The sequence below is a fragment of the Rathayibacter sp. AY1E2 genome, from assembly GCF_002932325.1.
GTDB lineage: Bacteria > Actinomycetota > Actinomycetes > Actinomycetales > Microbacteriaceae > Rathayibacter.
This window is the reverse complement of record NZ_PSVO01000002.1, coordinates 57,672-113,839: the sequence shown is the minus strand read 5'-3', so window position 1 is coordinate 113,839 and position 56,168 is coordinate 57,672. Positions and strand designations below refer to the sequence as shown.

The window sequence follows — 56,168 nt, the reverse complement described above, 5'->3', positions numbered from 1 at the left end:
GCTCGTCGGCGCCATCGGCTTCGGCGGACTCTTCGCGATGTACAGCTACATCTCGCCGCTCGCGACCGAGGTGACGGGGCTGCCGCTCGGCGCGGTCCCGTGGATCCTGGTCGTCATCGGCCTCGGGATGACCGTCGGCAACCTCGTCGGCGGCTGGGCCGCCGACCGCGACGTGCGGCGGGCGCTGGTGGTGTTCTTCGCAGGCGTCGGCGTCTCGCTGATCGGACTCGCGCTGTCGGCCTCGTCGGTCGTCGGCCTGGTGGTGTTCGCGTTCCTCTCGGCGGGCTTCTCGGCGGCCGCGTCGCCCGCGATCCAGACCCGGCTGATGGACGTGGCGCGCGACAGCCAGACGATCGCGGCCGCGCTCAACCACTCCGCCCTGAACATCGGCAACTCGGTGGGTGCCGCGCTCGGCGGCCTGACGATCGCCGCCGGACTGGGCTACCTGTCGCCCATCTGGGTCGGCGTGGGCCTGACCGCGGCCGGAATCGTGCTCGCCTTCGGCAGCATCGCGATCGACCGCGCCCGGGGCACGGTCTACCCGGTCCACCGCGAGCCCGCCCAGCCGGGCACCGGCGGCATCCCGATCGACGCGCTGTAAGCAGAGCGCGGCCAGGGCCTCTGGAAGACTCTCGGCATGCGCGCCGTGAGCTACTCGTCCTTCTCCGCCCTCCCCGCGATCGTCGAGGTCCCGGAGCCCGTCTGCCCCGTCGACGGCGTCGTCGTCCGCGTCGCGGCGACCGGGGTGTGCCGGAGCGACTGGCACGCGTGGAAGGGGCACGACGACTCGGTAGTCCTGCCGCAGATCCCCGGGCACGAGTTCGCCGGGACGGTGATCGCGACGGGAGCCCAGGTGTCGCTCTTCGCGGTCGGTGACCGGGTCACGGCGCCGTTCGTGTTCGCCTGCGGCGACTGCGAGCAGTGCCGGGAGGGGGCGACGCAGGTGTGCCTCCGGCAGCAGCAGCCGGGATTCACCCTCGACGGGTCGTTCGCCGAGGCGGTGGCCGTGACGGGTGCGGACCTGAACCTGGTGCGCCTGCCCGACTCCGTCGGCTTCGTCGAGGCGGCCGGTCTCGGCTGCCGCTTCGGGACCGCGTACCACGCCCTGCACGAGCGCGGCCGGGTCGCCCCGGGGGAGTGGGTCGCGGTGCTGGGCTGCGGCGGAGTCGGCCTCTCCGCGGTGATCGTCGCGCTCGCGGCCGGGGCCCGCGTGGTGGCGTCGGACGTCTCCGCCCCGGCGCGGGAGGCCGCGGCCGCGCTCGGGGCGGTGACCGTCCCCGGAGGCGAGGGTGCCGCCGAGGCGATCCGGGCGGCGACCGGAGGAGGTGCGCATCTGGCGATCGACGCCGTCGGAAGCAGCGTCACGGCGGAGGCGTCGATCGCCGCCCTGCGTCCGCGCGGCCGGCACGTGCAGGTGGGTCTGCTCCTCGGGCCCGATGCCGCACCGGCGATCCCGCTCGGCCGGGTCATCGCCCAGGAGCTGGAGCTGCTGGGCAGCCACGGCATCGCCCGGAGCGGCTACACGGCCCTCCTCGACGACATCGTCGCCGGCCGTCTGCGCCCCGCCGACTCCGTCGGCCGCACCATCGCCTTCGAGGACCTGCCCGGCGCCCTCGCCGCGATGGACGCCCCCGCCGCGACGCCCGGCATGACGGTCGCCGTCCTGGCCCCCTGACGCTGGCCCGCAGGAGCACTCGCAGTCCCGGTCCGGTGGGTCTCGATGCCCCGCGTCCCGCGGCATCTCGACCAGCATCGACCCGTTGTCCGTGCCTGGCGGGTCTCGATACGCCGCGTCCCGCGGCGACTCGACCGGCACGACTCAGGCACGCCCGCCCTGCTCGACTGCAGGAGCAGGTGGCCGCCGCTCGACGAGGTGGAGCCCGCCGACAGCGATCCGCGTGCCAGCGGATCGATGCCGGGCGACGTACCTCGCTCTGCGGAACGCGCCACGTCGTGAAGCCGACCGCGCCGCGGCGGGCGGGGACCGCCGCGCCCTCGTGGAGCCCGCCGACAGCGATCCGCGTGCCAGCGGATCGATGCCGGGCGACGCACCCCGCTCTGGGGAACGCACCACGTCGTGAAGCCGACCGCGCCGCGGCGGGCGGGGACCGCCGCGCCCTCGTGGAGCCCGCCGACAGCGATCCGCGTGCCAGCGGATCGCTGCCGGGCGACGCACCCCGCTCTGGGGAACGCACCACGTCGTGAAGCCGACCGCGCCGTGGCGGGCAGGGACCGCCACGGAAGAGGACTCAGTCCGTCTCGATGAGGATCCCGTCGTGGATGGCGCGCTTGCGGAGCGCCACCTTCGTGCCGACGTCGATGCCGACGACGCGGTACTTCTCGCGGATCCGCTTGAGGTACGACTTCGCCGTCTCCTCCGAGATGCCCAGCTCGAACGCGACCGACTTCACCGGCTCGCCGCCGCCGTAGAGGGCCATCACGCGGCGCTCCTGCGCGCTGAGCTTCGGCGCTCCGTCGGAGTCGCCGGTGGAGAGCGCCATGTCGAGCTCGTGCGAGATGTAGGAGTGGCCGTCCTTGGCCGCGCGGATCGCCTCGACGATCATGTCCGCGTCCTCGGTCTTCACCAGGTAGCCGAGGGCTCCGGAGGCGAGCGCCTCGCGGACCACGGCGGGCTCGGAGTAGGTGCTCATCAGCACGGTCTTCACCCCGGTGGTCTTGAGGGTCGAGAGCTTCACCGAGATCGGGATGTTGTCCTTGAGGTCGAGGTCGAGGAGGACGACGTCGACGGGGAACTCGGGGTGCGTGAGCAGCTCGGGCCAGGAGGCGACCGCGGCCACCAGCTGGATGTCGGAGGCGGCTCCGCGGATCCACTCCGTGAGCGCCCCGAGGAGCATCTTGTGGTCGTCCACGACCGCGAGAGTGATCTTCGCGTCAGCGGTGGGTGTCATCGGTGTCCTTCGGTCGGCGGTCGTCGGCGGTCTCTCGGCGGCTGCTCACCGGTCGGCGGGATTCTCGACCAGGCAGTCGATCTCGATCCGGAGCTCCCCGTCGCGCGAGGTGTCGCGGAAGACGCCGACCTGAGCGATAGCCTCCCACGTCGCAGGATCGACGCCGCGCAAGGGCGCGCCTGAGGAGCGGAGCGTGATCGGCACGAGCAGTCCTCGGGCGGCCGTCCCGGCTCCGGGATCGCGGGGGCTGCCCGACTCGACGTGGAGGACCACGGCGAGCCCGGTCGCGCTGTCGGCCATCAGCCAGATCGCCGAGAGGAGCCCGTCGCGCTGCTGGTGCCCGAGGAGTCCGGCGGTGCCGTCCGGGTCGACGAGCTCGACGAGCGGCGCGAGCAGCTCGGACTCGAGCACGGCATGGTGCAGCCAGGTCTCGCGCCGCCCCTCGATGAGGTGGAGGCGGAGCTGGGTGGCGAGCGAGGTCGCGTGGGCGGCGCGCTGGGCGTCGAGGGGCAGGCGGACCGAGCCGTCGCCCACCTCGGCGAGGAGGCGCTCGGCGGCGAGGTCGAGCCGTGCGAGCTCCTCCGAGGCGAGCATCCCGACCGCGTAGCGCGGGCCGAGCGTGGTGCTCTGCACGAGGGCGCGGTCGATCTCGAGCTGGACCATCCGGCGGAATCCGCGCATCATCACGACCACGACGACGGCCGGCGCGATCGTCACCACGAGGGCGCTGATGCGCACCGAGAGCGCGCCTGCGCCGCCCGACTCCATCGAGAGGAACGCGATCACCTCGGCGATCGCGACGAGGGCGCTCACCGCGAGGATCTCGATCCCGCGCCGGTGGACGATCAGCGCGGCGTGCGCGACGGCGCCCGCGACCGCGGCGGTGGGGACGGTGCGGGCCGCGCCGGAGTCGGTCACGGCCACCAGGTCGAGCACGACGGCGGCTCCGAGGGCGACGAGGAAGCAGAGGTAGACCGGGAGCGGCAGGCGGCGTCCGCCGAGGTGGATCGCGAGGACGGTTGATCCGAAGGCCAGGACGACGAGGACCCAGGCGATCGCCGCGGGTGCGAGGTCGCTGTAGCGGGCGGAGGTCGAGAGGAAGATCAGCAGCTCGTAGGCGAGGATCGCGGCGGCGATGCCGTTGAGGCCGCTGCCGAGGTAGTTGGTGCCGAGCCCCTCCTGCTGGCGGCGGACCGAGCGGGCGGACCGGGAGGAGCGGCCGTGCGTCGCGGGCACGCGTCCCAGCAGCGGGGCCCGAGACTCCGGTGCGGGGCTCACTTCGGGACCTCCAGCACCACGGTCGTCCCCGATCCGGGGGCGCTGAACAGCCTGGTGCGGCCGCCGACGTCACCGAGCCGGGCGATCACCGACTCCTTGAAGCCGAGCTTCGTGTCGGGGACGGTCGCGATGTCGAAGCCCGCGCCCGCGTCCGTGACCATCGCGCGGACGGTCGTCTCGTCCTCGGTGATCGTCACGTCGGCCGAGGCGACGCCGGAGTGGCGGCGCACGTTCTCGAGGCACTCCGCCAGGGCGAGGACGAAGGAGTCGAGGGCCGCGCCGGTGAGCGCCACCTGGCCGGAGCCGTGCCAGATCACGTCGAGCCCCATCCGGCCGAAGCGGTTGCGGACGTTCTCGAGGGTGTTGGCCGCGGGGGCGGAGGTGACGCTGGTCAGCTGGTAGGAGCCGGACGCGCTCGGGGTGGGGGTCCCGCCGAGCCGGAGCTGGCGCAGGAGCTGCGCGTCCTGCGCCGCCTGCTGCCGGAGCGCGTCGACCGACACTCCGCGGCCCGAGTGCGCGAGGAGCGTGAGGGTGGCCAGCACCGTGTCGTGCAGGAGCCGCGCGCCCTGCCGGCGCTGCGCCTCCGTCTCGCTGGCGAGGCGCTCCACGCGGTGCGCGTTGCCGATGCTGTCGATCCGCCGCACCACCCGCGGGACCGCTGTGCCGATCCAGAGGGCGAATCCGCAGAGCGTGCCCCAGGGCAGCAGGCTCTGGAAGACCACGGTGGGGATCATGGTGCCGCTCGAGACGAGCACCGACGGGATCAGGCTCGGGAGGAGCACCGGCAGCAGCAGGAGCAGTCGGCGCGCGGACGTCGTCACGACCACGGCGATGCTCGCGGTCACGGCGTTCGCGGTGTTGACCAGGACGAACCCGGCGAAGTCGGCGCCCGGAGCGAGCCCCAGCGCGAGGCCCCAGCCCAGCAGCAGGCCGCCGACGGCGACGGCGATCACTCGGCTGCGGCGCCCCGTCCGGGCGAGCTCGACGTGGGCGGCCATCATGCCCAGGAGCAGCGCGACGGCGAACGGCACGGCGGCGGGCTGGAGCGTCCCGGGGATGAGGGCCATGCCGAGCGCCCCCGCCTCCGTGAGCAGGCCGATCCCGCAGGCGGAGTGGCGCAGCAGCCGATCGCGCTCGCGGGCGCTGCGGATCATCGGCACGCTCTGGCCCCCTCCGGTCGTGGCGCGGGGCTGGCCCCCGTCTCACGATAGCCACTGCCCGGGCCGGTCGGAGCGGTTCGGGGCGTCGAACCGCGCCGGGGTCGGGCGGGTCAGGCCGTCGCGGGATGCGCCAGCAGCCGGGCGAGGTGCGCGCCGACCGCGTCGTCCTCGATGAGGAACCCGTCGTGGCCGAACGTCGAGGTGATCACCGCGACCTCTCCGCCGTCGAGGGCGCCGGGAGCGTGCGCCGCGATGATCCGCTGGCCCTCGACCGGGAAGAGCCGGTCGCTGTCGATGCCGAGGACGAGGGTCGGGCTGGTGATCCGGGAGAGGGCGGCCGCCTCGCCGCCCCGGCCGCGGCCGACGTCGTGCGAGTTCATCGCCTCGACGAGCGTGATGTAGCTGTTCGCGTCGAAGCGGCGCGTGAACTTGTTGCCGTGGAAGTCGAGGTACGACTCCACGGCGAAGCGGCCGCCGCCGCCGAGCGGGCTGAGCCCCGACTGCCAGCTGCGCTCGAAGCGGTCGTTGAGCTCGGAGGGGCTGCGGTAGTTGAGCAGTGCCATCCGGCGGGCGAGCGCGAGGCCGTGGTACGGGCCCTGGCCGTCGCCGGCGTCGTAGTAGGAGCCGCCCGCGAAGGCCGCGTCGTTGCGGATCGCCTCGAGCTGCACGAAGTTGAGGGCGATCTGGTCGGCCGTGGCCCGCGGGGGAGCGGCCAGAACCGCGAGGCGCGCGACCCGCTCCGCGTGGTCGATCCCCCACTCCAGCGCCTGCATCCCGCCCATCGAGCCGCCGATGACGGTGTGCCAGCGCTCGACGCCGAGCAGGTCGCTGAACTGCACCTGCGCCCGCACCTGGTCGCGGATGCTCGTGTACGGGAACCGTGCGCCCCACTCGTGGCCGTCCGGGGCGAGGGACGCGGGCCCGGTGGAGCCCTGGCACCCGCCGAGCATGTTCGGGGCGACCACGAAGAAGCGGTCGGTGTCGATGACGAGGCCGGGGCCGACGAGTCCCGACCACCAGCCGTCCGTCGCGTGGCCGGGATCGCCGCGGCCGAGCAGGTGGGAGTCGCCGGTCAGCGCGTGCAGGACGAGGACGGCGTTGTCGCGGCGCTCGTTCAGAGCACCCCAGCTCTCGTAGGCGATGCGGGCGTGGGGGAGGCGGCCGCCCGCCTCGAAGTCGAACGGGCCGAGGTCGACGAAGCGGCGTCCGCCCGGGTGGTCGCCGTCGCGCCAGGCTCCGGTGGCGGGCGGCTTGCCGATGACCGAGAGGAGCTGGCGCTCGGTGACGAACGCCGACGGGACCGTGTCCTCGAGTGTCTGCTGCCAGTCCATAGCGCTGTCCATCGTGTCAGAGCGCCGCGGGGCGGAGCCGTTTGTTACGCCCTGCTCCCGCGCTCCTCCGCCCGCGCGCGGAGCGCCCTGACGCGATCCCCGAGGACGGGGACCCCGTCAGGGCGCCGAGGGGCCTCAGGCGTTCGCGCGGGAGGCCTCGACGACGGCGCGCGCGGCGCGGAGGGCCTGGTCGAGGTCGGCGCGGAGGTCGTCGACGTTCTCGAGTCCCACCGACAGGCGCACCAGGCCCGGAGTGACGCCGGCGGTCAGCTGCTGCTCGGGCGAGAGCTGCGAGTGCGTGGTCGACGCGGGGTGGATGACGAGCGAGCGGACGTCGCCGATGTTGGCCAGGTGCGAGAACAGCTCCAGCGAGTCGACGAAGGCCCGGCCGGCGTCCACTCCGCCCTTGAGCTCGAACGAGAGCACCGCGCCCACGCCCTTCGGCGCGTAGCGGTTGGCCGCGGCGTACCAGGGCGAGGTGGGCAGGCCCGAGTAGTTCACCGAGGCGATGTCGGAGTGGTTCTCGAGGTACTCCGCGATCTCCTGCGCGTTCTGCACGTGGCGCTCGATCCGGAGCGAGAGGGTCTCGATGCCCTGGATGAGCTGCCAGGCGCTCGCCGGGGCGATCGAGGCGCCGAGGTCGCGCAGCAGCTGCACGCGGGCCTTGATGATGTAGGCGAGGGAGTCGCCGACCGCGGCGGTGTAGACGGCACCGTGGTAGGACTCGTCCGGCGTGGTGAGGCCGGGGAAGCGCTCGGCGTTCGCGGTCCACGAGAAGCGGCCGCCGTCGACGATCGCTCCGCCGATGACCGTGCCGTGGCCGCCGAGGAACTTCGTCGCCGAGTGCACGATGATGTCCGCGCCGTGCTCGAAGGGGCGGATCAGGTAGGGCGTCGCGATGGTGTTGTCCACGATCAGGGGCACGCCGGCGTCGTGCGCGACATCGGCCACGGTGCGGATGTCGAGGATGTTGATCTTGGGGTTGCCGACGGTCTCGGCGAAGAACAGCTTCGTGTTCGGGCGGACGGCGCGGCGCCACTCCTCGCGGTCGTCCTGGTTCTCGACGAAGGTCGTCTCGATGCCGAGCTTGGCGAGGGTGTACTTGAAGAGGTTGTAGGTGCCGCCGTAGATCGAGGACGACGAGACGATGTGGTCGCCGGCCTGGGCGATGTTCAGCACTGCCGCGGTCTCGGCGGCCTGGCCCGAGGCGAGCAGCAGGGCGCCGGAGCCGCCCTCGAGGGCGGTGAGCCGCTCCTCCACGACCGCCTGCGTCGGGTTCTGGATGCGGGTGTAGATGTTCCCGAACTCGGCCAGCGCGAACAGGTTCTGGGCGTGCTCCGCGTTGTCGAAGACGTAGGAGGTGGTCTGGTAGATCGGCGTCGCGCGGGCCTTGGTCACCGGGTCCGGCGCGGCGCCCGAGTGGATCTGCTTGGTCTCGAACTGCCACTTCTCGGAGTCGGTCATGGTGCTTCCCATCGGATCGTCGGGGTCGGGGACGGTGCCGTTCTCCGTCGCGACGAGCGTACGCGGGGCGCCCGCCGGGCGGCCAGGACCGCCGACACACGGGGTAACGGCCGTCAGCGCCGCTCGGGCTGCCGGTCGCGCTTGGCGCCCGTGGGGTCGGCGCGGTCCGGGCGCCGGGGCCTCGCGTCGGCCGCCGGGGCGAAGAGCCAGGCCGCGCGAGGCTCGACCAGCCGGTGGAAGACGGTGCGGGTCCAGCCCAGTGAGAGCGCGACCGAGACCGCGATGCAGAACACGATCATCAGCACGAGGGCGAGCGTGCTCTCCGTCTGCGAGAGGATCCCGGACTCCCGCAGCGGATAGAGGACGAAGCTGTGGAGGAGGTAGACGTACATCGTCGACTGCCCCCAGGCGGTGAGCGGGGTGCGGCGGCGCGGAACCAGCGCGAAGAGCGCGAGCGAGAGCACGACCGCTCCGGCCATCAGGGCCAGCCGCACCAGCCCGGCCCACCACTGGGTCTCGCCGAGGGCGTCGTAGGGGCGGTCGTAGAAGAACCAGTAGCGCAGGTCCGCCGCTCGGAACGCCTCGATGTTGACGGTCATGACGACCGCCGTGACCGCGAAGAGGACGACGGCGAGGATCCGGGCGAGGAGCACCCGCGACGGCGGCTGATCGAGCCAGCGGTCGACGGCGGAGCGGCCGCCGGGGGCGAAGCCGCGCAGGCGCCAGCCGAACACGAAGAACGGCAGGATCCCGATCGCGCGTGCGAGCGAGAAGGTCGAGTCGATGTTGTCGTAGTAGCTGACCCCGACCGCGAGCACCACGCTGATCAGCAGCGGCCAGCGCAGCAGCGCCAGGTAGGGGAGGACGAGGCGGAAGATGCCCAGCGCGAGCAGGAACCACAGCGTCCAGCTCGGCTTCGTCGGGTTGAACTCCTGCTTGCCCTCGACCAGGAACTGCACCAGGGTCCAGATCGTCTCCATGATCAGGTAGGGCAGGAGGATGTCGGTCAGCACCCGCCGCATCGCGCGCCCGCTCGGTGCGCCGCTCTTGGAGAAGTAGCCCGAGATGATCGCGAAGGCCGGCATGTGGAAGGCGTAGATCGTCAGGTAGACGATGAGCGAGGTGTCGGAGTTGGCCGTCAGCCTCTGGACGCCGTGCCCGATCACGACGAGGGTCACGCAGACGAAGCGCGCGTTGTCCCAGAGGGGCACGCGGCGCTTCGGGGTGACGGCTGTCCCGGCGGTCGCGGGAACCGGGTCGGCGGGCGGCACGCGGCCAGACTAGCGTTGGGCTGCGACGACGGAGTCGAGGGTGTCCGAGGCTTGACGGAAGGGGACGGGCGTGGATCGACGCGTTGTCGTGACAGGAGCGAGTTCAGGGATCGGGGCGGCCACGGTCCGCCTGTTCCGCGACCACGGCTGGGAGGTCGTCGCCGTCGCGCGCCGGCGCGACCGGCTGGAGGCGCTCGCCGCCGAGACCGGCGCCGGGTACTTCGCCGCCGACCTCACCGACGCCGCCCAGGTCGACGCTCTGCGCGACCACCTCTCCTCCTCCGGGCCCGTGCACGCCCTCGTGAACAACGCGGGCGGCGCGCTCGGACTCGACTCGGTCGAGAGGTCCGACCCCGAGGACTGGCGCCGCATGTTCGAGATCAACGTGCTCTCGGTGAAGCTCGTGACCAGCGCGCTGCTCCCGCTGCTGCGCGCCGGGATCCGGGGGAGCGGCACCTCCGCGGACATCGTGACGGTCACCTCGATCGCCGGCCACGTCGCCTACGAGGGCGGAGGCGGGTACAACGCCGCCAAGCACGCCGCGCACGCGCTGGTCGCCGTGCTGCGGCTCGAGCTGGCCGGCGAGCCGATCCGCGTGATCGAGATCGCGCCGGGGATGGTGCACACGGACGAGTTCTCGCTGGTCCGCTTCGGCGGCGACCGGGAGCGCGCCGACGCGGTCTACGCCGAGGTCCCCGACCCGCTGGTCGCGGAGGACGTCGCCGCTGCGATCGTCTCCTCGGTGGAGCTCCCCGCCCACGTCAACCTCGACCTGGTGACCATCAAGCCGGTCGCGCAGGCGGCCCCGCACAAGGTCGCGAAGGGACCCCTGGCCCCGCGCGCCTGACCGATGTGACGCGGAGGCCCGCGACGGCCTAGCCTGTCCCTCATGGTTTCCGACGCCGACGACTCCGCCGCCCTCCTCGCCGCCACGGAGAAGGAGGTGCTCGGCTGGCTCGAGTTCGGCGACGCCGCTCGGCACCTGGCCGACGACGTGGTCGCGTCGGGCTACCGGCCGGAGCTTGTCGTCGCCATCGCGCGCGGCGGTCTGCTCCTCGCGGGCGCCGTGGCCTACGCGCTCGGCATCAAGAGCTGCGGCGCGCTGAACGTCGAGTTCTACACCGGCGTCGAGGCGCGCCTGGCGGAGCCCGTGGTGCTGCCGCCGCTGCTCGACGAGGCGTCCGTGCGCGGCAAGCGCATCCTCCTGGTCGACGACGTCTCCGACTCCGGCCACACCCTCGCCCTCTCGGTGAAGCTCATCCGCGCGATGGGTGCCGAGGTGCGCACCGTGACCCTGTACACGAAGCCGCGCACGGTGCTCGAGCCCGATTTCTTCTGGCGCCGCACCCCGCGCTGGATCGTCTTCCCCTGGTCGGCTCTGCCCCCGGTGGACGGAGCCCTCGCCGAGGACGACGAGTGAGCGTCCACCTGATCGGCGGCGGAGGCGGCGTCGAGCACGACCAGCAGCTGTACGGGGCGTTCCTCGCGGAGGCGCGCGCCCACGCGGTCGACGCCGGCCGGATCGAGGGCCCGCGCATCGCGATCGTCGTCGTCCACGACGGGCTCGGCCCGGAGGCCTACGCCGGCTACGCGGCACTGCTCGCGACGGTCGGCCCGCTCGACGCGTTCGCCGTGATGAAGCCGGAGGGCGGCCGGATCGATCCCGCGGTCTTCGACGACGTCGACGGGATCTTCGTCGGCGGAGGGCTGACCCCGGCCTACCGCGACGCGCTCGAGGCCTGCTTCCCGCGGCTGCGCGATCTCGTCTCCTCCGGAGTGCCGTACGCCGGCTACTCGGCGGGAGCCGCCGTCGCGGCCGACCGCGCCCTCGTCGGCGGCCACCGGATCGGCGGCGTCGCCGTCGTCCCGGAGGGCGCGGCGGAGGAGCTCGACGAGGTCACGGTGCTCGAGGGCATCGGCCTCATCGACGTGACGGTCGACGTGCACGCGGCGCAGTGGGGGACCCTCGGCCGCCTGGTCGCGGCCGTCGAGGCGGGCCTGGTCGACGGCGGCGTCGCGCTCGACGAGTCCACCGTGCTGATCGTCGGCACCGGCGCGCTCCGCGTCGGCGGCGCCGGCTCGGTGTGGCGCGTGAGCGGCAGCGACGCCGGAGTCGTCGTCGCGACGCTCGCGGCGGGCTGACTCGGTGGACCTCGCTGAGCTCGCGGCCTCGGGACTGATCGACCGGGGCTGGGCGGAGGCGCTCGCCCCCGTCGCCGGGGACATCGCCGCGATGGGCGACTTCCTCCGCGGCGAGGTCGCGGCCGGCCGGCCCTACCTCCCCGCGGGCCGCGACGTGCTCCGCGCCTTCGCCGCACCGCTCGCGGACGTGCGCGTCCTCATCGTCGGACAGGACCCGTACCCGACGCCCGGGCACCCGATCGGGCTGTCCTTCGCGGTCGAGCGCCACGTGCGCCCGCTGCCGAGGAGCCTGCAGAACATCCACCGCGAGCTCCGGGACGACCTCGGCGTCGAGCCGCCCGAGCACGGCGACCTCAGCGGCTGGACCTCGAGCGGCGTGATGCTGCTCAACCGGGTCCTCACCGTCGCCCCCGGCTCTCCCGCCTCGCACCGCGGGAAGGGCTGGGAGGCGGTCACCGAGCACGCGATCCGCACGCTGGCCGCCCGGGACGCGCCTCTCGTCGCGATCCTCTGGGGCCGCGACGCCGCGTCGCTCCGCCCGATGCTGGGGGAGGCCGGAGTGATCGAGAGCGCGCACCCCAGCCCGCTGTCGGCCTCGCGCGGCTTCTTCGGCTCCCGGCCGTTCAGCCGCGCCAACGCCCTCCTGGAGGAGCGCGGCGCGGAGCCGGTCGACTGGAGCGCTCTCGCATGACCGGGCGCTCGCCCGCGGGGCGGCTACGCTGGCCCGGATCGATGGGCGGAGCCGAAGGGGAGCCGGATGCTTGAGGAAGAGTACGAGAGCCGGCGCGTCCTGCCGCCGCACCTGCGGAAGGCGCCGCCTCCCGAGCCCGGCTTCTCGTTCGAGATCCGCGACGCCCGCGACGCCGACCTCCCGGACATCCGCGAGATCTACAACCACTACGTGCGCAACACGGTGGTGACCTTCGACGAGGACGACTCGACGCTGAAGGAGTGGCGGACGAAGTTCTCCCGCAACCAGAAGCTCGGGCTGCCCTTCATCGTGGCCGTCTCGCCGTCGGGCCAGATCCTCGGCTACGCGATGGTGTCGCCGTGGTCCTCCAAGCGGGCGTACCGCTTCACCGTGGAGAACTCGATCTACCTGCGGGCGGCCTCCACCGGCAAGGGCCTCGGCCGGGCGCTGATGGCCGAGCTCCTCGAGCGCGCGAAGGCCGTGGGGATCCGTCAGATCATGGCCGTCATCGCCGACAAGGGCGCGGAGGCGTCGCTGGCGATGCACGCGCAGTTCGGATTCGTCGAGGTCGGCCGGATGGGCCGCGTCGGCTTCAAGTTCGAGCGCTGGCTCAGCACCGTCCTGCTGCAGAAGACCCTCAAGTAGGGCCGACCCGCCCCTGCGAATGCGCCTCATCGACAGGTGCCGGGGAGCGCGCCGTCCCTACACTGGACGGCATGGAATGGCTCGTCCCGCTCATCGTCGTCGTCGCGCTCGTCGTCATCCTCGGGGTCTACCTCTGGGCGACGTACAACTCGCTGGTCACCCTCAACGTCCGCGTGGACGAGGCGTGGAGCGACATCACCGTCCAGCTGAAGCGCCGCGCGGATCTGATCCCCAACGTGATCGACTCCGTGAAGGGCTACGCCTCGCACGAGCGCCAGGTCTTCGAGTCGGTGACGCAGGCTCGCGCCGAGACGCTGCAGGCCCAGGGCCCGGCGGAGGCGTCGGTCGCCGAGGACCACATGCAGAGCGCTCTGAAGTCGATCTTCGCGGTCGCGGAGGCGTACCCCCAGCTGCAGGCGAGCCAGAACTTCCTCCAGCTGCAGGGCGAGCTGGTCGACACCGAGGACAAGATCCAGTCGGCCCGGCGCTTCTACAACGGCGGCGTGCGCGAGATGAACACCAAGGTGAAGGTCTTCCCGAACACGCTCTTCTCGCGCCGGCTCGGCTTCTCGGAGCGCGAGTTCTTCGAGGTCGGCGATCTCGCCGCGATCTCGGAGCCCCCGCGCGTCCAGTTCTAGGCAGCCGCCGTGTACAGCGCGATCGCCCGCAACAAGCGCAACACGGTCCTGATCCTCGTCCTGTTCCTGGCGATCATCGGCGGCCTGGGCGCCCTGGCTGCAGCGGTCTACCGCAACACGGCGATCGTCGTGGTGGTGCTCGTGATCGCCGCCGCTTACGCGTTCTTCCAGTACTTCTTCGCCGCTCGCCAGGCGATCGCGCTCAGCGGCGGCGTGGCGGTGGAGAAGGCGGACGAGCCGAGGCTCTACCGCATCGTCGAGAACCTCTCGATCGCGACGGGCACGCCGATGCCGAAGGTGTACCTGATCGACGACCCGGCGCCGAACGCGTTCGCGACCGGCCGTGACCCCGAGCACGCCGTCGTCGCTGCGACGACGGGCCTGCTCGCGATCATGGACGACGCCGAGCTGGAGGGCGTGATGGCCCACGAGCTGGGCCACGTCCGCAACTACGACATCCGCGTCTCGATGATCGTCTTCGGTCTCGTCGTCGCGGTGGGCTTCCTCTCGGACGCCTTCCTCCGCCTGGCCTTCTTCGGGCGGGGCGGCAACGGCAACGGCGGGGGCAACCCGGCGCTCCTGATCGTCGGGCTGGTGTCGATGGTCCTCGCGCCGATCGTCGCCTCGGTCGTGCAGCTCTCGATCTCCCGTCAGCGCGAGTACCTCGCCGACGCGACCAGCGCGCTGACGACCCGCCACCCCGACGCCCTCGCCCGCGCCCTGCTCAAGCTCGAGTCCGCGGGCCGGCCGATGCAGCGGCAGAACAGCTCGATGGCGCACCTCTGGATCGCCGACCCGTCGAAGCCGGGGGTGCTCGCGCGCCTCTTCGCGACCCATCCGCCGATCGCGGACCGCGTCGCCCGCCTCTCCGAGATGGGATCGCGCTTCTAGCAGGCTGATCCGGCCGACGCCCCGTCGACGATCGCCGCCCGCCCGGATCCCGCCCCTGGCAGCGGGGCACGCGCCACCGCGCCGGACGGGACGTCATCCGGTCGGAGACGCCAGCGGACCGCCGTCGACGGTCGTCAGGTACTCGGCGAAGACCGGCGCCGGGTCGATGCCGCTCGCGGCCGCGTCGACCAGCGCCCGCCGGACCAGGGCGAGGACGACGGTGGCCAGGACGGCCGCCCGGTACGGGGACGTGCGGCCGAGCCCCATCCGCTCCGCGAGGAACGGCGTCAGCGCCTCCTCGCCGTCGTGCAGCGACTGCGCCCAGACGGCGCGCATCGCCGAGGTCTCGGTCAGCAGGGGGATCAGCCGGAGGGTGCGGTCGAGCTGGGGACCGGAGGCCGCCGCGGCGAAGGCGTGACCGAGCGCCGCGTTCAGCGGCTCGGCGGCCGGGCGCTCGAGGAGGGCGCGTCCCATCGCGGCGATCGCGGCGGCGAGCACCGGGCGCACGCAGTCCTCCTTCCCGCCGAGGTACCGGTGGAAGGTCCGGAGGGAGACGCCGGCCGCGTGGGCGAGCTCGCCCGTGCCGACCCCGACGACGCTCCCGCGCTCGAGCAGACGGGCGACGCAGCGCTCCGAGAGCGCCAGCGCCAGGACGCCGCCGGGCGCGCTCACGCGATCCTCCTCAGTGCTGCGGCGAGGGCGGCCGCGAGGTCGCCGCGACCGACGACCTCGACGGCGTCGAGGCCCTGCCAGGCCGCCGCCTCGACCAGCAGCGCGGCGAGCCGCTCCGGCGTGTCGGCCGGGGCCCCCGGCTCGAGCCAGGCGGCCTGCACGAGCAGGACCCGGCGCTTGCGCTCGCTCTTGAGGTCGACCCGTGCAGCGATCACGTCGTCGAGGAGCACGGGGAGGACGTAGTAGCCGTGGACCCGCTGCTCGGCCGGGGTGTAGATCTCGATCCGGTAGTGGAAGCCGAAGAACAGCTCGGCCCTCGGCCGGTGCCAGACCACGGGGTCGAACGGCGAGAGGAGCGCGTCCGCCCGGAGCGTGCGGGGGCGTCGGGCGTCGACGTGCTGCCAGAGCGGAACGGGCCGCCCGCCCCGCTCCCAGCCGCGCACCTCGACGCGCTCGAGCTCGCCCGCCTCGACCAGCTCGTCGATCGCGACGCGCGTGGGGGACTGGAGCAGCCGGTGGTAGTCGGCCAGGTCGCCGAGGGTGCCGATCCCGTGGGCCCGGGCCGCCCGGCGCACGAGCTCGCGGACGGCGTCGGGGAGGGGCACGTCGGCGTCGAGCACCGCGCTCGGGAGGAGCCGCTCGGCGAGACCGTAGGAGCGCTCGAAGCGCGTGCGCCCCGCCGTCACCACCTCGCCCCAGCGGAACAGGACCTCGAGGCCGCGCTTGATGTCGGACCAGCCCCACCAGGGGCCCGTGCGGACGTTGGCCTCGTGCTCGATCTCGGAGGCGCGGAGGGGACCGTCGGCGAGCGCGGCGCGGAGCCAGTCGAGGGTGGCGCGGTTCTCGTGGGCCCAGCCCTCGTGCTCGGGCAGGCGGACCCGGCGGTAGTGCTCCATCCGCCAGCGGTAGAGCGGGAGATCCTCGCGGCGGACGAGGGCGGCCTCGTGTGCCCAGTACTCGACGTAGGGGCCGTCGGGGGAGAAGGCCGCGGCGTCGAGGAGGGAGCGATCGTACGGGCCGAGCCGCGCGAGCAGCGGCAGGTAGTGGCTCCGCTCGAAGACGTTCACCGAGTCGAGCTGGAGCGGGCGGATCCGGTCCACGGCGGCGCGCACCCGGCGCGCGTCGACCCGGGACGGACGGGGGCCGAACCCCTGCGCCGCCAGGGCGATGCGGCGCGCCAGCGCGGGGGAGAGCTGCTCGGTCATGGTCCGCTCACGCTAGCGAACGCCCCCGACATCGCCGTCCCCGATTCGGCCCCCGGCGTTCGCCCGGCATTCACCGCCGCGCTCCCTCGCCGACTCGCGGCGCTCCTACCGTGCCCGAGGCCGTCCCACCGGGGCGGCCCACCCGACTCCTGGAGGACCCTTGACCATTCAGCGCCTGTCGCGCACCGCCGCGGTCGCCGCCGCCGGCACCGCCCTCGTCTTCACGCTCTCGGCCTGCTCCGGCGGCGCCACCGCCTCGTCCGACGGCGGCGGCACGGACGCGGCGTCCGCCAGGTCCGCCGCGGACCTCGGCGGGCTGGACGCCCTGGTCGAGGCCGCGAAGGCCGAGGGCGAGCTCAACGTCATCGCCCTGCCCGACACCTGGGCGAACTACGGCGAGCTGATCAGCGGCTTCGAGGACGAGTACGGCATCACCGTGAACTCCGCCGACCCCGACGTCTCCTCCGCGGAGGAGATCAGCACGGCGGAGAACCTCGCCGGGCAGGACACCGCTCCCGACGTGTTCGACCTCGGGCCGGCCGTCGCTCTGGCGAACACGGACATGTTCGCGCCGTACAAGGTCGAGTCCTGGGACGACATCCCCGAGGGGAACAAGGAGGAGTCGGGCCTCTGGGTGAACGACTACACCGGCCTGATGTCGATCGGGTTCGACGCGGCCGCGGTGCCTGCGCCCACGTCGCTCGAGGACCTCCTCGGCGCCGACTACCGCGGCTCGGTCGCGATCAACGGCGACCCGACCCAGGCGGGAGCCGCCGCGGCCGCAGTGCAGCTCGCGGCTCTCCAGTCCGGCGGCTCCGCCGACGACGTCCAGGCGGGGATCGACTTCTTCGAGAAGCTGAACGACGCCGGCAACTTCCTGCCGCTGGACCCGACCGACGCCACCATCGCCTCGGGCGAGACCCCTGTCGTCTTCGACTGGAGCTACAACAACCTCGCCGCCGGGAAGGCGAACGAGGGCACCCGCGAGTGGACGACGACCGTCCTCCCGGGCTCCGCCGTCGGCAGCTACTACAATCAGGCGGTCAACGCCGACGCTCCGCACCCCGCGGCCGCGCGGCTCTGGCAGGAGTACCTCTACTCCGACGCCGCGCAGAACCTCTACCTCGCCGCCGGCGCCTACCCGGTGCGCCTGGCCGCGATGACCGAGGCCGGCACGGTCGACCAGGACGCGCTCGACGCCGTCGGCGCCGCTCCCTCCGACCTCGTCCAGTTCACGGAGGAGCAGACCGAGGCGGCCTCGTCGCTCCTCGCCGAGAAGTGGGCCGCGGCGATCCAGTGACCACCGCTCCCGCCGAGGCCGTCTCCGGGGCGTCCGCGCCCCGGGGACGGCGCGGCACCCCGGCCGTGCTGGGCGTCGCCCCCTTCGCGCTCTACGTCCTGCTGTTCCTGGCCGTCCCCACGGTCCTCGCAGTGGCGACCGGATTCACGGACGGAGACGGCCGCTTCACCACGGCGAACGTGCTCGCGCTCGGGGATCCCGTCGTGCTGTCCGCCTTCGGCGCGTCGCTCGGGCTCTCGGCCGTGACCGCCGTGGTCGGCGCGGTGCTGGGCGCGGTCGTGTGCCTGGCCCTGCTCGGCTCCGATGCGCGCGGGGCGCTCCGGACCGTCGTCGATGCGGCGGCGAGCGTCCTCGCGCAGTTCGGCGGCGTGATGCTCGCGTTCGCCTTCATCGCGACGATCGGCGTGCAGGGGCTGGTGACCACCCTCCTCGCGGGAGCGGGCGTCGACCTCTACGCCGACGGCGTGTGGCTCTACCAGCTGCCCGGGCTCGTCCTGCCCTACCTCTACTTCCAGGTGCCCCTGATGGTGCTCACGTTCCTGCCCGCGCTCGAGGGCCTGCGCCCGGAGTGGGCCGAGGCGAACGCGGTGCTCGGCGGGGGCCGGCTCGGCTACTGGCTGAACGTGGCACTCCCGGTGCTGGCGCCGTCGTTCCTCGGCTGCGTGCTGCTGCTGTTCGCGAACGCGTTCTCCTCCTTCGCCACCGCGGCGGCGCTGATCAGCCAGGGCGCGCAGATCGTCCCGCTTCAGATCCGCGCCGCGCTGGTCAGCGAGACGGTGCTGGGCCGCGAGAACCTCGCGGGCGCCCTCGCGCTCGGGATGCTCGCGGTGATGGTGGTCCTGATGTCCGGGTACGCGCTGCTGCAGCGCCGGGCCCGGCGGTGGCAGCGATGAGGCCCGCGCGGCTCCTGTCCGGGGCGGTGCTCGTGATCACCGGGCTGGTGTTCGCCGTCCCGATCGTCGCGATGGCGGAGTTCACGCTCCGCGGCGCCGGCGGCCACGACCTCTCGCACTGGACGGCGATCCTCGACCCGGAGAACGAGCGCGCCTACCGCTCGCTGTTCCAGGGGATCGGCAACTCGCTGGTCCTCGCCGTCGTCACCGCCCTCATCGTCCTGGTCCTGCTGGTGCCGACGATGCTGCTCGTCGAGATCCGGCTCCCACGCCTGCGCCGGGCTCTGGAGCTGGTCTGCCTGCTCCCGCTGACCGTGCCCGCCATCGTCCTCGTCGTCGGCCTCGCGCCGGTCTACTCCGTGGTCACCCGGCTCGCCGGCTCCGCGCCGTGGACGCTCGCTCTCGCCTACGGGGTGCTGGTCCTGCCCTACGCCTACCGCGCCGTGGCGGCGGACCTCGCCGGTCTCGACGCCGTGACGCTCTCGGAAGCGGCCCGCTCGCTCGGCGCGGGCCCGCTCGCGGTGCTCGGGAGGGTCCTCCTGCCGAACCTGCGCCGGGGCCTGGTCGCGGCCGCGCTGATCACCGTCGCAGTCGTTCTCGGCGAGTACACGATCGCCTCGCTCCTCAGCCGCACCACCCTCCAGACCGGCCTGGTGCAGGTGTCGAAGTCCGACGCCTACGTCGCCGTGATCTTCTCGCTGCTCTCCCTCCTCTTCGCCTTCGCCCTCCTGCTCGGGATCGGCCGCCTCGCGCGCATCGGCCTGCCGACGGGCCGGGCGCGCTCCTCGAAAGGCTCCTCGTGACCGCTCCCACCCTCCCCGGCGCCCGCGTGCGCTTCGTCGACGTGGAGCGGCACTACGGCTCCGCGCGAGCGCTCGACGGCGTCTCGTTCGACGTGGCCCCGGGTGAGTTCATCGCGCTGCTCGGCCCCTCCGGCTGCGGCAAGACCACAGCCCTGCGCGCCCTCAGTGGTCTCGAGCGGATCGACGCGGGGCGGATCCTCGTCGACGAGGAGGACGTCGCCCACGTCCCCGTCGCGAAGCGCGACATGGGCATGGTCTTCCAGTCGTACTCGCTCTTCCCGCACCTGCGGGCGCGCGAGAACGTCGAGTTCGGGCTGCGCACCCGGGGAGTCGGGGCGCGCGAGCGCCGGGCGGCCGCGGGGGAGGCGCTGGAGGTCGTGGGCCTCGGCGCCCTCGGCGACCGCTACGCGCACGAGCTCTCCGGCGGCCAGCAGCAGCGGGTGGCGCTCGCGCGCGCCCTCGTCACGCGGCCGCGGGTGCTGCTGCTGGACGAGCCGCTGTCGGCCCTGGACGCGAAGGTCCGCGTCCAGCTGCGCGACGAGATCAAGCGCCTGCAGTCCGAGATCGGCATCACCACGTTCTTCGTCACGCACGACCAGGAGGAGGCGCTCGCCGTCGCCGATCGCGTCGCGGTGATGAACGCCGGGCGGATCGAGCAGCTGGGTGCACCGGAGGACCTCTACGCGCGCCCGGCGACCGCCTTCACGGCCCGCTTCGTCGGCCTCTCGACGGTGGTCGCGGGGACGGTCTCGTCGGGATCGGTCCTCGCGCTCGGCGTGCGCCTGCCGCTCGTCGACGCGGCGGCGGCCGACGGTCCCGTGTCGGTGTTCCTCCGCCCCGAGGACCTCGCCGTCGTGGCCGACGGCGCTCCCGACTCCCTGCCCGGAGTCGTCCTCGCCTCGAGCTTCCTGGGGCCGGTGCGGCGCTCGACCGTCCGGCTGTCGACGGGTGAGGAGGTCACCGTCCAGCACGCGTCGGGGCATCGCCTCGAGCCGGGGGAGCGGGTCGGCGTGCTGCCCGCGCGGCGCCCGGTCGCGGTCGGTCCGGCACCGGAGCAGGCGGCGGTCGGCGCCGCCGCATGAGCACTCCCCGGGGATACCGCGCGGGGTATGCGCCGGGGCCTAGTCTGGGCAGATGAGACTCGGCAGGTCCCGCCGCACCTCCGGCCCGCGCGCCGTCCAGCCCGCCGCGCCCGTCGCCCCGGCCGCCCCCTCCCGGCCCGCTCCCGTCGCCGATTCGGCCTTCGTGAGCGACGGGATGCGCATCGCCGGCGCCTGGGCCTGGCGCGTCCTCGTCGTGGTCGCGGCGCTCGCGGTGCTGGTGCTGCTCGTCATCGAGCTGCGGCTGATCGTCATCCCGCTCCTGCTCGCGATCGTGATCGCCGCCCTCCTGGTGCCGTTCTCGAGCTTCCTCCAGCGCCACCGCTGGCCCAAGTGGGCCGCCGTCGTCCTGGCGGAGCTGGGGATCGTCGTGGTGATCGGCGGGCTCCTCTTCCTCGTCGTCACCCAGGTCTACTCCGGCTTCGACGATCTCAGCCGGCAGACGGTGCAGTCCTACGACGACTTCAAGGCCTTCCTCCTCGAGTCGCCGCTCCACCTCACCGAGACCGACATCAACCAGTACGCGCAGCAGGCGCTCACGGCCCTGCAGCAGGACTCGGGGATGCTGGTCAGCGGCGCGCTCAGCGTCGGCTCGACCGTCGGCCACCTGCTGACGGGCGTGCTGCTCACCCTCTTCTCGACGCTGTTCATCCTCATCGACGGGCCGAACATCTGGAGCTGGGTCGTCCGCCTCTTCCCGCGCCGCGCCCGCGGAGCCGTCGACGGCGCCGGTCGCGCAGGGTGGGTGACGCTGACCAACTTCGTGAAGGTGCAGATCCTGGTGGCCTTCGTCGACGCGGTCGGCATCGGCCTCGGCTCCTTCCTCCTCGGCGTCCCGCTGGCCATCCCGATCGGCGTACTCGTCTTCCTCGGCTCCTTCGTGCCGGTCATCGGCGCCGTGGTGACGGGGGCGCTGGCCGTCTTCATCGCGCTGGTCTACAACGGACCGCTGATCGCGCTCTTCCTGCTGATCGTCGTCCTCGCGGTGCAGCAGCTCGAGGGCCACATCCTCCAGCCGCTGATCATGGGGTCGGCGGTCAAGGTCCACCCGCTGGCCGTGGTGCTCGCGGTGGCCGGAGGCTCGATCATCGGCGGCATCGCCGGCGCCTTCTTCGCGGTGCCCGTCGTGGCCACACTCAACGTCATGGTCAAGTACGTCGCGAGCGGAGCCTGGCGCTCGCCGACCCGAACCCCCGAGAGAGTTGCCGCAGAGCATGCAGACTAGCCGCGTCGTCGGACCCGCCCTCCACGAGTTCGAGGCGGCCCGCGCCGTCCTCGCCCCCGTCATCGCCGCCACCCCCATGGAGACGAGCACCTTCCTCGCGCAGGTCCTCGGCTCGCCCGTGTTCCTCAAGTGCGAGAACCTCCAGCGCACCGGCTCCTACAAGATCCGCGGAGCGGTGTTCCGGATGTCGCGGCTCACCCCGGAGGAGCGGGCCCGCGGAGTCGTGGCGGCCTCGGCCGGCAACCACGCGCAGGGCGTCGCCTATGCGGCGCGGGAGCTGGGGATCAAGGCCACGATCTTCATGCCGATCGGCGTCGCGCTGCCCAAGCTCGCAGCCACCCGCGACTACGGCGCGGACGTGGTGCTGAGCGGCCACATCTTCAACGAGGCGCTCGCGGCGGCGGCGGAGTTCGCCGAGCGCACGGGCGCGGTCTTCGTTCCTCCCTACGACCACCCCGACGTGATCACCGGCCAGGGCACGGTCGGCCTCGAGATCCTCGAGCAGGCCCCCGCCGTCGAGACCATCGTGGTGCCCATCGGCGGCGGCGGCCTCATCGCCGGGGTCGCATCGGCGGCCAAGCAGAAGGCGGCCGAGGAGGGGCGCACGCTCCGCGTCATCGGCGTGCAGGCGGCCAACGCGGCGCCGTACCCCCTCTCGCTCGCGAGCGGCGAGCCGACCGCGATCACGATCTCTCCGACGATCGCCGACGGCATCGCCGTGGCGAAGCCGGGGCAGCTGAACTTCGCGATCGTCCGCGAGATGGTGGACGAGGTCGTCACCGTCGAGGACGACGACATCGCCCGGGCTCTGCTGGTGCTGCTGGAGCGGGCGAAGCTCGTGGTGGAGCCCGCGGGCGCGGTGGGCATCGCGGCGATCCTGACGGGGAAGATCCGCGACGCCGGAGCGACCGCGGTCATCCTGTCGGGCGGCAACATCGATCCGCTGATGATGGAGCGGGTGATCAGCCGGGGCCTGGCCGCGTCGGAGCGCTACCTCAAGATGAGCATCGGGCTGCCGGATCGTCCGGGGCAGCTGTCGCGCATCGCGGAGCTCATCTCGGAGGCGAACGCGAACGTGGTCGAGGTGCTGCACACCCGGCACGGCCGGGGCCTGCAGATCAGCGAGGTCGAGATCGAGATCAGCGTCGAGACCCGCGGCCCCGAGCACGCCGACCGCGTCATCCAGGTCCTCACCGACGCCGGCTACGCCCCCCGCATCTCCCGCAACTGACCGCTAGAGGGCGCCGCTTCCGCGATCCCGTCGCGATTCCGGCGCCCACGGTCCGGGTAAGGCGGTTCGTCCGTCGCGGCGTTCCCGGTACAGCGGGGAAGAAGCCGATCACGGTGATCTCGCGTCCTCTGTCGTCGCCGCGAAGCCGGCGCCCCCCGTCTGGAGAGGGCTGATCGTGCGTCGCGGTGTTCTCCGCGAGGCGGAGGAGGAAGCGGTACCGGCGATATCGCGCCCGACGCTGTCGCCGCGAAGCCGGCGCCGCGCTCCCGTTCAGAGAGGGCTGATCGTGCGTCGCGGTGTTCTCCGCGAGGCGGAGGAGGAAGCGGTACCGGCGGCATCGCGCCCGACGCTGTCGCCGCGAAGCCGGCGCCGCGCTCCCGTTCAGAGAGGGCTGATCGTGCGTCGCGGCGTTCTCCGCAAGGCGGAGGAGGAAGCGATACCGGCGGTATCGCGCCCGACGACAACGCCGCGGAGAGCGCCGCGACGTGCGATCAGTGGCCGGACCAGGTCTCGACGTTGGCGACGCGGACCTCGATCTCCCGCCCGTTGGGTGCCGTGAAGCGGGCGGTGTCGCCGACGTTCAGGCCCATGATCGCCGATCCGAGGGGGCTCTGGGGGCTGTAGACGTCGAGGTCGCTCTCGCCCGCCATCTCGCGGTTGCCGAGGAGGAAGCGGGACTCGTCGCCGGCGATCTCGGCGGTGATGATGGTGCCGGCCTCGACGACTCCGTGGCTCTCGGGGGGCGTGCCGATCTCGGCTTCGCGGAGGAGGGAGGTCAGCTGGCGGATGCGGGCCTCGATCTTGCCCTGCTCGTCCTTCGCGGCGTGGTAGCCGCCGTTCTCCTTCAGGTCGCCCTCCTCGCGGGCGACCTCGATGCGCTTGGCGATCTCCTCGCGTCCGTTGGTGGACAGCTCGGTGAGCTCCGCCTCGAGGCGGTCGTACGACTCCTGGGTCATCCAGGTCACCTGTGACTGGTCGGCCATGGTGGGCTCCTGCTCTGCGGGCCGCGCTCGCGGCGCCCGGCAGCACCGTGCGGAGGTGTCCGCGTCCGGCGGTGGGGACGGCCGGCGTCAGGCGGCGGTGGGAATGGCGAGGCCCCGACGAGTCCGTCAGGGCTTCGGGCAAGCCTACGGGAGCCAGCAGGAGGAGATCAAACCTGTGTTCGCGAGCTCGGTGGTGCGGACCGTCTCCGTGTAGGAGCGGAAGCGCTCCGTCGAGGCGGGGTACTCCACGACCAGCCAGCCGACCACGGCGGACTGCTCGTTGAGGGCCTGGACCGCGCAGGCGACCTCGCGGCTGACGGGCGCGGTGAGGTCGAAGGAGACGGTGACGGTGCGGTCGTCCACGACCTGGTGCGCGGTGTCCTGGACGTCCACCCCGCCGCGTGCTCCGTCGAGTCCGGCCCAGACGACCCAGGCGGCGAAGACGGCGACGAAGGCGAGCGCGACGCCGCCGAAGAGCCAGCGGTTGCCGCGGCGGGTGCGCGTCGTGCGGCCGTAGCGGGTGGCGAGGGGTCCGGCGGCGCGGACGGCGTCCGGATCGAGCGCGGGCGCGGCGGCTCCCTCGACGCTCTCGGACGTGCGGGCGGCCACGGAACTCCCTGGGTGATGCGTCTACTCTGGACGGGTGGCGCGCGTCCTTCGCGGACGGGAGCGCCGATCCCATTAAACCCCGAGGAATCGAGCGATCGTGTCCCAGGCCGTCGAGGTCTCCGTCGATTCGGAGGTGCGGGACGCTCCGCGCCTTCTCGCCGTGCACGCCCATCCTGACGACGAGTCGAGCAAGGGCGCGGCGACGCTGGCCGCCTACGCCTCGCGGGGCGCCGAGGTCATGGTGGTCTCCTGCACCGGAGGCGAGGCCGGCTCCGTGCTGAACGAGGGCCTCGAGGCCCGCGCGCACGCCGAGCGCGACATCGGCGGCCTCCGCCGGTACGAGATGGCGGCCGCTCGCGAGGCGCTCGGCGTCGAGCACGCCTGGCTCGGCTTCGTCGACTCCGGCATGCCCGAGGACGGGAAGGTCGACGCCGCCTCGTTCGCGGGCCTGCCGCTCGCCACGGCCGCCGCTCCGCTCGTGCGCCTGGTCCGCCGGTTCCGGCCGCACGTGATCATCAGCTACGACGAGAACGGCGGCTACCCGCACCCCGACCACATCCGCGCCCACCAGGTCGCCGTCGAGGCGTACCGCGCGGCGGGCCTCGCCGAGGAGTACCGGGGCACGGGCGCTCCGTGGTCGATCTCGAAGCTGTACTACGACCGCGTCTTCAGCGGCCAGAAGCTGCGGGCGATCGCCGAGCACCTGCGCTCGATCGACCCGGAGGACCCGCGCCTGTCGGTCTTCGAGGAGATGAAGCGCTGGAACGAGGACACCCCGTACCTCGCGACCACGCGGGTCGTGATCTCCGGCTTCCACGATCGGCGCGATGCGGCCCTGCTCGCCCACGCCAGCCAGGTCGCTCCGGACAACGCCTTCTTCTTCCTCCCGCACGAGGCGATCGACGCCGCCTGGCCGACCGACGACTTCCAGCTCGTCGAGAGCCGGGTCGACGCGCCGACGCCCGAGACGGATCTCTTCGCCGGTCTCGACCTGGCCGAGCTCGCCCCGGGCCCGACCGCGGTCGTCCCGCCGATCGCTCCCGACCCGGAGCCCTCGGGGGACGCCCCGGTGTCCCCGGAGCCCGACGGCTCCGGCGTCGTCGTCGCCGACGAGGTGCGCGCGTGATCGCCGGGCTGCTCGAGGGCGCCCAGCGCGCCGTCGTCCTCGCCTCCACGACGGTGCCGACCCCCGGCCCCGAGTTCAACGAGGACACGGTCACGCCGGGCCTCTTCGGCTTCATCACGATGCTCGTGATCGCTCTGGCCGCCGTCCTTCTCGCGCTCGACATGGTCCGGCGCGTGCGGCGGACCACCTACACCGCCCAGGTGAAGGAGCGGCTCGACGCCGAGGAGGCGGAGCGCAGCGAGGGCTGAGCCCGGCCCGCAGCGGTGGGCCCCGGCCCCGCTAGGCGTTGTACGCGGGGTGGAGCGAGACGATCAGCGCCGCCGTCCAGTGGCAGAGGAACGCCACGGCCGTGAGCGCGTGGAAGATCTCGTGGAAGCCGAAGACGCCCGGGACCGGGTTGGGCTTCTTGATCCCGTAGATCACGGCGCCCGCGGAGTAGCAGAGCCCGCCGACGAGGACGAGCACCATCATCGTCGCGCTGGCCTCGAAGAGCGGTCCGAGGTACATCACGGCCGCCCAGCCCAGCAGCAGGTAGAGCGGCACGTAGAGCCAGCGCGGTGCGCCGATCCAGAAGACGCGGAAGCCGATCCCGAGCAGCGCCCCCGCCCAGACCAGGACCAGCAGGAGCGTGCCCTGCGCGGGCGGCAGGGCGAGCACGGCCAGCGGCGTGTAGGTGCCGGCGATCAGCAGGAAGATGTTGGCGTGGTCGATCCGCTTGAGGATCATCTTCGTCCGCGGCTTCCAGTCGAAGCGGTGGTACAGAGCGGAGTTGCCGAAGAGCAGGAGCGACGTGGTCGCGAACACCGCGGCCGCCCACTTCGCCGCGGTCCCCTCCGCGACCACGATCAGCACCACTCCGGCGACGATCGCGAGCGGGAAGAGGCCGGCGTGGATCCAGCCGCGCCAGGTGGGCCGGACCTCCGCCGAGGAGTCGTGCTCGATCGCGTCCTCGACGAGGGGGAGGGCGGGCAGGTCCGGGCCGTCCGCTCCGACGGCGTCTCCGCCGCGGTCGGTGCGGGCGCGGGGATCGGACGGGGGAGGCGTCGGCCGCTGGCTCATGCCGGACAGACTACGACGCCGTCCCGGGCCGACGCCGAGCGCCGCCGGGCTTCGAGGAGCGCCCCGGGTCGACTACCGTGTCACTGTGCCGAAGCCGAGACTGCCTGTGGGAAGGGACCTCCTCTACGGCGTCTACAAGAAGCGCCTCCGCTCGAGCCTTCCCCCCGACTCCCTGCCGAACCACGTCGCGATGATCATCGACGGCAACCGGCGCTGGGCGCGGCAGCGGGCGCTCGAGACCGCCGCGCACGGCCACCGGGCCGGAGCCGCCAAGGTGCACGAGTTCCTGCAGTGGTGCGACGAGCTCGGTGTGCGCCACGTCACCCTCTACCTGCTCTCGCAGGACAACCTCGTCGGCCGCGACAGCAGCGAGCTGACCGAGCTGATCGCGATCATCGCCGACCTCGCCGAGGAGGTCTCCCAGCAGCCCGACTGGCGCGTGCAGCACGTCGGCTCCGACGAGGGCCTCCCGCCCTCGCTCGTGGCCGCGCTCGACACGGCGGAGGCGCGCACCGCCTCCCACACGGGCCTGCACGTCAATCTCGCGGTCGGCTACGGCGGGCGGCACGAGATCGCCCAGGCCGTGCGGAGCATCCTGGAGGAGCACGGCAAGCGCGGCTCCTCCATCGAGGACGTCGCGGGCCTGCTGACCCCGGAGCTCATCGGCGAGCACCTGTACACCAGCGGGCAGCCCGACCCCGATCTGGTCATCCGCACCTCGGGGGAGCAGCGCCTCTCCGACTTCATGCTCTGGCAGAGCGCGCACAGCGAGTTCTACTTCATGGAGGCGCTCGGCCCCGACATCCGCGAGGTCGACTTCCTCCGCGCGCTCCGCGACTACGCCGGACGGCACCGCCGCTTCGGCAGCTGATCTCGCGGCTCCTGCCGCACCACCGACCGGAAGGGCCGGCATGAGCTCGTACGAGGCCACCTCCACCACGACCGAGGACTACCTCGCCGGTTTCGGCGAGGAGACCGGGTACCTCGACTTCGGCCGGGTGGGCCCGCTCTCGGCGACCGTCGCCGCCGAGCAGGAGGCGGCCGTCGAGCTGCTGGTGCGCGCGCGCAGCGGCACCCTCGACGAGCTGTTCCGGCAGGACGAGCGCGTCCGGGAGGCGGCGGCGGCTCTCGTGCGCGTCCCCGCCGACCGCGTCGTCTTCCAGCCCAACACCTCGACCGGCCTCCTGCACGCGCTGTTCGGCGCTTCGGGCGCGGTGCTGCTGTCGGCCGCGGAGTTCCCGAGCCTGCCGTTCGCGACGGTGCGCTCGGCGCAGGCTCTCGGCTCGGTGGAGCCCCGCTGGCTGCGGACCGAGCAGGGACGCGTGACGCCGGAGGCGGTCCGCGAGCAGCTCACGGACGACGTGACGACCGTCGCGGTGAGCCTGGTCGACTCCCGCACCGGCTACCTCGCAGACGTCGCGGCGATCCGGGACGTGATCGGCGACCGGATGCTCGTCCTCGACGCGATCCAGGGCTTCGGCGTCGTCGACGCGCCCTACGAGCTGGCGGACGTGGTCGTCACCGGCGGCCAGAAGTGGCTCCGCGCCGGCTGGGGGACGGGCTTCCTCGCGCTCAGCGAGCGGGCGCTGTCGCGGCTGACCCCGGTGCTCTCCGGCTGGACGGGATCGGAGCAGGCGGAGCCGTGGGACGAGGTGGCTCCGCCGCGCGGCGACGCCCGCGCCTTCAGCATCAGCAACCCGGACCCGATCGCCCAGGCCCGGCTCGCGTCGGCGCTGGAGGAGGTCGCCGCGGTCGGGCAGTCGACGATCGCCGCGCTCGTGGCGGAGCGGGTCAGCGCGATCGTCGACCTCGCGGACGAGTTCGGACTGGCGGTCGTGGGCTCCCGCGGCGAGCACGAGCGCGCCGGCATCGTGGTCGTCGAGCCGGAGCCGGAGGAGCTGGCCCCGCTGGCGGCCTCCCTCGCCGCGCACGGCGTCACCGCGCGCCTGCGTCCGAGCACCGTCCGCTTCAGCGCGCACGCCGGCACCACCGACGCGACCATCGCGCTGCTCCGCGCCGCCCTGATCTCGTCGGCCACGAGCATCGACTACTAGGCCGGATTCCGCGCGTTCACACACTGGTTACACATTCGTAGCGGTGAGAAGCACACGGATGTCATTCGCCGGGTTAGGTTCGAGTCATCAGGTACAGCGCCTGGTCGAGACGGCCACAGAAGTACGGCTCGACATCGCGCAGACGCCGAAGGGACACTGCGCGGTGCACGACACGCACCGATGAGGCCGGCTCGAGGACATGAGCCGGGGGCTCCGGCCCCCGGAGTGTGGAGAGTCGTCGTGACAGTTCCCCAGGGCATGGATCCGCAGACCGGGACGCAGGGCGGCGTCCACCGCCGTGTCCAGCACGGCTCCTCGGATCCGGCCGATCAGCTCCTCCGCACCTACGTCCTGGACACCTCGGTGCTGCTGTCGGATCCGTCCTCGATGTTCCGGTTCGCGGAGCACGCCGTCGTGCTGCCGATCGTCGTCATCAGCGAGCTCGAGGGCAAGCGCAACGATCCCGAGATCGGCTACTTCGCCCGGCAGGCCCTGCGCCGCCTCGACGAGCTGCGCGTGCAGCACGAGCGCCTCGACTTCCCCATCGCCGTCGGTCGCGGCGGCACGCTCCGCGTCGAGCTCAACCACTCGAACATGTCGGTGCTGCCGAGCGGGCTCCAGATGGGCGACAACGACGCGAGGATCCTCGCCGTCGCGCTCAACCTGCAGAGCGAGGGCGCCGCGGTCACCGTCGTGTCCAAGGACATGCCGATGCGCGTGAAGGCCGCCTCCATCGGCCTCGCCGCGGAGGAGTACCTGGCCGAGCAGGCCCCCGAGTCCGGCTGGACCGGCATGGACGACGTGACGCTCGGCGGCGACGCGATGAGCGAGCTCTACGACCGCGAGCGGCTCTTCACGGACGTCGTGGCCGACATTCCGGTCAACACCGGACTCGTCGTCCACTCCGACCGCGGCTCCGCTCTCGCGAGGGTCACCGGCAAGCGGCAGATCACGCTGGTCCGCGGCGACAAGGACGTGTTCGGCCTGCACGGGCGGTCGGCGGAGCAGCGGCTCGCGATCGACCTGCTGCTCGACCCGGAGGTCGGCATCGTCTCGCTCGGCGGCCGGGCCGGCACCGGCAAGTCGGCGCTGGCGCTCTGCGCGGGCCTGGAGGCGGTGCTGGAGAAGCGCCAGCACAAGAAGATCATGGTCTTCCGGCCGCTCTACGCGGTGGGCGGCCAGGACCTCGGCTTCCTGCCCGGCGACGCGGCCGAGAAGATGAACCCCTGGGCGCAGGCGGTCTTCGACACGCTCGGGGCGCTGGTGTCGCAGAACGTGCTCGATGAGGTGATCGAGCGCGGGATGCTCGAGGTGCTGCCGCTCACGCACATCCGCGGGCGCTCGCTGCACGACGCGTTCGTGATCGTCGACGAGGCGCAGTCGCTGGAGCGGAACGTCCTGCTCACGGTGCTCTCGCGCGTCGGGCAGAACTCCCGGGTGGTGCTGACCCACGACGTGGCGCAGCGCGACAACCTCCGGGTCGGCCGGCACGACGGGGTCGCCTCCGTGATCGAGACGCTGAAGGGCCACCCGCTGTTCGCGCACGTCACGCTGACCCGCTCCGAGCGCTCGGCGATCGCCGCTCTGGTCACCGAGATGCTGGAGTCGAACGAGCTCGCCTGACGGGCTCGCCGTGCGTCCGGCCCGTGGGATCCGAGGATCCCCGGGCCGGGCGCGTCCCTGCAGGGCACCGGGGCGTAGCGTGGACGGGTGAGCATCCTCGACGACGCGCTCCTCGAGCGCTTCCGGACCCGCGCGGCCGACTACGACGAGCGCAACGCGTTCTGCGCGGACGACCTGGAGGAGCTGCGCTCGATCGGCTACCTGGCGCTGCTCGTCCCCGAGGAGCTCGGCGGTGCCGGCCTCGGCCTGGAGCAGGCGGCCGCCGAGCAGACGCGCCTCGCGACCGCCGCGCCTGCGACCGCGCTCGCCGTCAACATGCACCTGGTCTGGACCGGGATCGCGCGACTCCTCCTCGAGCGGGGCGACGACTCCCTCCGCTCGGTCCTCGTCGACGCCGCGGCGGGTCACGTCTTCGCCTTCGGCAACAGCGAGGCGGGCAACGACCTGGTGCTCTCGGACTCGCTGACGCGGGCGGAGCCGCTCGGGGACGGCGGCTACCGCTTCACCGGCACGAAGGTCTTCACCTCCCTCGCGCCCGCCTGGACGCGGCTCGGCGTGTTCGGCCGCGACGACAGCGGGACGGAGCCGCGGCTCGTGCACGGCTTCGTACACCGTGAGAGCCCGGAGTCTGCGGTCGCCGGGCTCGAGGTCCGCGACGACTGGGACACGCTCGGCATGCGGGCGACCCAGAGCCGCACGACGGTGCTCGACGGCATCGTCGTCCCGGCCGGGCGGATGATCCGCTCGCTGCCCGTCGGACCGACCGCCGACCCCTTCGTCTTCGCCGTCTTCGCGGCCTTCGAGCTGCTGATCTCCTCGGTCTACCTCGGTGTTGCGCAGCGCGCGCTCGAGCTCGCCGTCGCCTCCGTCCGCCGACGGACCTCCCTCCGGGCGGGAGGGCGGCCACTGGCGGAGGACCCCGAGGTGCGGCACCGGGTGGCTGAGACCGGGATGCTGCTCGACGGGCTCGAGGCGCCCCTGCGCTCGGCGGCGGCCGACGTGGACGCGCTCGTCGACCGCGGCGCGCGCTGGTTCCCCTCGCTGGTCGGGGTGAAGATCCGCACCACGGAGGGAGCGCTCCGCGTGGTCGAGAGCGCCGTCCGGATCGCGGGCGGCTCGGCGTACCAGCGCCGGTCGGAGCTCGGTCGCCTCTACCGCGACGTGCTCGCCGGGCAGTTCCACCCCTCCGACGACGCGTCGGCGCACGGCGCCTGGGCGTCGCTCCTGCTGGGACCGCTGCCGCCGCACGACTGAGGCCGGGATGGGACCCGCCGCCGCCCGAGCACGCCGGCGGGCCGCCCTGTGGAGAACTCCGACGCCCCGAGGGCGTCGCCCCCTAGTCTCGGCGGATGCTCCGCGGATCTCTGCTCGACCGGGCCGCCCTGCTCCTCGGCGCCCTGGTGCTCCTCCTGATCGGGGCCCCGCACCTCGGTCGGGCGCCCGGCCTCGTCCCGGTGGCGCTCGCGAGCGTGCCGCTGGTGCTGGCGGACGTGCGCGGGCACCGGCTCCCGAACGCGGTCACGCTCCCGCTGCTGGTGGTCGGAGCCGTCCTCGCGCCCACGGCGGGGACGCTTCTCGCCGTCCTCGCGACGGTGCTGTGCCTGGGCGTGCTGCATGCGGCGGGCGGGCTGGGCCTCGGCGACGTGAAGCTCCAGGCGGCCCTCGCACCGCCGCTCGCGGCTCTCGGACCCGAGCAGGTCGTCGCCGCGCCCGCTGTCGGCTTCGCGGTGGCAGGGCTGTGGGTGCTCGTGCTGCGCGTCCGCGGACGGGTCGCGTTCGGACCGTTCCTGCTCACGGGGTTCTGGCTGGTGCTCTGACGGCCCGCCTCCGCGCCGAGCGCAGGGACGGGCCGTCGGAGGGCCGGGCTCAGCCGGGGTGGGTCATCGACATGACGTCGAGGGCGCTGTCGAGCTGCTCCTCCGTCACCTCGCCGCGCTCGACGAAGCCGAGGTCCACGACCGACTCTCGGACGGTGATCCCCTTGGCGACCGAGTTCTTCGCGACCTTGGCGGCGGCCTCGTAGCCGATCACCTTGTTGAGCGGCGTGACGATCGAGGGGGAGGACTCGGCGAGGGCGCGGGCGTGCTCGACGTCGGCCTCGAGGCCGTCGACGGTCTTGTCGGCGAGCAGCACGGCGGAGTTCGCGAGCAGGCGGATCGACTCCAGCAGCGCCGTCCCCATGACGGGGATCGCGACGTTGAGCTCGAAGGCACCCGAGGCGCCGGCCCAGGCGATGGTGGCGTCGTTGCCGATTACGCGCGCGCAGACCATGAGGACGGCCTCCGGGATCACCGGGTTCACCTTGCCGGGCATGATCGAGGATCCGGGCTGGAGGTCGGGGATCCGCAGCTCTCCGAGGCCGGTGTTGGGGCCGGAGCCCATCCAGCGGAGGTCGTTGTTGATCTTGGTCAGGCTCACCGCGAGCACGCGCAGCGCTCCGGAGGCCTCGACCAGCGAGTCCCGCGCGCCCTGGGCCTCGAAGTGGTTGCGGGCCTCGGTGACGGGAAGGCCCGTCTCCTCCGCGAGACGCGCGATGACCTTCTGCGGGAAGCCGGCGGGGGTGTTGATCCCGGTGCCGACCGCGGTGCCGCCGAGCGGGACCTCGGCGACGCGGGGGAGCGCCGACTGCACGCGCTCGATGCCGAGGCGGATCTGCGCGGCGTAGCCGCCGAACTCCTGGCCGAGCGTGACCGGGGTGGCGTCCATCAGGTGGGTGCGGCCGGCCTTGACGACCTCGGCCCACTGCTCCGCCTTGACCTCGAGCGACTCGGCGAGCTGCTCGAGCGAGGGGATCAGCGACTCGATGAGCGCGCCGGTGACGGCGACGTGGACCGAGGTGGGGAACACGTCGTTGGAGGACTGCGAGGCGTTGACGTGGTCGTTCGGGTGCACGGTGCGTCCGAGGGCCGTGGTCGCCAGCGAGCCCAGCACCTCGTTCATGTTCATGTTGGAGGACGTGCCCGAGCCGGTCTGGTAGACGTCGATCGGGAAGTGCGCGTCGTAGCCGCCCCCGACGACGAGGTCGGCCGCGTCGGCGATCGCCGTGGCGATGTCGGCGTCGAGCACGCCCAGCTCGGCGTTGGCCAGCGCCGCCGCCTTCTTGATGCGCGCGAGGGCCGCGATCTGGGCCGGCTCGAGGCCCGCACCGGAGATCGGGAAGTTCTCGACCGCCCGCTGGGTCTGCGCGGCGTAGAGGGCGTCGCGGGGGACCCGCACCTCGCCCATCGTGTCGTGCTCGATGCGGAAGTCGCCGGAGTCGTCGGTCGGGGAGTGATCCACCACGCTGTGTTCGTCCTTGTCTGATCGGTTGGTGCTGTGCTGTCCGGAGCCGCTCACGCGGGATCCGATCCCACCGCGCTCGGAGCGGCGGCGGAGGAGGCGGAGCCGGAGTCGCGCTCCAGCTCGGAGACGTAGGGGCTGAGCTCGGGCGGATCGATGCCGAGCACGACATCGGACATCACGGTGCCGTCCGAGAGCCGGTAGTTGGCGCCCACGAGGGCGAGCCGCCCGGTCGCGACCGCGTCGGCGATCAGCGGGGAGCGCTGGAGCAGCTCGGCGACCGTGTCGCGCAGGTGCTCGCGGCCGACGGCCAGCGCGTCGGTCGCCGACGGGTCGACGAGCACGCGGCCGTCCGGCTGGGCGCCCACGAGGCGGCGCACCGCGGGGATGATCGGCTCGATCAGATGCTCGATGTGCGGGGGGAGCCGCTCGGCGCCGGGCGCCTGCGACTGGATCGCTGCCCGGACCGCTCCGCACTCGTCGTGGCCGAGCACGAGCAGCACCTTCACGCCGAGGACGGCGACGCCGTACTCCAGCGAGCCGATGATGGAGTCGGCGATCACCTGGCCGGCGTTGCGGACGACGAAGAGGTCGCCGAGCCCCAGGTCGAAGATGATCTCGGCCGCGAGGCGGGAGTCGCTGCAGCCGAAGAGCGCGGCGAGCGGGGCCTGAGCGGCGGCGAGCTCGGCGCGGCGCTCGACGTCCTGGCGGGGGTGGCGGGGCTCGCCGGCGACGAAGCGCTGGTTGCCGCGGAGCATCTCCTTCCAGACCCACGCCGGCGGGCGGGACTCGCGGGGGACGGTGCTGCTGGTTCCGAGGCTCATCGGGACTCCTCCTGGCCGATCTGCGGGGTGATGGCGTCGACGACCAGGCGGATCTCGTCCGTCGGGGCCGTGCCGTAGACGAGGTAGGTGCTGGAGCCCTCCGTCGTCTCGAGTGCGTAGGGCGTGTTGCCGGTGTCGTCGCCGGAGTCGCGGTGGTCGTAGACGGTCCAGTCGCGGCCGTCGATCGTCTCGACGCCGGTCGCCGCCCGGCGGTCGAGCTGCGTCGCGACCCAGGCCGCGTCCGCGTCGAGCCCCTGGCTCAGGCCGATGTAGCCCGCCTTCGGGGTGATCAGGCCGACGTACCAGTAGTCGGTGCCGTTCTCGCGGCGGAGCTCGGCCGCGTTGGCCTTCCAGCCCTCGGGCAGGGAGGGCACGGCGAGCGTCTGCTCCTCGCCCAGCTGGACCTGTGCGGCGACGCGGGGGACGTCGACCGAGGAGAGCTCCACGGTGTCGCCGCGGGGGACGAGCAGGACGATGAGCGCTACGGCGCCGACGGTCGCGAGCAGCGAGAAGACGAGGTTGTTGACCGTCTTGCGCTGACGGTAGAGCCGGGAGTTCTCGGCCTTGCGTGCGGCCGTCTCGGCGGCCGTCTCCGGGCGCCCGAGCTCGGCGACGACCCGCGCGGGCTTCGCGCGGCTCATCCGGCGGCCGCCCCTCCGGAGCGGGCCGCGTCCAGCCGGGCGCGTGCTCCGATCAGCCACTCCTCGCAGCGGGCGGCGAGGGCCTCGCCGCGCTCCCACAGGGCGAGCGAGCGCTCGAGGGTGGAGCTGCCCTGCTCGAGCTCGGACACGACGCGGACGAGCTCGTCGCGCGCCTGCTCGTAGGAGAATCCCGAGACGTCGGAGTCGGTCGCCGGGGCGTCGGGGGAGTCGGGCATGGGTCTGATCCTATCGATCGGGGCTGAGGGGGGACGGGTGGCGCGGCGGGCTCAGGACCGGCCGGCGGGATCGCCGGTGGGCCCCTCGGAGCGGGCGCCGACGGCCCCCTCCGCGAGCGTGAGGACGAGTGCGCCGCCGGCCGGCGCGTCGCCGGGTGCCCGGACGACGTGCCCGGCCGCGTTCTGGACGATCGCGTAGCCGCGGTCGAGGGTGTGCTGGGGGGAGAGGGCGCGCAGGTGGCCGTGCAGGCGCTCGACCTCGAGGTGCGCGCGCTCGAGGCGGCGGTCCACCAGCTCGGCGCCGCGCGCGACCCAGCGGGTCAGCTCTTCGGAGTGCCGGTCGACCAGCACGTGCGGCTGGGCGAGCACCGGCCGCGAGCGCAGCTGCGAGAGCCGGTCGATCTCGTGCGAGACGAGCCCGCTCACGCGGCCGGTCATCCGCAGCCGGGCCTGCTGCACGCGCAGCAGCTCGTCGGAGACGTCGGGCACGACCCTCTTCGCGGCGTCGGTGGGAGTGGAGGCGCGCAGGTCGGCGACGTCGTCGAGCAGCGGGCGGTCGGCCTCGTGGCCGATCGCGCTGACGACCGGAGTGGAGCAGGCGGCGACGGCACGCACGAGCGCCTCGTCGCTGAAGCCGAGCAGGTTCTGGAAGTCGCCGCCTCCGCGGGCGATCACGATCACGTCGATGCTGTCGTCGGCCTCGAGGGTCCGCAGGGCCGAGAGCACCTCCGGGACCGTCCGGTCGCCCTGCACGGCCGAGTGGACCACCCGGAAGCGCACGGCCGGCCAGCGCAGCTGCGCGTTCCGCAGCACGTCCTTCTCGGCGTCCGAGTCCTTGCCGGTGATGAGGCCCACGCCGTGCGGGAGGAACGGCAGCGGCTTCTTGCGGGAGGCGTCGAACAGCCCCTCCGACGCGAGCTGCCGGCGGAGCCGCTCGAGCTTCTCGAGCAGATCGCCCAGGCCGACGTGGCGCATCTCGAAGACCTGCATCGAGAGCGTGCCGCCCTTGACCCAGTAGTTGGGCTTCACCAGCGCGATGACCCGATCGCCCTGCTTGAGGTCGGCCGGGAGGCGGCTCCGCACCGACGACCAGACGGTGAAGCCGACCGTCGCGTCTCCGGACAGGTCCTTCAGCTTCCCGTAGACGTTGCCGCCGGACGCGCCCCACTGGGTGATCTCGCCCTCGACCCACGCGGTGCCGAGGCGCTCGATCCAGCCCTTGATCTTGCTGGCGAGCAGGCCGACCGGCCAGGGTGCGTCGGCGGTGGGTGGGGCGTCGGTCATCGCTGCCTCTGCTCGGAGGGACGGGGGAGCGGGAGTGCCCTCCCGCGACGACAACGGTACGGGACGGGTCCGACACCGGGACGGCCCGGGCACAGGATGCACCACGTAGAATCAGGGGGTGAGCCAAGTCCCGATCAGCCTGCCCATGCCGCGCATGCCCCGCGCCACAGGGCGTCTGCGCGACGTCCCCGTCGAGGGCCGCAAGCGCGTCCTCCTCGCCGCGCCCCGCGGCTACTGCGCCGGAGTCGACCGCGCGGTCGTCGCCGTCGAGAAGGCCATCGAGCACTACGGTGCCCCGGTCTACGTGCGCAAGCAGATCGTGCACAACGTGCACGTCGTCTCCACGCTCGAGAGCCAGGGCGCCATCTTCGTCGACGAGGTCGACGAGGTGCCCGAGGGATCGCACATCGTCTTCAGCGCGCACGGCGTCTCACCGGCCGTCGTCCAGGGCGCGGCCGACCGCGGTCTCCAGGCGATCGACGCGACCTGCCCCCTGGTGACGAAGGTGCACCGCGAGGCCGTCCGCTTCGCGCGCGACGACTTCGAGATCCTCCTCATCGGCCACGAGGGCCACGAGGAGGTCGAGGGCACCGCGGGCGAGGCTCCCGATCACGTCACCCTCGTCGGCAGCCCCGACGACGTGCCGAACATCGTCGTGAAGGACCCGGACAAGGTCGTCTGGCTCTCGCAGACGACGCTCTCGGTCGACGAGACGATGGAGACGGTGCGCCGCCTCCGCGAGCGCTTCCCCAACCTGCAGGACCCGCCGAGCGACGACATCTGCTACGCCACGCAGAACCGCCAGGTCGCGATCAAGAAGGTCGCCGCGGGCGCCGAGCTGGTCATCGTCGTCGGCTCCGCGAACTCCTCCAACTCCGTGCGCCTCGTCGAGGTCGCCCTCGAGTACGGCGCGAAGGCCGCCTACCGGGTCGACTACGCCAGCGAGATCAAGCAGGAGTGGCTCGAGGGCATCCGCACCGTCGGCGTCACCAGCGGCGCCTCGGTGCCCGAGGTGCTCGTCCAGGAGGTCCTCGACGACCTCGCCGCCGCCGGGTACGGCGATGTCGAGGAGGTCAAGACCGCGGAGGAGGACCTGATGTTCTCGCTCCCCAAGGAGCTGCGCAAGGACGTCGCCGGCAAGCGCGACGCCCGCGGCGTCGGTGGACGCATCAGCGCGGGAGCGGGCGCCTAGAGCGTTCCGGCCCGGACACGGAAGAGGCCGCCCTCCCTCGGGAGCGGCGGCCTCTTCCGTGTCCGGTCGGACGGGGATCGACGCTAGACGTCGGTGCCCGCGCCGCCCTGCGAGCCCGACATGCGCGTGACGTACTCCGCGAACGTCGGGTCGCCCAGGATGGCGATCGCCGCGACGATCAGGGAGAGCAGCACGGTCGCCGCGATCCCGAGGATCGGGACGAGCACGGCGCGCTTGCCGGCGCGGAGCCGCCGGATCGAGATCCACACCGCGAAGGCGACGATCAGCGACTGCGCGAGCGCCACCACGACGCCGAGGATCCGCGCGAGCTCCGGAGACGCGTAGGTGCCGATGCCCTGGGAGCGGTAGAGCTCCTGGAGGGTCGTCGCGAAGCTCGAGGGGTCGAGCAGCGTCGGCACGGCGAAGAACACGCCGAGCGCGAGCAGCACGATCGTGAGCAGGCGGTCGACGGGATGCGCGACCGGCTTCGCGGCCGGAGCGGTCGCGGGCCTCGGATCGGTCTCCGACCCCCGCGGGTCGGGGACGACCACGGCGTCCTCCGGCGGCTGCCACGACCAGCCGGGCGGCGCGTACTCGCCGTACTGCGGCTCCGGACGCCTGTCGCCCGGCTGATCGTGTGCGTTCGTCACGGAGCGGTGCCCTACTTCCCGGAGTTCCCGGCCGAGCCGAGCTGACGGGTCGCCTCGGCGACGCGCGCGGCCATCGCGGTCTCGGCGATCTTGCCCCACGAGCGCGGGTCGTAGACCTTCTTGTTGCCGACCTCGCCGTCGACCTTGAGGAAGCCGTCGTAGTTCTTCAGCACGGTGTCCGCGACGGAGCGGCTGAACGCGTACTGCGTGTCGGTGTCGATGTTCATCTTGACGACGCCGTTGCGGACCGCCTCGGCGATCTCCTCGTCGGTCGAGCCCGAGCCGCCGTGGAAGACGAGGTCGAGGGGGAGCGCGCCGGTGCCGTACTTCGCCTGCAGGCCGTCCTGGATCTCGCGGAGCAGCTCCGGGCGCAGGCGGACGTTGCCCGGCTTGTAGACGCCGTGGACGTTGCCGAAGGTCAGGGCGGCCATGTAGCGGCCCTGCTCGCCGAAGCCGAGGGCCTCGACGGTCGCGATCGCGTCGTCGAGCGTGGTGTAGAGGTGCTCGTTGATGTCGTGCGAGACGCCGTCCTCCTCGCCGCCGACGACGCCGATCTCGACCTCGAGGATGGCGTTGATGTTCTTGACGCGCGGGAGGATCTCCTTCGCGATGGCGAGGTTCTCGTCGAGCGGGACCGCGGAGCCGTCCCACATGTGCGACTGGAAGAGCGGCTCGCGACCGGCCTTGACCTCCTCCTCGGAGGCGGCGATCAGCGGGTAGACGAAGCCCTCGAGCGCGTTCTGCGGGCAGTGGTCGGTGTGGAGCGCGACCGTGACCGGGTAGTTCTTGGCGACCTCGGTCGCGAACCTCGCGAAGGCGATCGCGCCGGCCGCGCGGTTCTTCACGGTGTGGCCGGCGAAGTAGTCCGCGCCTCCGGTGGTGACCTGGATGATGCCGTCCGAGCCCGCCTCGGTGAGGCCCTGGAGGACCGCGTTGATCGTCTGCGACGACGAGACGTTGAACGCCGGGTAGGCGAAGCCGCCCGCCTTCGCCTTGTCGAGCATCTCTGCGTACTGGTCCGGGGTAGCGACGGGCATGGCATCTCCTTTGACGGATGAACGAAGGGGGGTCGGGCGAGGCCCGCGTCGCGGACGAGTCTAGCGAGGCGCCCCTCCGCGGTCCCTCCGCCCGTGGAGGGCCCTGGACTAGGCTTCGGGCAGGGATGGGGATCCGCTCCGCGGGTCCTGCGACGACGTGCACGAACTCGACGACGAAGGACTCCGCTCTGTGATCGACAACGACTCGCTCTACCTCCACCCCGACCGCAACCTCGGCATGGAGCTCGTCCGCGCCACCGAGGCCGCCGCGATCCGCGCCGTGCCCTTCATCGGCAAGGGCGACAAGAACGCCGCCGACGGCGCAGCGGTCGACGCCATGCGCACCTTCCTCGGGACCGTGAACTTCGACGGAGTCGTCGTGATCGGCGAGGGCGAGAAGGACAACGCGCCCATGCTCTTCAACGGCGAGCACGTCGGCAACGGCTCGGGGCCCGCCGCCGACATCGCCGTCGACCCGATCGACGGCACCTCGCTAACCGCGGCCGGGCGCCAGAACGCGCTCTCGATGATCGCCGTCGCCGACCGCGGCGCGATGTTCGACCCCTCCGCCGTGTTCTACATGGAGAAGATCGTCACCGGGCCCGAGGGCGTCGGGATCATCGACATCCAGCGCCCGATCGGCGAGAACATCCGCGCCCTGGCCCGCGCCAAGCGCAAGCCCGTCGAGGAGATGCGCATCGCGGTGCTGGACCGCCCGCGCCACGCTCAGCTGATCGAGGACATCCGCGCGGCCGGAGCCGGCACGCGCCTCCTGCTCGACGGCGACGTCGCGGGCGGCATCAACGCCGCTCGCCACGACTCCCGACTCGACATGTGCGTCGGCACCGGAGGCACGCCCGAGGGCATCATCACGGCCTGCGCCATCCGCGCGCTCGGCGGAGTGATCCAGGGCATCCTCCGCCCGAAAGACGACGACGAGCGCCAGCGCGCCATCGACGCCGGCCACGACCTCGATCGCGTCCTCCACGCCAACGACCTCGTCCGCAGCGACAACACCTACTTCGTCGCGACCGGAGTGACGAACGGCGGGCTCGTGAAGGGCGTGCGCAAGGAGGGCCACGTCATCACGACGGAGTCCATCGTGTTGCGCTCCCGCTCGGGCACCATCCGCCGCGTGACCGCCCAGCACCTCGCGGAGAAGTGGGTCTAGGCCGTCACCGTCTCTCCAAGACGCCGCACTGCTGCTGAGGCGCCGTCCCGATGACGGCGCCTCGGCGAGAGCGGTGGCGTCCGGCGTGTGATGCGCGATAGAACGTCGGCCTCGATCATCACCAGGTGAGCGGGCGGAGCCGCGGCGGGTCTCGATGCGCGTCGCGGGCGCTACTCCGGCGAGCCGCGGAGGCGGAGTGCCGTCGTGAGCTGCGGTCGTCCGGGTGTCGAGCCGGATGGACGGCGCCGCTCGCGCGCGGCCTGCACGCCCGGTGCTCGCTCAGCGGGGACCCGGGGCCCTACGCGCTCCGCTCGGACTCGTCGTCCGCGGCGAGCAGCTCGACGGCGGTGAGGCGGCGCGGCGAGGAGGCGACTCCTCCGACCGGGGCGATGACGCGCGACTCGTCGAGGGAGTCGAACTGGCGCGCGGTGACCAGCACGCGGCTCTCGAGCGAGCCGGCGAAGGCGTTGTAGGAGTCGACCGTCTTCTCGAGCGAGCGGCGCAGGCCCTCGGCGTGGTCGGCGAGGGTGCCGAGACGGGCGTAGAGCGTCTTGCCGAGGTCGAGCAGGCGCTTGGCGTCGTCGGTGAGCACGTCCTGCTGCCAGGTGTAGGCGACGGTCTTCAGCACCGACCACAGGGTCACAGGCGAGGCGAGGGCGACGCGCTTGCGGAACGCGTACTCGAGCAGGCTCGGGTCGGCGTCGAGCGCGCTCGCGAGCAGCGGCTCGCTCGGCACGAACGCGATGACGAACTCGGGGCTCGCCGGGAGCCCGGTCCAGTAGGAGCGGGCGGCCAGCGCGTCCACGTGGCCGCGGAGGGCGCGGACGTGCGCGCGCAGGAGCCCCGCGCGCCGCGCCTCCTCCTCTCCGCCGGCGCCCGCGGGGATCGCGCTCGCCTCCAGGTACGCGTCGAACGGCACTTTGGCGTCCACCGCGATCGCCTTGCCGCCGGGCAGGCGGACCACCATGTCGGCGCGGCCGCGGCCCGCCTCGCCCTCGAGGCCGAACTGCACGTCGAAGTCGACCCGCTGGGTGAGCCCGGCGGCCTCGACGACGTTCCGCAGCTGCGTCTCGCCCCAGGCGCCGCGGCTCGTGGTGGAGCGGAGCGCGGACGCGAGGGTCTCGGTCGTCGAGCGCAGCTGCTCGCCCGCCGCGCGCTGCCCCTCGAGCTGCTCGGTGATCGCCCCGAACTGGGCGGCGCGCTCGCGTTCGAGCCGGCCGACCGCCTCCTGCATGCCGCGCAGGCTCTCGGCGACGGGGGAGAGCGTCTGCAGGATGCGCGCGTCGTGCCGCTCGCGCTCGGCGACGACGCGCAGCTGCTCCTGGAGCTCGCGGATCTGGTCGCGGGCGGAGCCGAGGTGCTCGCGGTGCTGCTCGACGACGGCCTCGTGCCGCTCCTCCAGGCCCTCAGCGCGGGCGCGGGCCGTCGCGAGGTCGAGGGCGAGGGCGGCGTCGGGCGTGCGGGAGCGGGCGAGGAGGACGGCCACGACTCCCGCGAGGAGCGCACCGACCACCAGGCCGAGGACGAAGGAGAGATCCATGCCGCCGATGACACCACGCACCTCCGACATCGAGCGATCGACGCGCCACGACCACCGAACGAGGGCCAGGACGCCCTGCGACCGCCTCGTAGACTTCGCGATCATGGGGAATCACCACCGCTCATCGCGCCTGCTCACGGCCGCGCTCGCTCTCGCCGTCGGGCTCGGCACCGCCCTCGTCCCGATCACCTCCGCCTCCGCCGCCGAGGACGCGCCGTCGACCGTCTCGGTCGAGACCGGCGCTCTCGACGCGTCCCTCGACCGCGCCGACCTCGGCGTCCCGGACCAGTCGACGCAGTACAGCGCCGAGGAGACGAAGAGCTTCCGCGCCGGCTTCATCGTCAGCGACGCCCAGTTCTTCGACGGCGACGCGCTGAGCACCGGCCAGGTGCAGTCGCTCCTGGACGAGAAGGGCAGCCGGTGCTCCACCGCCGGCACCGCCCCCTGCCTCAAGAACTTCTCGCAGGCGACGCCGTCCAAGGCGGCGGACGCGATGTGCAGCGCCTACCAGGGCTCCGGCAGCGAGTCGTCGGCCTCGATCTTCACGCGCGTCGGCCTGGCCTGCGGCATCAACCCGCTCGCCCTGGTCGTGCTCGTGCAGAAGGAGCGCAGCCTCGTCACCGACACGACGCCGAGCCCCGAGGACTACGCCAAGGCGACCGGCTACAACTGCCCGGACACCGCGGCGTGCGACCCGGGCTCCGCCGGATTCTTCACCCAGGTCTACAGCGCGGCCCGCCAGTTCAAGCGCTACGCCAACCCGCCCGGCTCCGGCTCGAACTTCACCACCTACGCTCCGGGCACGACGCCGAACGTCGCCTACTACCCGAGCACCGCGTGCGGCTCCTCACCGGTCACCATCCGCAACCAGGCCACGGCCGACCTCTACTACTACACGCCGTACCAGCCCAACGACTACGCGCTCACCGGCTCCGGCAACGCGGCCTGCGCGACCTACGGCAACATCAACTTCTGGTACCTCTTCAGCGACTGGAACCCGAACGGCACCCTGGCCAACGCCGGGATCGCCCCCGCGGGACGCGTCGACGCCCCGCGCATCTCGGGCAGCACGCTGAGCGTGTCCGGCTGGGCCGTCGATCCGACGACGCAGCAGGCCGCGCTGACCACGACGGTCACGGTGACCGGCCCCGACGGCACCCGCACGGTCCGCACGCAGACCGCGAACGGCGACCGCGGCGACATCCCGGGCGAGTACTCCGTCGCCGGCCGCGCACACGGCTTCGGCGCCACCACGCCCGTCTCGGCACCCGGCACCTACCAGGTCTGCGTCTCCACCGACTCCGTCGAGTGGAACCGCTGGGTCGGCTCGGGCGACTCCCGGGGCCCCGGCCGGAAGGATCTCGGCTGCTCGACCGTGAGCACGTCGGCCGGGATCGACGTCTCGCGTCTGGCCGGCACCGACCGCCAGGGCACCGCCGTCGCGATCTCGAAGGCCGTCTTCGGCCCGAACGTCCCCGTCGTCTACATCGCGACCGGCGCGAACTTCCCCGACGCGCTGAGCGCCGCCCCGGCCGCGGCCAAGCAGAAGGGTCCGCTGCTCCTGGTCGACCGCGACGGCATGTCGCAGCCCGTCCGCGACGAGCTCGCCCGCCTGAAGCCCGCGAAGATCGTCGTCGTCGGATCGGAGCTCAGCGTCGGCAAGGGCGTGTACGACCAGCTCCGCGGCTACACCTCGTCGATCCAGCGGCTCGGCGGGACCGACCGCTACGACACCTCGAGGAAGATCATCCAGTACGCCTTCTCGGGCGGCTCGTCGCGCGCTTGGCTGGCGACCGGCGAGAAGTTCCCGGACGCGCTCGGCGCGAGCGCCGCAGCCGGCTCGGTGAACGCTCCCGTCGTCCTGGTCAACGGCACCGGCAGCACGGCCGACGCCGTGACGAAGGGCATCCTCTCGAAGCTCAAGGTGCAGAACCTCACCATCGCGGGCAGCCCCCTGTCGGTGAGCGAGGGGATCAAGAACTCGCTTCCGGTGCCGACCATCACCCGCATCGGCGGAGTCGACCGCTACGACACCTCGGAGCAGCTGAACCGGGCCGCCTTCTCGAGGGCCAAGACCGTGTTCCTGGCGACGGGCGAGAACTTCCCCGACGCCCTCGCCGGAGCCACGGCGGCGGGCTACTCGAACAGCCCGCTGTTCGCCGTGCCGACGAACTGCGTGCCCCGCGCCGTCCTGACCGACATCGCGAAGTCGGGAGCGCAGCGGGTCGTCCTCCTCGGCGGTCCCACCACCCTCTCGGAGGACGTCGCGCGGCTCACCCCCTGCGGCTGATCGCCCGCGACCCCGCCACTAGCGTGGAGGGATGACCCCGACCGCACCGTCCCCGACCGGCCTCCGACGCCGGCGGGGCGGTGCGGTCGTCGTCGTCGCGGCGCTGGTGGGGCTCCTGCTGGGAGGCTCCGTCGACGGCACGCGCCTCGCAGCGGTGCCGTCCGAGCCGCAGACCGTCCGGCTGTGGACCTTCCTCCAGCCGGGCCCCGTCGCGGCCGACTTCGACCCGGGCGACCTGATCTCCGACGAGGTCTTCTTCGACGGCGACGCGCTCGGACCGCTCACGGTGCAGGCGTTCCTCGACGCCCGCGTCCCCGACTGCGCGGGCGGGCCGGTGCCGTGCCTGCGCGACTCGCCGAGGACACCGCGGCGATCACGGCCGACGAGCAGTGTAACGCGCTTCCCGCCGGACGCGACGTCCCGGCCGCGGAGATCATCACCTCGGTCGCCGGCGCGTGCGGGCTGAATCCGGCCGTCCTCCTGGTGCTGCTGCAGAAGGAGCAGTCGCTCGTGACCGATCCGGAGCCGAGCGAGCGGCAGTTCCGCAGTGCCACGGGCTACGGCTGCCCGGACACCGCCGACTGCGACACGGACTCCTACGGCTTCGCGGCGCAGGTGTACGGAGCGGCGTGGCAGTTCCAGCGCTACCGGAATCCGGACTCGAGCTTCGACTGGTACCCGGTCGGCGCGGCCGGCGACGTCCGCTACTCCCCGGACGAGTCCTGCGGCACCGCCTCGGTGACGATCGCCAACGCGGCCACGGCGGGTCTCTACTACTACACGCCGTACCAGCCGAACGCGGCGGCGCTCGCGAACCTCTACGGCGATGGCGACGACTGCTCGGCCTACGGGAACCGGAACTTCTGGCGCATCTTCAGCACCTGGTTCGGCGACCCCCGCGGCTGAGCCGATCGTCTCGAGCAGGCTCGGCACGACGGACGTCAGGCGGCGACGGGAGCCTTCGGGCGCAGGCGCTTCACGGAGACGCCGGCCAGCTCGCCGAGCTCGGCCATGCTCGCGGCGCCGTGCCGCCGGGCCGCGTGCACGACGATCGCGGCGCACGCCTCGGCGTCGGCCGACGCGTCGTGGTGGCGGAAGTCCTCGAAGCCCGCGGCCATGGCGACGACGGGGAGGCGGTAGGAGTCGAGCTCGTACGTCTTGCGGGCGAGCTGCAGCGAGCAGAGGTAGTCGTACTCGGGGTGCTCGAGGGAGGTCGCCGCGCAGGCCGCGCGGATGACGCCCATGTCGAAGCCGGCGTTGTGCGCGACGAACACGTCCTCGCCGGCGAAGGCCGCCAGGTCGGCGAACTGGTCGACCCAGGAGGCGGCGGCGTGCACGTCGTGCTTGCGGATGCCGTGGATCCGCGTGTTCCACTCGAGGAAGTCGTCGTACCCCAGCGGCGGGCGGATGAGCCAGCCGGCGCGGTCGACGACGCGGCCGTCGCGGACCTTCACGAGCCCGACGGAGCAGGCGGAGGCCCCGTGCGAGTTGGCGGTCTCGAAGTCGATGGCGGTGAAGTCGATGGGCACGCTCCAGCCTCTCACGCACCTCCGACGCCGCCGGGAGCGTCGCGCGCGCGTCGCCCCGAGCGGCCGGGAGCACCCGCCGGCCGCGGGCCGGGCGCCTCCCGTTCCTCTCCGCCCGCCCGCCCGGCCCTTCCGCCGCCACGCCGTAGGATGTTCACCCGTGGCTCTCACTATCGCAATCGTCGGTCTCCCCAACGTCGGCAAGTCGACGCTCTTCAACGCACTGACCAAGAACACGGTGCTCGCGGCGAACTACCCGTTCGCGACGATCGAGCCGAACGTGGGTGTGGTGAACCTGCCCGACTCCCGCCTCGAGGTGCTCGCCGGGATCTTCGGCTCCGAGCGCATCCTCCCGGCGCCCGTCTCCTTCGTCGACATCGCCGGCATCGTGCGCGGCGCGTCCGAGGGCGAGGGCCTGGGCAACAAGTTCCTCGCGAACATCCGCGAGGCCGACGCCATCGCGCAGGTCATCCGCGGCTTCGAGGACTCCGACGTCGTCCACGTCGACGGCAAGGTCGACGCCGCCAGCGACATGGAGACGATCAACACCGAGCTGGTCCTCGCCGATCTCCAGACCCTCGAGAAGGCCGAGGCCCGCTACGAGAAGGAGCTCAAGGGGAGGAAGATCGAGCCGATCGTGGTCGAGACCGCGAAGAAGGCGCGCGAGTTCCTCGACCAGGGCAAGCCGCTGTCGGCCTCCTCGATCGATCTGGAGCCGATCCGCGAGCTGGGCCTGCTGACCGCCAAGCCCTTCATCTACGTCTTCAACGTCGACGAGGCCGTGCTGACCGACGACGCCCGGAAGGCAGAGCTCGCAGCCCTGGTCGCGCCGGCGAAGGCGATCTTCCTCGACGCGAAGATCGAGTCCGAGCTGATCGACCTCGACGAGGCCGACGCCGCCGAGATGCTCGAGTCGACCGGCCAGACGGAGTCGGGCCTCAACCAGCTCGCGACCATCGGCTTCGACACCCTGGGCCTCCAGACGTACCTCACGGCCGGCCCGAAGGAGACGCGCGCCTGGACCATCGGGAAGGGCTGGACCGCGCCCCAGGCCGCCGGTGTCATCCACACCGACTTCCAGAAGGGCTTCATCAAGGCCGAGATCATCTCGTTCGACGACCTCGTCGAGACCGGCTCGATCGCCGAGGCCCGCGCGAAGGGCAAGGCCCGCATCGAGGGCAAGGACTACGTCATGCAGGACGGCGACGTCGTGGAGTTCCGCTTCAACGTGTAGGACGGCCGCGCTCGGCTCGAGGCGCCCGGTTCGCTCGGATCCCCGGATCCGCGAGCCGGGCGCGTCTGCGCGGAGGTGCGGGATCGCCGACCCCGGGAGTCCGACACGAGGCCGGTCACATCCCCGGACGTCCGCCCCGCCCCGTCAGTTCAGCACGTCCCCGATCAGCCAGCTCGACAGCCCGACGAGGGTGCAGACGCCGACGACCACCCAGGCGACGGTCCGGCGGACCGAGCGGGAGACCGCCTCCGAGCTGCGGGGAGTGGGACGCAGCGGCGCCGTGTACGCGGGCGGGACGGTGTAGGTCAGAGCCGGCGGGAGGAGTCGGGGGAGGGTGACCGGACGGCCGTCGACCCACTCGGCGGGCAGCTCAGCGGCCTTCGCGGCCTGCAGCGTGAGCTCGACCTTCAGCGGGGATCCGCGGAGGGAGGCGTAGGCGGCGGCGGTGAGGCCGAAGCTCGCGAGGTGGCGGAGGGTCGGGGCGAAATCCGCCGAGAGGGTCGGGGAGAGCTCGCCCACCCGCTCGCCGTCGAGACGGAGCTCGACGAGGTCGCCCGCCGGGTGCAGGGTCACCAGCAGCAGGCCGCGGCCGCTCGCCGGAACGACCGTCGAGAGGCGGGCGAAGTGCTCGTCCTCGCGCAGGACCGGCAGGCCCCGCGACCAGGGGAGGATCGAGTGGCGCTCGACGGGCGGCTCGTTGAGCGGCACGAGCAGCTCGGGGGCGACGAGGGCGACGCGGAGGACGGCCCGCAGGCCCTCCTCGCCGCGCTCGACCCGGAGGCGCGCGGTCGTGACCGGGACGGCTCCGCTTGCCACGACCCGGTCGAGAGCGGCCCGGTGGGCGGAGGCGTTCGGCAGGTAGCCGAGGACGCGGCCGCCGGCCCGGACCGAGACGGCGTCGAGGCCGGTGGGGTGGTCGGGCTCGGGGATCAGGTCGACCTCGAGGGTCCGCTCGTCGATCTCGCCCTGCTCGAGCGTGCGGCCGATCAGATCGGCGATCTCCTCGATCCGCTCGGCCTCGGCGAGGGCGTCGACGCTCGGGGCGCCGTCGGCGTTCGGGAGCCGGTAGTCGACGCGCTCCGTGACGGGGGTGACGGGTGCGTCCCGCACCACCGCGGCACTGTCCTGCGCGGAGCGGCGCGCCCCGGTGAACCGCCTGCCGTCCCACCAGCGCATCTCGGCCGCATCGGCCTCGTCGCGGTACCAGCCCGCCGGCGCACCCTCGTCCATCGACCCCCCGTTCCTCCGGCGAACGAGTCTACGAGGAGGGCGGGAGCGTCAGAGACCCGGGTCCGTGGCGGCGGGATCCTCGGGGGCGAGCGCGGCCGCGGGCTCTCCCGAAGCGGGGCCGCTCCACGCACCGGACTCCTGCGCCCGAGGGCCGGCGATCCACTCCAGAGCCTCGCGGACGAGCATCCGGACGTGACGCGCGTGGCCGATGGTGACGGGGGCGGGATCCTCGAGGACCTCGAGCAGGCGCTGCAGCACGGCACGGCTCTGCAGTCGTGTCATGGGCCTCACGGTAGGGGTCCGGTCGCTCGTACGGTAGTGCCGATCCGCGACAGCGCACCCGTCTAGGCTCGCCACATGACTCGTCTCGACGGTGCCGTCGTCCTCGTCCTCGGAGCCTCGGGCGGCCTCGGCCGCCTCCTGGCCGATTCGCTGGAGGCGCGCGGTGCAGTCGCGGTGCGCTCGGGGCGCGACTCCGCGGCGCTCGGCGAGGCACCCCTGGTCGCCGACCTGCGCGGGGAGGACGAGCCCCGGCGCGTGGTCGCCGAGGTGCTCGAGCGGCACGGGCGCCTCGACGGCGTCGTCGTGGCCGCGGGCGTCGTGGCCTTCGGGCCCTCCGCCGAGCTCGATCCGGCCGTTCTGGAGGAGCTCGTCGAGGTGAACGCGCTGGCGCCGATCCGGGTGCTGACCGCCGCGCTGCCGTCGCTCGTCGCGTCGGCGGGCGAGGGGCGCGAGCCGTTCGCGCTGACCATCAGCGGCGTGGTGGCGGAGGCTCCGACCGCGGGACTCGCCGCGTACTCCGCCTCGAAGGCGGCACTGCACTCCTTCGTGAAGGCCTCGGCCCGCGAGTACAAGCGGGCGGGCGTCCTCCTGCTCGACGCGCGCCCCGGCCACACCGAGACCGAGCTGTCCCGGCACCCGCTCGCCGGAGACGCGCCCCGCTTCGGCGCGGGTCTGGCGCCGCAGGACGTGGTCGACCGGCTGCTCGACGCGGTCGAGGGCGGCGAGACCGACCTGCCTCCTGCGGCGTTCACCGGCTGACGCCGTCCCGAGACGAGGCGGAGCCGGTCGATCCTCGCGGGAGCGCCCCGGATCGAGCACTGCAGCCTCGGCTGCGTACAGCCGCGGTGATCAGCCTGCGCATCCGGCGGCCGGGACCGCGATCGGCGCGGCAGCCCGTCCGACCGTCCTCCCCGCAGACGCGGGGATACCCGCCGTTCACCGGAGCGTCGCACGGGCGCACTAGCGTCCCTCCGTGCCCGACACCGCCGATGACGCCCTCCGTCCCACTCCCGAGCTGCTCCGCACGCTCACGCCCGCCGACGCGCGGGACCTCGTCGTGCTGGACGAGGACGACGACGATCCGGTGCTCCTGCGCCGCGACGGCACGCAGATCGACACCTGGCGCGAGGGCTACCCCTACGACGAGCGGATGTCGCGCGAGGAGTACGAGGCGGGCAAGCGCCTCCTCCAGATCGAGCTGCTGAAGCTGCAGAACTGGATCAAGAAGCACGGGCGCCGGCTCGTGGTCGTCTTCGAGGGGCGCGACGCCGCGGGCAAGGGCGGCACCATCAAGCGCTTCACCGAGCACCTCAACCCGCGCGGAGCCCGCGTGGTCGCGCTCGAGAAGCCGACCGAGCGCGAGGCCGGTCAGTGGTACTTCCAGCGCTACGTCTCGCACCTGCCGGCCGCCGGCGAGATCGTCCTCTTCGACCGCTCCTGGTACAACCGGGCCGGCGTGGAGCGCGTGATGGGCTTCTGCACGCCGGCGCAGTACGACGAGTTCATCCGCCAGACGCCGCTGTTCGAGCGGATGCTCGTCGGCGACGGCATCGACCTGGTGAAGCTGTGGTTCTCGGTCTCGGCGGAGGAGCAGCGCACCCGGTTCACGATCCGCATGATCGACCCCGTGCGCCAGTGGAAGCTCTCGCCGATGGACCTCGCCTCGCTCGACAAGTGGGGCGACTACACCGCGGCCAAGGAGGCGATGATGGCGGCGACCGATACCGCCGACGCTCCCTGGACCATCGTGAAGAGCAACGACAAGAAGCGCGCCCGGCTCGAGGCCATGCGCTACGTGCTGAGCCTCTACGACTACGACGGACGCGACGAGGAGGTCGTGGGCCCGCTGGGTCCGGACCCGCTGATCGTCGGATCGGCCGCGGACGTGTACGAGCGCGGCGAGCACGCCGCGACGAGCTGACCGGGGGGACGGACATGGGGGAGTCGGGGATCGGCGCGGAGCTGCCGGGGGTGCACCTGCGCTGGCTGGCGCTCGACGAGCAGACGCTGGACGCCGAGCGGCTGCTGCCGCTGCTGAGCGACGAGGAGCGCGAGCGCTACGCCGGCACGGTCGCCGCGTCGGCGGCCGAGCGCTTCGTCTTCGGGCGGGTGCTCCTGCGGATGCTCGCGGCCGAGCTCACGGGGACGCGCGCGTCGGAGGTCCGAGTCGTCGCCTGCTGCCCGCGCTGCGGGGGCGCGCACGGCCGGCCGCGGCTGGAGGGACGCGGGATCGCGCTCGAGTTGCTGTCGGTGAGCATCGCGCACTGCGCGGGCGCCGTCGTGGTCGCGGCGAGCAGCGCCGGTGCGGTCGGCGTCGATGTGGAGCCGACGCTGGGCTCGCCCGAGCGCGGGGAGCGGATCACTCGCATCGCCGGGGCGCCCTTCGCCACGGGCGGGATGCGCCCCGCCGACCCCGTCCTGCACTGGACCCGGATCGAGGCCGCACTGAAGGCGGACGGCCGCGGGCTCGAGCTCGACCCGCGCCGGGTGCACGTGCACGAGTCGCACCACGCGGCGGAGGCGCGGATCGACGGCGTCCGCTTCCGGCTGGCCGAGCCGCAGCTGGACCCCGCGCTGCGGGTCAGCGTCGCCCTCGGGCCGATGGGGGACGCGGGCGCCGGGCCCATCATCGGCTGGCGGCGCGAGCACGGCGACGCGCTCGCGGACTCGCTGGTGTCAGCGCCGGGACGGTAGCGGCGGCAGCTCCTCGTCGAGGAGCCAGGCGTCGAGCAGATCGTCCACGCCCTCGCCGAGGACCTCGGTGCAGAGCTCCCGGAACTCCTCGTCGGTGACGGCGGCGGAGGCGTAGCGGGACGTCCACTCCCGCAGCAGCCGGAGGAAGGGCTCGTCGCCGACGGTGAGCCGCAGCGCGTGCAGGGTGAGCGCGCCGCGCTTGTAGACGCGGTCGTCGAAGAGCGCGACCGGCCCCGGATCGGCGAGTACGAGATCCTGCGCCGCAGCCCGCAGCACCGCGTGGTGGCGGCGGGCGCAGGCGTCGGCGGTGGCGCGGCCCGACTCCTCCGACCACAGCCACTCCGCGTAGCAGGCGAACCCCTCGTTGAGCCAGATGTGGCGCCACCGGGCGATGCCCACGCTGTTGCCGAACCACTGGTGCGCGAGCTCGTGCGCGATGAGGCGCTCCGAGCCGCCGCGGCCGTCGGCGTGGTTGGCTCCGAACACCGCCATCGCCTGCGCCTCGAGCGGGATCTCCAGCTCGTCCGCCGTGACGACGATGCAGTAGCGGGCGAAGGGGTAGGGCCCGAACAGCCGCGTGAACAGGGCGAGCATGCGCTCGAGCGGAGCGAAGTCGTGCGCGACCCGAGCGGCCAGAGCGGCGGGGCGGGCGAGGGTCACCGCGACCCCGGCGAGCACGCGCTCCTCGATCGCGTAGCGGCCGATCTGCACCGAGGCGAGGTACGCGGCGCTGGGCTCGCGCTGCTCGTAGAGCCAGGTGCGGCGGCCGGAGCGGGCGCTCGAGTCGACGAGCACCCCGTTCGCGAGCACGGCGTAGCCCTCCTCGGCGGTGACGCGCAGGCGGTACGGAGCCTTCTCGGCGACGTCGTCGTTGCAGGGGAACCAGGTGGAGGAGCCGGAGGGCTGCGAGGCGACGAGCACCCCGTCCTCCAGCTCCTCCCAGCCGAGCTCGCCCCAGTGGCTGGCGCGGGGGGCGGGGTGGCCGCTGTACTCGATCTCGACGTCGACGCTCTCGCCGGCGGCCAGCGGCTCGGCGGGGGACACCCGCAGCTTGTGCGGCGCCTGCTCGTGGCGGGCGCGGCGTCCGTCGATCCGGACACGGGCCACGCGGAGCCGGGAGAGGTCGAGGGAGAACCGCCGGAGCGGCTGCAGCGCGACGATCCGCAGCACGGCCCGGCCGGCCAGGCGGTTGGAGGCGACGCGGTAGTCGAGGTCGAGGTCGTAGGCCTCGACGCGGTAGCCGGTGTTCCCGATACCGGGGACGTAGGGGTCGCCGGCGGTCTCGAGCCCGGTCAGCGCGGGGCTCACGCGACGGGCGCGTGGTAGTCGGCGACGCGCACCTCGCGCCACGGGCCGATAGGGTTGCCGCTCCAGCGGCTGCCCGCGGGCACGAGCTCCCCCCGCATGACGAGCGAGGCCGGGCCGACCGTGCCGTGCTCGGCGATCCGCGCGGCGGGGAGGATCACGCTGTGCGGGCCCAGGGTGGCGCCGGCGTCGAGGCTCACGAGATCCATGCTCATGATTCGATCATGGAACAGGTGCGTCTGCACGACGCAGCCCCGGTTCACGGTCGCTCCGTCGCCGAGCGAGATCAGATCGGCCTCGGGGAGCCAGTAGCTCTCGCACCAGACGCCGCGTCCGATCCGGGCGCCGAGGCTCCGCAGCCACCAGACCAGCGCCGGAGTGCCCGCGGCGGCGTGGGCGAACCAGGGCGCGGCGACCATCTCGGTGAAGGCGTCGGCCAGCTCGCTCCGCCAGACGAACGAGGACCACAGCGGCTGCTCGCTCGGCTCGACCCGCTGGATCAGGATCCACTTCGCGGCGGTGGAGACGGCCGCGGCGACCGCCCCGGCGGCCAGCAGCACGACGCCTCCCACGAGCGCGGCGAGCACCGCACCGAGCGTCTGGATCAGCGCGAGCAGTCCGGCGACGACGCCGAGGCCGATCGCGACCGAGACGACCACAGGGACGAAGCGGCCGAGCTCCCACGCGATGCGGGCCGCGCGGAGTCGGCGGGCCGGGCGGAAGGTGCGCGCCGACTCCGCCTCGACGACGGTGCGCCGCAGCCGCACGGGCGGTGAGCCCAGCCACGACGAGCCCGCCTTCGACTTCCGGGGCGCGGAAGAGAGGACGGCGACGAGTCCGCCGGCGGGCACGGTGTGGCCGGGTGCGGCCATGCCGGAGTTGCCGAGGAACGCGCGCTCGCCGATCTCGGCGCGGGCGAGCCGCATCCAGCCGCCGCCGAGCGCGTAGGAGGCGACGAGCGTGTCGTCGGCGAGGAACGCGCCGTCGCGGATGGTCGTCATCGCGGGCAGGAGGAGCACCGTCGAGGCCTCGACGTCGCGTCCGACCTTCGCGCCGAGGAGCCGCAGCCAGACCGGGGTGAACAGGCCCGAGTAGAGCGGGAAGAGCAGGACCCGCGCGGAGTCGAGCAGCCGCTCCGTCGACCAGACCTGCCAGCCGATCCGACCGCGGACGGGGTGGGTGCCCGGCTCGACGCCCCGGCCGAGCAGGCGCACCAGGACGACGACGAGAGCGGCGAGGACGACTCCGGAGACGGCGACGGCGGGCACGAGGGCGGCGAGAGCGGGCCCGAGCGCGGCGCCGAGGCCGGCCGAGCCGCGCACGGCGGCGGCCACGACGGCGAGCCCGGCCGCGAGGGCGAGGACCGGGACCGCCGCGAGGCCGACCGCGGACGCTCCGTACGCCCAGACCCAGCCCGGGCGGCGCGCCGGGCGCTCCGAGGGGAACCCGGCGTTCGCCCTGCCGAGCCGCTGGGCGGGGGATCCTCCCCAGCGCTGCCCGGCCGGCACCCGTCCGAAGACGGCCGATCCCGGCTCGATCTGCGCGTGCTTGCCGATCCGGGCGCCGGGGAGGAGCGTGCTGCGCGCGCCCACCGTGCTGCCCGCGCCGACCCGGACGGCGCCGACGCGCAGGACGTCGCCGTCGATCCAGTAGCCGGAGAGGTCGACCTCGGGCTCGATCGCGGCGCCGCGCCCGAGCGTGAGCATCCCGGTCAGCGGAGGGAGGGAGTGCAGGTCGACGTCGTCGGCGATGCGGGCGCCGAGCGCGCGGGCGTAGTAGGCGACCCAGGGCGCACCCGCCAGGCTCACGGCCTTGAGCTGGAACGCGACCTGCTCCGCCAGCCAGAGCCGGAGGTGCACGCTCCCGCCGCGCGGGTGGTCTCCGGCTCGGATCCCGCGCAGCAGGGTGCGCGCGGCGAGGACGGTGAGCCCCATCCGCCCGAACGGCGTGAGGAAGAGCGCGAATGCGGGGATCAGCGCGGCGAGCGGAGCGGTGGGCAGCCAGCCGAACCCCGGCACCAGGTCGAGCACCGCGGTGACGGTGAGGATCGCAGTGACCCAGCGGGCGCTGCCGAGCACGAGCAGCGGTGCGCCGAGGAGGGTCTGCAGCACGCGCATCCTGAGGGGGACCGGCGCGATGCGGTGAGCGGACACCTCCGCAGTGCCGGTGGAGCGGCTCTGGATCTCGGCGGCCATCGCCGCGAGACGCGGGTGGGCGTAGACGTCGGCGACCGTGAACTCGGGGTCGCGCTCGCGGATCCGCGCGACCAGCTGGGCGGCGGCGAGGGAGCCGCCGCCGAGGTCGAAGAAGTTCGCCCGCTCGTCGACCGGCACGCCGAGCACGTCGCGCCAGAGGGCGGCGAGCCACGCCTCCTCGGGGTCGAGGGAGGCGTCCTCGGTCGTGCCCACGGCGAGCGGCCAGGGGAGTGCGGCGCGGTCGACCTTGCCGGAGACGCGGGTCGGCAGCTCCTCGACCACGGCCAGCAGCGGCACGAGGGATGCGGGCAGCTCCTCGCGCAGGCGGGCGAGCGCCGCGTCGCGGTCGAGCTCCCGGCCGCCGGCGAGGGCCAGGTAGCCGACGAGGACCTGGTTGCCGGCCGCCGTGGTGCGGACCGCGGCCGCCGCCCCCGAGACTCCGGGGAGCGCCTGCAGCGCCGCCTCGACCTCGCCGAGCTCGATCCGCCGACCGCCGAGCTTCACCTGGTCGTCCGCGCGCCCCTGGAAGACCAGGCCGGCGCTCTCGAAGCGCACCAGGTCGCCGGAGCGGTAGGCCCGCTCCCAGCCCAGGAGCGGTGCCGGCGCGTACTTCTCGGCGTCCTTGACCGGGTCGAGGTAGCGCGCGAGCCCGACCCCGCCGATGACCAGCTCGCCGACGTCGCCCTCGCCGACCCGCTGCCCGTCCGCGTCCACGACGGCGAGCCGCCAGCCGTCCAGCGGCAGCCCGATGCGCACCGGGGGAGGCCCGCCGAGGGGCGCGGCGCAGGCGACGACGGTGGCCTCGGTCGGCCCGTAGGTGTTCCAGACCTCGCGGCCCTCGACGGCCAGGCGCTCGCCGAGCTCCGGCGGGCACGCCTCGCCACCGAAGATCAGCAGGCGGACGTTCTCGAGCGACTCCGCGGGCCAGAGCGCCGCGAGGGTCGGCACGGTCGAGACCACGGTGATGCCGTGCGTGGTCAGCCAGGGGCCGAGGTCCATGCCGCTGCGGACCAGCGAGCGGGGAGCGGGGACGAGGCAGGCGCCGTGCCGCCAGGCGAGCCACATCTCCTCGCAGGACGCGTCGAACGCGACCGAGAGACCGGCCAGCACCCGGTCCCCGGGGCCGAGCGGCTCCGCCTGGAGGAACAGGCGCGCCTCGGCGTCGACGAAGGCGGCGGCGGAGCGGTGGCTGACCGCCACTCCCTTGGGGGTTCCGGTGGAGCCGGAGGTGAAGATGATCCAGGCGTCGTCCTCG

Annotated in this window: 54 protein-coding genes (2 of these 54 cut by a window edge); 30 read left to right on the top strand and 24 right to left on the bottom strand. The window is 73.1% G+C overall.

Going from position 1 to position 56,168, the window contains the following annotated elements:
* Positions 1–601, top strand: the end of a protein-coding gene (locus C5C49_RS02620; RefSeq protein ID WP_104345422.1) for an MFS transporter. The gene continues 614 nt to the left of window position 1, outside the view; only the last 601 of its 1,215 coding nucleotides appear in the window; its start codon lies beyond the left edge, outside the window; its stop codon occupies positions 599–601.
* A gap of 36 nt (positions 602–637) precedes the next feature.
* Positions 638–1,675, top strand: a complete 1,038-nt coding sequence (locus C5C49_RS02615; RefSeq protein ID WP_104345349.1) for an alcohol dehydrogenase catalytic domain-containing protein — start codon at positions 638–640, stop codon at positions 1,673–1,675.
* A gap of 574 nt (positions 1,676–2,249) precedes the next feature.
* On the opposite strand, the gene C5C49_RS02610 is transcribed toward C5C49_RS02615, so the two are convergent.
* The 6 genes from C5C49_RS02610 to C5C49_RS02585 all read right to left on the bottom strand — a co-directional run bounded on the left by C5C49_RS02610 (position 2,250) and on the right by C5C49_RS02585 (position 9,413).
* A complete protein-coding gene (locus C5C49_RS02610) occupies positions 2,250–2,909 on the bottom strand; it encodes a response regulator (RefSeq protein ID WP_104224447.1) in 660 nt (219 codons plus the stop codon).
* A gap of 45 nt (positions 2,910–2,954) precedes the next feature.
* Positions 2,955–4,145: a hypothetical protein gene (locus C5C49_RS02605; protein ID WP_104345348.1), complete on the bottom strand. Its 1,191-nt coding sequence runs from the start codon at positions 4,143–4,145 to the stop codon at positions 2,955–2,957.
* Positions 4,146–4,183: 38 nt separating this feature from the next.
* Positions 4,184–5,341 (bottom strand): sensor histidine kinase, encoded by a 1,158-nt coding sequence (locus C5C49_RS02600; RefSeq protein ID WP_104345347.1) that lies wholly within the window; start codon positions 5,339–5,341, stop codon positions 4,184–4,186.
* Between the two features lie 116 nt (positions 5,342–5,457).
* Positions 5,458–6,678, bottom strand: a complete 1,221-nt coding sequence (locus C5C49_RS02595; protein ID WP_104224444.1) for a homoserine O-acetyltransferase — start codon at positions 6,676–6,678, stop codon at positions 5,458–5,460.
* A 135-nt stretch (positions 6,679–6,813) separates the two neighbouring features.
* On the bottom strand, positions 6,814–8,142 hold the full coding sequence (locus C5C49_RS02590) for a bifunctional o-acetylhomoserine/o-acetylserine sulfhydrylase (RefSeq protein WP_104225507.1): 1,329 nt from the start codon (positions 8,140–8,142) through the stop codon (positions 6,814–6,816).
* A 113-nt stretch (positions 8,143–8,255) separates the two neighbouring features.
* Positions 8,256–9,413: an acyltransferase family protein gene (locus C5C49_RS02585; protein WP_258068357.1), complete on the bottom strand. Its 1,158-nt coding sequence runs from the start codon at positions 9,411–9,413 to the stop codon at positions 8,256–8,258.
* Positions 9,414–9,483: 70 nt separating this feature from the next.
* On the opposite strand from C5C49_RS02585, the gene C5C49_RS02580 reads away from it, so the two are divergent.
* The 7 genes from C5C49_RS02580 to C5C49_RS02550 all read left to right on the top strand — a co-directional run bounded on the left by C5C49_RS02580 (position 9,484) and on the right by C5C49_RS02550 (position 14,420).
* Positions 9,484–10,260 carry an SDR family oxidoreductase gene (locus C5C49_RS02580; protein WP_258060501.1) on the top strand — a complete coding sequence of 259 codons (777 nt, stop codon included), beginning with the start codon at positions 9,484–9,486 and terminating at the stop codon, positions 10,258–10,260.
* A gap of 42 nt (positions 10,261–10,302) precedes the next feature.
* The gene (locus tag C5C49_RS02575) at positions 10,303–10,833 is read left to right on the top strand and encodes a phosphoribosyltransferase (protein ID WP_104224441.1); all 531 of its coding nucleotides are present in this window, start codon (positions 10,303–10,305) and stop codon (positions 10,831–10,833) included.
* Positions 10,830–11,555, top strand: coding sequence for a peptidase S51 (locus C5C49_RS02570; RefSeq protein ID WP_104224440.1), 726 nt, complete (start codon positions 10,830–10,832; stop codon positions 11,553–11,555). Before C5C49_RS02575 ends, C5C49_RS02570 begins: the two co-directional genes overlap by 4 nt.
* Positions 11,556–11,559: 4 nt before the next feature.
* A complete protein-coding gene (locus C5C49_RS02565) occupies positions 11,560–12,246 on the top strand; it encodes a uracil-DNA glycosylase (protein WP_104232774.1) in 687 nt (228 codons plus the stop codon).
* A 66-nt stretch (positions 12,247–12,312) separates the two neighbouring features.
* On the top strand, positions 12,313–12,891 hold the full coding sequence (locus tag C5C49_RS02560; RefSeq protein ID WP_104224438.1) for a GNAT family N-acetyltransferase: 579 nt from the start codon (positions 12,313–12,315) through the stop codon (positions 12,889–12,891).
* Positions 12,892–12,962: 71 nt separating this feature from the next.
* Entirely contained in the window at positions 12,963–13,529 is a 567-nt protein-coding gene (locus C5C49_RS02555; protein WP_104225511.1) for a LemA family protein, read from the top strand.
* A 9-nt stretch (positions 13,530–13,538) separates the two neighbouring features.
* The gene (locus C5C49_RS02550) at positions 13,539–14,420 is read left to right on the top strand and encodes a M48 family metalloprotease (RefSeq protein WP_104345346.1); all 882 of its coding nucleotides are present in this window, start codon (positions 13,539–13,541) and stop codon (positions 14,418–14,420) included.
* Positions 14,421–14,513: 93 nt separating this feature from the next.
* On the opposite strand, the gene C5C49_RS02545 is transcribed toward C5C49_RS02550, so the two are convergent.
* Both C5C49_RS02545 and C5C49_RS02540 read right to left on the bottom strand, forming a co-directional pair.
* Positions 14,514–15,092 (bottom strand): TetR/AcrR family transcriptional regulator, encoded by a 579-nt coding sequence (locus C5C49_RS02545; RefSeq protein WP_104345345.1) that lies wholly within the window; start codon positions 15,090–15,092, stop codon positions 14,514–14,516.
* Positions 15,089–16,297: a winged helix-turn-helix domain-containing protein gene (locus C5C49_RS02540; protein WP_104345344.1), complete on the bottom strand. Its 1,209-nt coding sequence runs from the start codon at positions 16,295–16,297 to the stop codon at positions 15,089–15,091. Before C5C49_RS02540 ends, C5C49_RS02545 begins: the two co-directional genes overlap by 4 nt.
* Before the next feature lie 160 nt (positions 16,298–16,457).
* Here C5C49_RS02540 and C5C49_RS02535 point away from each other — a divergent pair, with 160 nt between their 5' ends.
* Genes C5C49_RS02535 through ilvA form a run of 6 tightly spaced genes read left to right on the top strand, consistent with a single transcriptional unit; the run spans position 16,458 to position 22,849 of the window.
* Positions 16,458–17,597, top strand: coding sequence for an ABC transporter substrate-binding protein (locus C5C49_RS02535; RefSeq protein WP_104345343.1), 1,140 nt, complete (start codon positions 16,458–16,460; stop codon positions 17,595–17,597).
* Positions 17,594–18,490, top strand: coding sequence for an ABC transporter permease subunit (locus C5C49_RS02530; RefSeq protein WP_104345420.1), 897 nt, complete (start codon positions 17,594–17,596; stop codon positions 18,488–18,490). The genes C5C49_RS02535 and C5C49_RS02530 overlap by 4 nt, the downstream gene beginning before the upstream one ends.
* Positions 18,487–19,293 (top strand): ABC transporter permease, encoded by an 807-nt coding sequence (locus C5C49_RS02525; RefSeq protein ID WP_104224432.1) that lies wholly within the window; start codon positions 18,487–18,489, stop codon positions 19,291–19,293. The genes C5C49_RS02530 and C5C49_RS02525 overlap by 4 nt, the downstream gene beginning before the upstream one ends.
* Positions 19,290–20,375 (top strand): ABC transporter ATP-binding protein, encoded by a 1,086-nt coding sequence (locus C5C49_RS02520; RefSeq protein WP_104249531.1) that lies wholly within the window; start codon positions 19,290–19,292, stop codon positions 20,373–20,375. Before C5C49_RS02525 ends, C5C49_RS02520 begins: the two co-directional genes overlap by 4 nt.
* A gap of 52 nt (positions 20,376–20,427) precedes the next feature.
* Positions 20,428–21,618: an AI-2E family transporter gene (locus C5C49_RS02515; protein ID WP_104225517.1), complete on the top strand. Its 1,191-nt coding sequence runs from the start codon at positions 20,428–20,430 to the stop codon at positions 21,616–21,618.
* A complete protein-coding gene (gene ilvA, locus C5C49_RS02510; RefSeq protein ID WP_104224429.1) occupies positions 21,608–22,849 on the top strand; it encodes a threonine ammonia-lyase in 1,242 nt (413 codons plus the stop codon). Before C5C49_RS02515 ends, ilvA begins: the two co-directional genes overlap by 11 nt.
* Positions 22,850–23,340: 491 nt before the next feature.
* On the opposite strand, the gene greA is transcribed toward ilvA, so the two are convergent.
* Entirely contained in the window at positions 23,341–23,832 is a 492-nt protein-coding gene (greA, locus tag C5C49_RS02505) for a transcription elongation factor GreA (RefSeq protein ID WP_104225519.1), read from the bottom strand.
* A gap of 144 nt (positions 23,833–23,976) precedes the next feature.
* The gene (locus C5C49_RS02500) at positions 23,977–24,441 is read right to left on the bottom strand and encodes a DUF4307 domain-containing protein (RefSeq protein WP_104345342.1); all 465 of its coding nucleotides are present in this window, start codon (positions 24,439–24,441) and stop codon (positions 23,977–23,979) included.
* A gap of 97 nt (positions 24,442–24,538) precedes the next feature.
* On the opposite strand from C5C49_RS02500, the gene mca reads away from it, so the two are divergent.
* Together mca and C5C49_RS02490 are read left to right on the top strand one after the other, a co-directional pair.
* A complete protein-coding gene (gene mca / locus C5C49_RS02495; protein WP_258068356.1) occupies positions 24,539–25,567 on the top strand; it encodes a mycothiol conjugate amidase Mca in 1,029 nt (342 codons plus the stop codon).
* Positions 25,564–25,815, top strand: coding sequence for a hypothetical protein (locus C5C49_RS02490; RefSeq protein WP_244230611.1), 252 nt, complete (start codon positions 25,564–25,566; stop codon positions 25,813–25,815). Before mca ends, C5C49_RS02490 begins: the two co-directional genes overlap by 4 nt.
* A 31-nt stretch (positions 25,816–25,846) precedes the next feature.
* Here the strand turns inward: C5C49_RS02490 and C5C49_RS02485 are convergent, their stop codons facing one another.
* Positions 25,847–26,626, bottom strand: coding sequence for a hemolysin III family protein (locus C5C49_RS02485; RefSeq protein ID WP_104268443.1), 780 nt, complete (start codon positions 26,624–26,626; stop codon positions 25,847–25,849).
* Positions 26,627–26,732: 106 nt separating this feature from the next.
* On the opposite strand from C5C49_RS02485, the gene C5C49_RS02480 reads away from it, so the two are divergent.
* From C5C49_RS02480 to C5C49_RS02460, 5 genes are all read left to right on the top strand, one after another.
* Complete coding sequence (locus tag C5C49_RS02480) at positions 26,733–27,497, top strand: isoprenyl transferase (protein WP_279630826.1); 765 nt, start codon at positions 26,733–26,735, stop codon at positions 27,495–27,497.
* Positions 27,498–27,537: 40 nt separating this feature from the next.
* A complete protein-coding gene (locus C5C49_RS02475) occupies positions 27,538–28,680 on the top strand; it encodes an aminotransferase class V-fold PLP-dependent enzyme (protein ID WP_104345341.1) in 1,143 nt (380 codons plus the stop codon).
* Between the two features lie 258 nt (positions 28,681–28,938).
* Positions 28,939–30,303: a PhoH family protein gene (locus C5C49_RS02470; protein ID WP_104224423.1), complete on the top strand. Its 1,365-nt coding sequence runs from the start codon at positions 28,939–28,941 to the stop codon at positions 30,301–30,303.
* Between the two features lie 87 nt (positions 30,304–30,390).
* The gene (locus tag C5C49_RS02465; protein WP_104345340.1) at positions 30,391–31,557 is read left to right on the top strand and encodes an acyl-CoA dehydrogenase family protein; all 1,167 of its coding nucleotides are present in this window, start codon (positions 30,391–30,393) and stop codon (positions 31,555–31,557) included.
* A gap of 95 nt (positions 31,558–31,652) precedes the next feature.
* Positions 31,653–32,120: a prepilin peptidase gene (locus C5C49_RS02460; protein WP_104291554.1), complete on the top strand. Its 468-nt coding sequence runs from the start codon at positions 31,653–31,655 to the stop codon at positions 32,118–32,120.
* Positions 32,121–32,169: 49 nt separating this feature from the next.
* Here the strand turns inward: C5C49_RS02460 and C5C49_RS02455 are convergent, their stop codons facing one another.
* Genes C5C49_RS02455 through xseA form a run of 5 tightly spaced genes read right to left on the bottom strand, consistent with a single transcriptional unit; the run spans position 32,170 to position 36,567 of the window.
* Entirely contained in the window at positions 32,170–33,585 is a 1,416-nt protein-coding gene (locus C5C49_RS02455) for an aspartate ammonia-lyase (RefSeq protein WP_104224420.1), read from the bottom strand.
* Positions 33,586–33,635: 50 nt separating this feature from the next.
* Positions 33,636–34,406 (bottom strand): carbonic anhydrase, encoded by a 771-nt coding sequence (locus C5C49_RS02450; RefSeq protein ID WP_208543312.1) that lies wholly within the window; start codon positions 34,404–34,406, stop codon positions 33,636–33,638.
* Positions 34,403–35,047: a DUF4245 domain-containing protein gene (locus tag C5C49_RS02445; protein ID WP_104225525.1), complete on the bottom strand. Its 645-nt coding sequence runs from the start codon at positions 35,045–35,047 to the stop codon at positions 34,403–34,405. The genes C5C49_RS02450 and C5C49_RS02445 overlap by 4 nt, the downstream gene beginning before the upstream one ends.
* Positions 35,044–35,283 carry an exodeoxyribonuclease VII small subunit gene (locus C5C49_RS02440; protein WP_104224418.1) on the bottom strand — a complete coding sequence of 80 codons (240 nt, stop codon included), beginning with the start codon at positions 35,281–35,283 and terminating at the stop codon, positions 35,044–35,046. The genes C5C49_RS02445 and C5C49_RS02440 overlap by 4 nt, the downstream gene beginning before the upstream one ends.
* 51 nt (positions 35,284–35,334) lie before the next feature.
* Positions 35,335–36,567 carry an exodeoxyribonuclease VII large subunit gene (xseA, locus tag C5C49_RS02435; RefSeq protein WP_104224417.1) on the bottom strand — a complete coding sequence of 411 codons (1,233 nt, stop codon included), beginning with the start codon at positions 36,565–36,567 and terminating at the stop codon, positions 35,335–35,337.
* Between the two features lie 145 nt (positions 36,568–36,712).
* Here xseA and C5C49_RS02430 point away from each other — a divergent pair, with 145 nt between their 5' ends.
* Positions 36,713–37,759: a 4-hydroxy-3-methylbut-2-enyl diphosphate reductase gene (locus C5C49_RS02430; protein WP_104225527.1), complete on the top strand. Its 1,047-nt coding sequence runs from the start codon at positions 36,713–36,715 to the stop codon at positions 37,757–37,759.
* Between the two features lie 83 nt (positions 37,760–37,842).
* On the opposite strand, the gene C5C49_RS02425 is transcribed toward C5C49_RS02430, so the two are convergent.
* Together C5C49_RS02425 and fbaA are read right to left on the bottom strand one after the other, a co-directional pair.
* Positions 37,843–38,409 carry a DUF6264 family protein gene (locus C5C49_RS02425; RefSeq protein ID WP_104224415.1) on the bottom strand — a complete coding sequence of 189 codons (567 nt, stop codon included), beginning with the start codon at positions 38,407–38,409 and terminating at the stop codon, positions 37,843–37,845.
* An 11-nt stretch (positions 38,410–38,420) separates the two neighbouring features.
* Positions 38,421–39,446: a class II fructose-bisphosphate aldolase gene (gene fbaA / locus C5C49_RS02420; RefSeq protein ID WP_104327160.1), complete on the bottom strand. Its 1,026-nt coding sequence runs from the start codon at positions 39,444–39,446 to the stop codon at positions 38,421–38,423.
* Between the two features lie 238 nt (positions 39,447–39,684).
* Here fbaA and glpX point away from each other — a divergent pair, with 238 nt between their 5' ends.
* The gene (gene glpX / locus C5C49_RS02415) at positions 39,685–40,617 is read left to right on the top strand and encodes a class II fructose-bisphosphatase (RefSeq protein ID WP_097165697.1); all 933 of its coding nucleotides are present in this window, start codon (positions 39,685–39,687) and stop codon (positions 40,615–40,617) included.
* 298 nt (positions 40,618–40,915) lie between these two features.
* Here the strand turns inward: glpX and C5C49_RS02410 are convergent, their stop codons facing one another.
* Positions 40,916–42,157: a DNA recombination protein RmuC gene (locus C5C49_RS02410; protein WP_219812324.1), complete on the bottom strand. Its 1,242-nt coding sequence runs from the start codon at positions 42,155–42,157 to the stop codon at positions 40,916–40,918.
* A gap of 103 nt (positions 42,158–42,260) precedes the next feature.
* Here C5C49_RS02410 and C5C49_RS02405 point away from each other — a divergent pair, with 103 nt between their 5' ends.
* Both C5C49_RS02405 and C5C49_RS02395 read left to right on the top strand, forming a co-directional pair.
* Positions 42,261–44,447 carry a cell wall-binding repeat-containing protein gene (locus C5C49_RS02405; RefSeq protein ID WP_104345339.1) on the top strand — a complete coding sequence of 729 codons (2,187 nt, stop codon included), beginning with the start codon at positions 42,261–42,263 and terminating at the stop codon, positions 44,445–44,447.
* A gap of 339 nt (positions 44,448–44,786) precedes the next feature.
* Entirely contained in the window at positions 44,787–45,353 is a 567-nt protein-coding gene (locus tag C5C49_RS02395; RefSeq protein ID WP_146084821.1) for a hypothetical protein, read from the top strand.
* Between the two features lie 35 nt (positions 45,354–45,388).
* On the opposite strand, the gene C5C49_RS02390 is transcribed toward C5C49_RS02395, so the two are convergent.
* Positions 45,389–45,976, bottom strand: a complete 588-nt coding sequence (locus C5C49_RS02390; protein WP_104224410.1) for an exonuclease domain-containing protein — start codon at positions 45,974–45,976, stop codon at positions 45,389–45,391.
* Between the two features lie 157 nt (positions 45,977–46,133).
* On the opposite strand from C5C49_RS02390, the gene ychF reads away from it, so the two are divergent.
* Positions 46,134–47,207, top strand: a complete 1,074-nt coding sequence (ychF, locus tag C5C49_RS02385) for a redox-regulated ATPase YchF (protein WP_104222958.1) — start codon at positions 46,134–46,136, stop codon at positions 47,205–47,207.
* 144 nt (positions 47,208–47,351) lie between these two features.
* Here ychF and C5C49_RS02380 read toward each other — a convergent pair whose 3' ends face one another.
* Together C5C49_RS02380 and C5C49_RS02375 are read right to left on the bottom strand one after the other, a co-directional pair.
* Positions 47,352–48,437, bottom strand: coding sequence for a DUF2510 domain-containing protein (locus tag C5C49_RS02380; protein WP_104345336.1), 1,086 nt, complete (start codon positions 48,435–48,437; stop codon positions 47,352–47,354).
* A 48-nt stretch (positions 48,438–48,485) separates the two neighbouring features.
* Positions 48,486–48,719, bottom strand: coding sequence for a hypothetical protein (locus C5C49_RS02375; RefSeq protein ID WP_104345335.1), 234 nt, complete (start codon positions 48,717–48,719; stop codon positions 48,486–48,488).
* 75 nt (positions 48,720–48,794) lie between these two features.
* Here C5C49_RS02375 and C5C49_RS02370 point away from each other — a divergent pair, with 75 nt between their 5' ends.
* The 3 genes from C5C49_RS02370 (at position 48,795) to C5C49_RS02360 (ending at position 51,413) form a co-directional block, all read left to right on the top strand.
* Positions 48,795–49,478 carry an SDR family oxidoreductase gene (locus C5C49_RS02370; protein WP_104222961.1) on the top strand — a complete coding sequence of 228 codons (684 nt, stop codon included), beginning with the start codon at positions 48,795–48,797 and terminating at the stop codon, positions 49,476–49,478.
* A gap of 301 nt (positions 49,479–49,779) precedes the next feature.
* On the top strand, positions 49,780–50,640 hold the full coding sequence (gene ppk2, locus C5C49_RS02365; RefSeq protein WP_244229668.1) for a polyphosphate kinase 2: 861 nt from the start codon (positions 49,780–49,782) through the stop codon (positions 50,638–50,640).
* A 14-nt stretch (positions 50,641–50,654) separates the two neighbouring features.
* Entirely contained in the window at positions 50,655–51,413 is a 759-nt protein-coding gene (locus C5C49_RS02360) for a 4'-phosphopantetheinyl transferase superfamily protein (protein WP_104345334.1), read from the top strand.
* On the opposite strand, the gene C5C49_RS02355 is transcribed toward C5C49_RS02360, so the two are convergent.
* Positions 51,396–52,721 carry a M1 family metallopeptidase gene (locus tag C5C49_RS02355; protein WP_258068355.1) on the bottom strand — a complete coding sequence of 442 codons (1,326 nt, stop codon included), beginning with the start codon at positions 52,719–52,721 and terminating at the stop codon, positions 51,396–51,398. The genes C5C49_RS02360 and C5C49_RS02355 overlap by 18 nt on opposite strands.
* Positions 52,718–56,168: the 3' portion of a Pls/PosA family non-ribosomal peptide synthetase gene (locus C5C49_RS02350; RefSeq protein WP_181135689.1), read on the bottom strand. The gene runs 488 nt beyond the window's last position; only the last 3,451 of its 3,939 coding nucleotides appear in the window; its start codon lies beyond the right edge, outside the window; its stop codon occupies positions 52,718–52,720. Before C5C49_RS02350 ends, C5C49_RS02355 begins: the two co-directional genes overlap by 4 nt.

Coding starts and splice junctions, on each gene's coding strand:
- C5C49_RS02615 (WP_104345349.1), top strand. CDS start 638: ATGCGCGCCGTGAGCTACTCGTCCTTCTCCGCCCTCCCCGCGATCGTC.
- C5C49_RS02610 (WP_104224447.1), bottom strand. CDS start 2,909: ATGACACCCACCGCTGACGCGAAGATCACTCTCGCGGTCGTGGACGAC.
- C5C49_RS02600 (WP_104345347.1), bottom strand. CDS start 5,341: ATGATCCGCAGCGCCCGCGAGCGCGATCGGCTGCTGCGCCACTCCGCC.
- C5C49_RS02595 (WP_104224444.1), bottom strand. CDS start 6,678: ATGGACTGGCAGCAGACACTCGAGGACACGGTCCCGTCGGCGTTCGTC.
- C5C49_RS02590 (WP_104225507.1), bottom strand. CDS start 8,142: ATGACCGACTCCGAGAAGTGGCAGTTCGAGACCAAGCAGATCCACTCG.
- C5C49_RS02575 (WP_104224441.1), top strand. CDS start 10,303: ATGGTTTCCGACGCCGACGACTCCGCCGCCCTCCTCGCCGCCACGGAG.
- C5C49_RS02560 (WP_104224438.1), top strand. CDS start 12,313: ATGCTTGAGGAAGAGTACGAGAGCCGGCGCGTCCTGCCGCCGCACCTG.
- C5C49_RS02555 (WP_104225511.1), top strand. CDS start 12,963: ATGGAATGGCTCGTCCCGCTCATCGTCGTCGTCGCGCTCGTCGTCATC.
- C5C49_RS02540 (WP_104345344.1), bottom strand. CDS start 16,297: ATGACCGAGCAGCTCTCCCCCGCGCTGGCGCGCCGCATCGCCCTGGCG.
- C5C49_RS02525 (WP_104224432.1), top strand. CDS start 18,487: ATGAGGCCCGCGCGGCTCCTGTCCGGGGCGGTGCTCGTGATCACCGGG.
- C5C49_RS02515 (WP_104225517.1), top strand. CDS start 20,428: ATGAGACTCGGCAGGTCCCGCCGCACCTCCGGCCCGCGCGCCGTCCAG.
- ilvA (WP_104224429.1), top strand. CDS start 21,608: ATGCAGACTAGCCGCGTCGTCGGACCCGCCCTCCACGAGTTCGAGGCG.
- greA (WP_104225519.1), bottom strand. CDS start 23,832: ATGGCCGACCAGTCACAGGTGACCTGGATGACCCAGGAGTCGTACGAC.
- C5C49_RS02485 (WP_104268443.1), bottom strand. CDS start 26,626: ATGAGCCAGCGGCCGACGCCTCCCCCGTCCGATCCCCGCGCCCGCACC.
- C5C49_RS02475 (WP_104345341.1), top strand. CDS start 27,538: ATGAGCTCGTACGAGGCCACCTCCACCACGACCGAGGACTACCTCGCC.
- C5C49_RS02470 (WP_104224423.1), top strand. CDS start 28,939: ATGGATCCGCAGACCGGGACGCAGGGCGGCGTCCACCGCCGTGTCCAG.
- C5C49_RS02460 (WP_104291554.1), top strand. CDS start 31,653: ATGCTCCGCGGATCTCTGCTCGACCGGGCCGCCCTGCTCCTCGGCGCC.
- C5C49_RS02450 (WP_208543312.1), bottom strand. CDS start 34,406: ATGAGCCTCGGAACCAGCAGCACCGTCCCCCGCGAGTCCCGCCCGCCG.
- C5C49_RS02445 (WP_104225525.1), bottom strand. CDS start 35,047: ATGAGCCGCGCGAAGCCCGCGCGGGTCGTCGCCGAGCTCGGGCGCCCG.
- C5C49_RS02440 (WP_104224418.1), bottom strand. CDS start 35,283: ATGCCCGACTCCCCCGACGCCCCGGCGACCGACTCCGACGTCTCGGGA.
- xseA (WP_104224417.1), bottom strand. CDS start 36,567: ATGACCGACGCCCCACCCACCGCCGACGCACCCTGGCCGGTCGGCCTG.
- C5C49_RS02430 (WP_104225527.1), top strand. CDS start 36,713: ATGCCGCGCATGCCCCGCGCCACAGGGCGTCTGCGCGACGTCCCCGTC.
- fbaA (WP_104327160.1), bottom strand. CDS start 39,446: ATGCCCGTCGCTACCCCGGACCAGTACGCAGAGATGCTCGACAAGGCG.
- glpX (WP_097165697.1), top strand. CDS start 39,685: ATGGAGCTCGTCCGCGCCACCGAGGCCGCCGCGATCCGCGCCGTGCCC.
- C5C49_RS02410 (WP_219812324.1), bottom strand. CDS start 42,157: ATGGATCTCTCCTTCGTCCTCGGCCTGGTGGTCGGTGCGCTCCTCGCG.
- C5C49_RS02405 (WP_104345339.1), top strand. CDS start 42,261: ATGGGGAATCACCACCGCTCATCGCGCCTGCTCACGGCCGCGCTCGCT.
- C5C49_RS02380 (WP_104345336.1), bottom strand. CDS start 48,437: ATGGACGAGGGTGCGCCGGCGGGCTGGTACCGCGACGAGGCCGATGCG.
- C5C49_RS02375 (WP_104345335.1), bottom strand. CDS start 48,719: ATGACACGACTGCAGAGCCGTGCCGTGCTGCAGCGCCTGCTCGAGGTC.
- C5C49_RS02370 (WP_104222961.1), top strand. CDS start 48,795: ATGACTCGTCTCGACGGTGCCGTCGTCCTCGTCCTCGGAGCCTCGGGC.
- C5C49_RS02360 (WP_104345334.1), top strand. CDS start 50,655: ATGGGGGAGTCGGGGATCGGCGCGGAGCTGCCGGGGGTGCACCTGCGC.